41 protein-coding genes are annotated in these 42,919 nt (G+C 70.1%); 24 read left to right on the top strand and 17 right to left on the bottom strand.

All coding sequences use genetic code 11. The features are described 5' to 3' along the window. Nucleotides 1-270 precede the first annotated feature (270 nt). The 13 genes from F1599_RS18065 to F1599_RS18005 all read left to right on the top strand — a co-directional run bounded on the left by F1599_RS18065 (nt 271) and on the right by F1599_RS18005 (nt 13,921). A complete protein-coding gene (locus F1599_RS18065) occupies nt 271-1,716 on the top strand; it encodes a sensor histidine kinase (protein ID WP_150084023.1) in 1,446 nt (481 codons plus the stop codon). Then, the gene (locus F1599_RS18060; RefSeq protein ID WP_150084022.1) at nt 1,716-2,342 is read left to right on the top strand and encodes a response regulator transcription factor; all 627 of its coding nucleotides are present in this window, start codon (nt 1,716-1,718) and stop codon (nt 2,340-2,342) included. The genes F1599_RS18065 and F1599_RS18060 overlap by 1 nt, the downstream gene beginning before the upstream one ends. A gap of 288 nt (nt 2,343-2,630) precedes the next feature. Further along, nucleotides 2,631-4,151: an aldehyde dehydrogenase gene (gene adh, locus F1599_RS18055; protein ID WP_150084021.1), complete on the top strand. Its 1,521-nt coding sequence runs from the start codon at nt 2,631-2,633 to the stop codon at nt 4,149-4,151. Between the two features lie 127 nt (nt 4,152-4,278). Then, entirely contained in the window at nt 4,279-4,692 is a 414-nt protein-coding gene (locus tag F1599_RS18050) for a DUF779 domain-containing protein (protein WP_149318733.1), read from the top strand. A gap of 89 nt (nt 4,693-4,781) precedes the next feature. Next, nucleotides 4,782-5,732: a tripartite tricarboxylate transporter substrate binding protein gene (locus F1599_RS18045; protein WP_223819739.1), complete on the top strand. Its 951-nt coding sequence runs from the start codon at nt 4,782-4,784 to the stop codon at nt 5,730-5,732. A gap of 23 nt (nt 5,733-5,755) precedes the next feature. Continuing rightward, nucleotides 5,756-6,532 carry an ABC transporter ATP-binding protein gene (locus tag F1599_RS18040; protein WP_150084034.1) on the top strand — a complete coding sequence of 259 codons (777 nt, stop codon included), beginning with the start codon at nt 5,756-5,758 and terminating at the stop codon, nt 6,530-6,532. Further along, complete coding sequence (locus F1599_RS18035; protein ID WP_150084020.1) at nt 6,529-7,545, top strand: PQQ-dependent catabolism-associated beta-propeller protein; 1,017 nt, start codon at nt 6,529-6,531, stop codon at nt 7,543-7,545. Before F1599_RS18040 ends, F1599_RS18035 begins: the two co-directional genes overlap by 4 nt. Beyond that, nucleotides 7,538-8,764 (top strand): ABC transporter substrate-binding protein, encoded by a 1,227-nt coding sequence (locus F1599_RS18030; RefSeq protein WP_223819735.1) that lies wholly within the window; start codon nt 7,538-7,540, stop codon nt 8,762-8,764. Before F1599_RS18035 ends, F1599_RS18030 begins: the two co-directional genes overlap by 8 nt. A gap of 12 nt (nt 8,765-8,776) precedes the next feature. Then, entirely contained in the window at nt 8,777-9,601 is an 825-nt protein-coding gene (locus tag F1599_RS18025) for an ABC transporter permease (protein WP_395896335.1), read from the top strand. Nucleotides 9,602-9,612: 11 nt separating this feature from the next. Continuing rightward, nucleotides 9,613-10,395, top strand: a complete 783-nt coding sequence (locus tag F1599_RS18020; RefSeq protein WP_150084031.1) for a quinoprotein dehydrogenase-associated SoxYZ-like carrier — start codon at nt 9,613-9,615, stop codon at nt 10,393-10,395. 101 nt (nt 10,396-10,496) lie between these two features. Continuing rightward, nucleotides 10,497-11,432: a quinoprotein relay system zinc metallohydrolase 1 gene (locus F1599_RS18015; protein WP_150084030.1), complete on the top strand. Its 936-nt coding sequence runs from the start codon at nt 10,497-10,499 to the stop codon at nt 11,430-11,432. A 295-nt stretch (nt 11,433-11,727) separates the two neighbouring features. After that, a complete protein-coding gene (locus F1599_RS18010) occupies nt 11,728-13,461 on the top strand; it encodes a PQQ-dependent methanol/ethanol family dehydrogenase (protein ID WP_150084019.1) in 1,734 nt (577 codons plus the stop codon). Between the two features lie 118 nt (nt 13,462-13,579). Further along, nucleotides 13,580-13,921 (top strand): c-type cytochrome, encoded by a 342-nt coding sequence (locus F1599_RS18005; RefSeq protein ID WP_150084018.1) that lies wholly within the window; start codon nt 13,580-13,582, stop codon nt 13,919-13,921. A 98-nt stretch (nt 13,922-14,019) separates the two neighbouring features. Here the strand turns inward: F1599_RS18005 and pqqE are convergent, their stop codons facing one another. From pqqE to pqqA, 5 genes are all read right to left on the bottom strand, one after another. Beyond that, the gene (gene pqqE, locus F1599_RS18000; RefSeq protein WP_190286399.1) at nt 14,020-15,192 is read right to left on the bottom strand and encodes a pyrroloquinoline quinone biosynthesis protein PqqE; all 1,173 of its coding nucleotides are present in this window, start codon (nt 15,190-15,192) and stop codon (nt 14,020-14,022) included. Next, nucleotides 15,164-15,409, bottom strand: a complete 246-nt coding sequence (pqqD, locus tag F1599_RS17995; protein WP_190286398.1) for a pyrroloquinoline quinone biosynthesis peptide chaperone PqqD — start codon at nt 15,407-15,409, stop codon at nt 15,164-15,166. Before pqqD ends, pqqE begins: the two co-directional genes overlap by 29 nt. A 23-nt stretch (nt 15,410-15,432) precedes the next feature. After that, entirely contained in the window at nt 15,433-16,125 is a 693-nt protein-coding gene (gene pqqC, locus F1599_RS17990; protein WP_150084015.1) for a pyrroloquinoline-quinone synthase PqqC, read from the bottom strand. Then, nucleotides 16,122-17,039 carry a pyrroloquinoline quinone biosynthesis protein PqqB gene (pqqB, locus tag F1599_RS17985; protein WP_150084014.1) on the bottom strand — a complete coding sequence of 306 codons (918 nt, stop codon included), beginning with the start codon at nt 17,037-17,039 and terminating at the stop codon, nt 16,122-16,124. Before pqqB ends, pqqC begins: the two co-directional genes overlap by 4 nt. 85 nt (nt 17,040-17,124) lie before the next feature. Then, entirely contained in the window at nt 17,125-17,199 is a 75-nt protein-coding gene (gene pqqA, locus F1599_RS17980) for a pyrroloquinoline quinone precursor peptide PqqA (protein ID WP_006578070.1), read from the bottom strand. A 105-nt stretch (nt 17,200-17,304) separates the two neighbouring features. Here pqqA and F1599_RS17975 point away from each other — a divergent pair, with 105 nt between their 5' ends. Both F1599_RS17975 and F1599_RS17970 read left to right on the top strand, forming a co-directional pair. Further along, nucleotides 17,305-18,276 carry an alpha/beta fold hydrolase gene (locus F1599_RS17975; protein WP_223819734.1) on the top strand — a complete coding sequence of 324 codons (972 nt, stop codon included), beginning with the start codon at nt 17,305-17,307 and terminating at the stop codon, nt 18,274-18,276. A gap of 68 nt (nt 18,277-18,344) precedes the next feature. Then, nucleotides 18,345-19,322, top strand: a complete 978-nt coding sequence (locus F1599_RS17970) for an MBL fold metallo-hydrolase (RefSeq protein ID WP_223819733.1) — start codon at nt 18,345-18,347, stop codon at nt 19,320-19,322. A gap of 40 nt (nt 19,323-19,362) precedes the next feature. Here the strand turns inward: F1599_RS17970 and F1599_RS17965 are convergent, their stop codons facing one another. Beyond that, nucleotides 19,363-21,384: a sigma-54-dependent Fis family transcriptional regulator gene (locus F1599_RS17965; protein ID WP_150084013.1), complete on the bottom strand. Its 2,022-nt coding sequence runs from the start codon at nt 21,382-21,384 to the stop codon at nt 19,363-19,365. A gap of 289 nt (nt 21,385-21,673) precedes the next feature. Between F1599_RS17965 and pedF the strand changes: the two genes are divergently transcribed. Together pedF and F1599_RS17955 are read left to right on the top strand one after the other, a co-directional pair. Beyond that, on the top strand, nt 21,674-22,159 hold the full coding sequence (gene pedF, locus F1599_RS17960) for a cytochrome c-550 PedF (protein ID WP_149318743.1): 486 nt from the start codon (nt 21,674-21,676) through the stop codon (nt 22,157-22,159). A gap of 77 nt (nt 22,160-22,236) precedes the next feature. Beyond that, a complete protein-coding gene (locus F1599_RS17955; protein WP_223819732.1) occupies nt 22,237-23,154 on the top strand; it encodes a substrate-binding periplasmic protein in 918 nt (305 codons plus the stop codon). Nucleotides 23,155-23,166: 12 nt separating this feature from the next. Here the strand turns inward: F1599_RS17955 and F1599_RS17950 are convergent, their stop codons facing one another. From F1599_RS17950 to F1599_RS17930, 5 genes are all read right to left on the bottom strand, one after another. Continuing rightward, nucleotides 23,167-23,892 (bottom strand): DUF2894 domain-containing protein, encoded by a 726-nt coding sequence (locus F1599_RS17950; RefSeq protein ID WP_223819731.1) that lies wholly within the window; start codon nt 23,890-23,892, stop codon nt 23,167-23,169. Next, nucleotides 23,885-24,532 (bottom strand): OmpA family protein, encoded by a 648-nt coding sequence (locus tag F1599_RS17945; protein ID WP_150084012.1) that lies wholly within the window; start codon nt 24,530-24,532, stop codon nt 23,885-23,887. Before F1599_RS17945 ends, F1599_RS17950 begins: the two co-directional genes overlap by 8 nt. Next, nucleotides 24,529-26,808, bottom strand: a complete 2,280-nt coding sequence (locus F1599_RS17940; protein WP_150084011.1) for a DUF802 domain-containing protein — start codon at nt 26,806-26,808, stop codon at nt 24,529-24,531. Before F1599_RS17940 ends, F1599_RS17945 begins: the two co-directional genes overlap by 4 nt. A gap of 10 nt (nt 26,809-26,818) precedes the next feature. Further along, entirely contained in the window at nt 26,819-27,685 is an 867-nt protein-coding gene (locus F1599_RS17935) for a DUF3348 domain-containing protein (RefSeq protein WP_150084010.1), read from the bottom strand. Between the two features lie 77 nt (nt 27,686-27,762). Next, nucleotides 27,763-28,017 carry a hypothetical protein gene (locus F1599_RS17930; RefSeq protein WP_150084009.1) on the bottom strand — a complete coding sequence of 85 codons (255 nt, stop codon included), beginning with the start codon at nt 28,015-28,017 and terminating at the stop codon, nt 27,763-27,765. A 108-nt stretch (nt 28,018-28,125) separates the two neighbouring features. Here F1599_RS17930 and F1599_RS17925 point away from each other — a divergent pair, with 108 nt between their 5' ends. After that, the gene (locus tag F1599_RS17925; protein WP_150084008.1) at nt 28,126-29,070 is read left to right on the top strand and encodes a hypothetical protein; all 945 of its coding nucleotides are present in this window, start codon (nt 28,126-28,128) and stop codon (nt 29,068-29,070) included. Between the two features lie 10 nt (nt 29,071-29,080). Here the strand turns inward: F1599_RS17925 and F1599_RS17920 are convergent, their stop codons facing one another. Continuing rightward, nucleotides 29,081-29,839, bottom strand: coding sequence for an NADPH-dependent F420 reductase (locus tag F1599_RS17920; protein ID WP_223819737.1), 759 nt, complete (start codon nt 29,837-29,839; stop codon nt 29,081-29,083). 370 nt (nt 29,840-30,209) lie between these two features. On the opposite strand from F1599_RS17920, the gene pdxR reads away from it, so the two are divergent. Together pdxR and F1599_RS17910 are read left to right on the top strand one after the other, a co-directional pair. Then, nucleotides 30,210-31,652, top strand: a complete 1,443-nt coding sequence (pdxR, locus tag F1599_RS17915; protein WP_150084007.1) for a MocR-like pyridoxine biosynthesis transcription factor PdxR — start codon at nt 30,210-30,212, stop codon at nt 31,650-31,652. A 225-nt stretch (nt 31,653-31,877) separates the two neighbouring features. After that, nucleotides 31,878-33,092: an NAD(P)/FAD-dependent oxidoreductase gene (locus F1599_RS17910; RefSeq protein WP_150084006.1), complete on the top strand. Its 1,215-nt coding sequence runs from the start codon at nt 31,878-31,880 to the stop codon at nt 33,090-33,092. A 34-nt stretch (nt 33,093-33,126) separates the two neighbouring features. On the opposite strand, the gene F1599_RS17905 is transcribed toward F1599_RS17910, so the two are convergent. After that, nucleotides 33,127-33,480: a hypothetical protein gene (locus F1599_RS17905; protein WP_150084005.1), complete on the bottom strand. Its 354-nt coding sequence runs from the start codon at nt 33,478-33,480 to the stop codon at nt 33,127-33,129. A gap of 343 nt (nt 33,481-33,823) precedes the next feature. On the opposite strand from F1599_RS17905, the gene F1599_RS17900 reads away from it, so the two are divergent. Together F1599_RS17900 and F1599_RS17895 are read left to right on the top strand one after the other, a co-directional pair. Next, nucleotides 33,824-34,645: a class I SAM-dependent methyltransferase gene (locus tag F1599_RS17900; RefSeq protein ID WP_149318756.1), complete on the top strand. Its 822-nt coding sequence runs from the start codon at nt 33,824-33,826 to the stop codon at nt 34,643-34,645. Nucleotides 34,646-34,852: 207 nt separating this feature from the next. After that, complete coding sequence (locus F1599_RS17895; protein WP_150084004.1) at nt 34,853-35,968, top strand: LacI family DNA-binding transcriptional regulator; 1,116 nt, start codon at nt 34,853-34,855, stop codon at nt 35,966-35,968. Here F1599_RS17895 and F1599_RS17890 read toward each other — a convergent pair. From F1599_RS17890 to F1599_RS17875, 4 genes are all read right to left on the bottom strand, one after another. Beyond that, nucleotides 35,954-36,664: a sulfite exporter TauE/SafE family protein gene (locus F1599_RS17890; protein ID WP_395896342.1), complete on the bottom strand. Its 711-nt coding sequence runs from the start codon at nt 36,662-36,664 to the stop codon at nt 35,954-35,956. The genes F1599_RS17895 and F1599_RS17890 overlap by 15 nt on opposite strands. Then, nucleotides 36,664-38,163 carry an amidohydrolase family protein gene (locus F1599_RS17885; RefSeq protein ID WP_395896321.1) on the bottom strand — a complete coding sequence of 500 codons (1,500 nt, stop codon included), beginning with the start codon at nt 38,161-38,163 and terminating at the stop codon, nt 36,664-36,666. Before F1599_RS17885 ends, F1599_RS17890 begins: the two co-directional genes overlap by 1 nt. 138 nt (nt 38,164-38,301) lie before the next feature. Further along, nucleotides 38,302-39,633, bottom strand: a complete 1,332-nt coding sequence (locus tag F1599_RS17880; RefSeq protein WP_150084002.1) for a uracil-xanthine permease family protein — start codon at nt 39,631-39,633, stop codon at nt 38,302-38,304. Nucleotides 39,634-39,908: 275 nt separating this feature from the next. Then, nucleotides 39,909-40,808 (bottom strand): LysR substrate-binding domain-containing protein, encoded by a 900-nt coding sequence (locus F1599_RS17875; protein ID WP_149318760.1) that lies wholly within the window; start codon nt 40,806-40,808, stop codon nt 39,909-39,911. A gap of 109 nt (nt 40,809-40,917) precedes the next feature. On the opposite strand from F1599_RS17875, the gene F1599_RS17870 reads away from it, so the two are divergent. After that, nucleotides 40,918-41,517, top strand: coding sequence for a cysteine dioxygenase family protein (locus F1599_RS17870; RefSeq protein WP_149318761.1), 600 nt, complete (start codon nt 40,918-40,920; stop codon nt 41,515-41,517). 146 nt (nt 41,518-41,663) lie between these two features. Further along, on the top strand, nt 41,664-42,919 hold a 1,256-nt coding region (locus tag F1599_RS17865), incomplete at its 3' end, for a rhodanese-like domain-containing protein (protein ID WP_150084001.1).

The raw sequence follows: 42,919 nt of genomic DNA, 5'->3' as shown, positions 1-42,919 counted from the left end.
GGGGGACCCCGCGTGGCGCGGCGCGGCGGCCGCGCGCCGGCCGCCGGCGGCGGCACCGCTCCGGTTGGCTGACATCTTGCATCTCCTCCTGTTATCGAGCGGACCTCTGTCGGGCCGCACGATCCCGTCGAGCAGATTCCGTACCCCGAGGGCCGGGAAAAACTCCCGACCTGACGACAGGGCCGGGCTCGCCGTGCCGGGATCGCGCGCCACGCAACCACGCCACCAGAGCGCACGGGCCGCCTCGACGAACACGAGGAGACCCTAGCCATGCCCCTGTCCCGCCACCTGCTGCTTCGGGCCGCGCCGATCGCGCTGCTCAGCCTGATCGTCGCCACGCTGTTCGCGCTGGCCACCGCCGCGGGCGACATCCGCAGCGAACGGCGCGGCGCCGACGCGACGGCCAGGATGTTTCGCCATCTCGCCGGGCTGCAGGCAGATCCCGCCGAGGCCCACGACGGACATTTGCGGGCCCTGCGGGACATCGCGGCCTCCGGCGCGCTGCGCCATCTGCGGCTGACACTGCGGGACGATCGCGGCGTGGTCCTCGTCCCGCAGGCCGGGACCGCCGGCAGCGCAGTCCCCGCGGGGCCGGCCGCGTCGTGGACCATCCCCGCGGCCGAGGGCGCCGCCTACCGCGTGGCGCTGGACTGGAATCCGCGCAGCGAGGAAAGCGAGGCGCTGAACACCTTTGCCGGCCAGCTGGCCACGTTGATGCTGTACAGCGCGCTGCTGTTCGCCGGCATCGCCTGGTCGGCACGACGGGCGCTGGCCCCGCTGCGCGGGATGCTGGCGGCAATCCGCCGATACGAGCACGCCGAATACGATGCGGCGCTGCCCCCGACCCGGATCGCCGAGCTTGACGCCATCCGCCGGGCGTTGCAGCAGCTCGCCGCGGCGCTGGCGCAGGCGGAGGCTTCCCGCCGCGCGCTGAGCCTGCGGCTGCTCGATGCGCAGGAGCACGAGCGGGCGCGCATCGCGCGCGAACTGCACGACGAGCTCGGCCAGACGTTGACCGCGATGCGGGCCGACGCCGCCTACCTGTCGCGCCGGCTGACGCATGACGCCGGGCTGCGCGGCGTGGCCGACGGGCTGTCGCAGCATGGCGCGCGCATCCAGCAGGATGTCCGCTCGCTGTTGCATCGGCTGCGGCCGCATGGCACGCAGCCGGGCAACGGGCCGGTGCCGCTGGCTCGGATGCTGCAGGACTTGCTGCAAGGGTGGCGCACGCAGCCGGACTCGCGCACGGACTTTCGCCTGGAGATAGAGCTTGGCGCGGTGGCGGTACCGCCGGCGCTGGCACTGGCGCTCTACCGCATGACGCAGGAGGCCCTGACCAACGCGGTACGGCACGCCGGCGCCGGAACGGTTCAGGTCCGCGTGGCCGCCAACGCCGCCGGCGATATCGTCTGGTGCGTCGAGGACGACGGCCGCGGCATCGCCGATCTCGGCGCCGCGCTCGAGGCCGGCTGCGGACTGGGCGGCATGCGGGAACGGGTGTGGGCCCATGGGGGCGAGCTGGAGCTGGGCGCCTCGCGGCCCGGCGAAACGCGGCCCGGGCTGAAGCTGCTTGCGCGATTCCCTGGCGCGCTGGCGGCGGCACCTGCCGCCGTCGCGACAATTTCGAAGGGTGCGGCCGTTGCGGCGGTGCATGCGCCAGACATCACGACCCGCGCCGGCGCCCCCGGCCACGGCTGCCTGCCGGAGCTGGCCTGATGATGCCGCTGCGCGTCGTACTCGCCGACGACCATGCCGTCGTGCGGACCGGCTACCGCCGCCTGCTGGAGCTGGACGAGCGCCTGCAGGTCGTCGGGGAGTTCGCCGACGGCGATGCCGCCTATCTCTGGCTCAGCCGCCACCCTGCCGACGTGCTGGTGCTGGACCTGTCGATGCCGGGCCGCGGCGGGCTCGAAGTGCTGCGCTGCCTGAAGGCGCGCGTGCCCGCCCTGCGCGTGCTGGTCTTCAGCATGCACGACAGCCCAGCCATCGTCGCGCAGGCGCTGCGCGCGGGAGCGGACGGCTATCTGACCAAGAGCAGCGCACCGGACCTGCTGGTCGACGCGGTGCATCGCGTCGCGGCCGGCGAGCGGCCGCTGTCGGACGATATCGCCGGCCTCGCCGCCGAGGGAGACCCGAAGGCGCTGCCGCACATGCGCCTGTCGCCGCGCGAGTTCGATCTGTTCCGCCTGCTGGTGCGCGGTATCGCGCTCGAGGACATCGCCGCGCAGCTCTACCTGAGCACCAAGACAATCGCCAATTACCAGACGCTGATCCGCAAGAAGCTGGGACTGGCCAACGTCGTCGAGATGTACCGCTATGCGCGCGAGCACGGCCTTGACTGAAGGCAGAACCGCAGACCGCGGGACCGTTGGCCATGGCCCCTTGATCGCGGACCGTTGATCGCCGGCCGCAGTGCGATTGCTCCATTTCGGGACACCGGGGACAGGGCCGCGATTAGCGACGCAACAGTGCGGGCGCGCATCACGGGCGAACCATGCCGAAAAACGGCGGCCGGCAAATGGCACGCTCCTTGCGCTGAGGGAAGTGGACTGGCCGGACACCCGGTCGCCAAGACAGCAGCGCAACCGCAAGACAAACGCAAGACAGACGATTCGTCAGGAGACACCACCATGAACCATGCGGAACTGAAATTCCTCGATATCGAATTCCCGTACAAGGCGTCCTACAACAACTTCATCGGCGGCAAGTGGGTGCCGCCGCAATCGGGACAGTACTTCGACAATCTGTCGCCCGTCACCGGCCAGGCGTTCTGCAAGATCGCCCGCTCCAATGCCGACGATATCGAGCTGGCGCTGGACGCCGCGCATGCGGCCAAGGCGGCCTGGGCGCGCACCTCGCCGGCCGAGCGCGCCAACGTGCTGAACCGCATTGCCGATCGCATGGAGGCCAACCTGAAGCGCCTCGCCGTCGCCGAGACGATCGACAACGGCAAGCCGCTGCGCGAGACCATGGCCGCCGACTTGCCGCTGGCGATCGATCATTTCCGCTATTTCGCCGGCGCGGTGCGCGCCCAGGAGGGCGGCATCTCGGAGATCGACCACGACACCATCGCCTACCACTTCCATGAGCCGCTGGGCGTGGTCGGCCAGATCATCCCTTGGAATTTCCCGCTGCTGATGGCGACGTGGAAGCTGGCGCCCGCGCTTGCCGCCGGCAACTGCGTCGTGCTCAAGCCCGCCGAGCAGACCCCGGCCTCGATCATGGTGCTGCTGGAGATCATCGGCGACCTGTTGCCGCCGGGCGTGCTCAACGTCGTCAATGGCTTCGGCCTCGAGGCCGGCAAGCCGCTGGCCTCGAACAAGCGCATCGCCAAGATCGCCTTCACCGGCGAGACCACCACCGGCCGGCTGATCATGCAATACGCCAGCCAGAACCTGATTCCGGTCACGCTGGAGCTCGGCGGCAAGAGCCCCAACATCTTCTTCGCCGACGTGCTCGACAAGGACGACGCCTTCTTCGACAAGGCGCTGGAAGGCTTCGCGATGTTCGCGCTGAACCAGGGCGAGGTCTGTACCTGCCCGTCGCGCGCGCTGATCCAGGAGTCGGTCTACGACCGCTTCATGGAGCGGGCCATCAAGCGCGTCGAGGCGATCAAGCAAGGCCATCCGCTGGACCGCAGCACGATGATCGGCGCGCAGGCCTCGCAGGAACAGCTCGAGAAGATCCTGTCGTACATCGACCTGGGCAAGCAGGAAGGCGCGCAGCTGCTGACCGGCGGCGAACGCGCGCAACTGGGCAATGGCCTGGAGAACGGCTACTACATCAAGCCGACCGTCTTCCGCGGCCACAACAAGATGCGCATCTTCCAGGAGGAGATCTTCGGGCCGGTGGTATCGGTGACCACCTTCAAGACCGAGGAAGAGGCGCTCGAGATCGCCAACGACACGCTGTATGGCCTCGGCGCCGGCGTGTGGACGCGCGACGGCACGCGGGCCTACCGCTTCGGCCGCGCGATCCAGGCGGGCCGCGTGTGGACCAACTGCTATCACGCCTACCCGGCCCACGCGGCATTCGGCGGCTACAAGCAATCGGGCATCGGACGCGAGAACCACAAGATGATGCTGGACCACTACCAGCAGACCAAGAACCTGCTGGTCAGCTACAGCCCGAACGCGCTCGGCTTCTTCTGACCGACGGGCCTGGCAACGGCCGTCGCCCTCGCCAGGCCGGATCCTGGCGTCCCGTTCCGCCGCAAGCGGCAGGGACGCCGGGCTCCCGGCCTTCGCCCGGACGACGGCGTCTTCGCGGATTCCGACCATGCATACCCCCCTGCCCCCACGCGTGATCGCCACCGACGCCGCGCTCGCACTGATCGCGCAGCTGACCGGTGACCACGGCCCCATCCTGTTCCACCAGTCCGGTGGCTGCTGCGACGGCAGCGCGCCGATGTGTTTTCCGCGCGGCGAATTCCTGGTCGGCGGCAGCGACATCAAGCTCGGCGAGATCGGTGGCGCACCGTTCTACATGAGCGAATCTCAGTTCGAGTACTGGCGGCACACGCAGCTGATCATCGACGTGGTGCCCGGCAATGGCGGCATGTTCTCGATCGAACGCGCCACCGGCATGCGCTTCCTGACCCGTTCGCGGCTGTTCACCGACGAGGAGGCCGACCGGCTCGCCGCGGTGCCGCCGCAACGGGCAACCGTCGACTATCCCGACCTCGCCGCGTGATGGCGCCCGCGCCGATCCTTCCGATGCCAGGGCGCCGCGCGCTGACGATCGCGCTTGGCGCGCTGGCCGCGCGCGCGGCGCTTCCGGCCATGGCGGCCACAACCGTCACGCCCGGCGCGGGCGCCAATCCGGCCGCCGGCTACCCCGCGCACCCGCTGACGATGATCGTGCCTTGGCCCGCGGGCGGTGCCACCGATCTGTCGATGCGGGTATTGGCCGAACTGGTCGGGCACGAGCTCGGCCAGCCGGTGGTGGTCGAGAACCGCGCCGGCGCCGGCGGTGCCCTGGTCGGCGCGCTGCTTGCCGCGGCAAAGCCGGATGGCTACACCATCGGCCAGTTGCCGGTGACCGTCTACCGGCTGCCGCACCAGCAGAAGACGACATGGCAGCCGCTGCGCGATATCCAGCCGGTGGTGATGATCTCCGGCTATACCTTCGGCGTGGTGGTGCCGGCCGACAGCCCGTTCCGCAGCTTCGGCGACCTGGTCGCCTGGGGACAGGCCCATCCCGGCGCGCTGACGGTGGGCTCCTCCGGCATCGGCACCACGCCGCATCTGGCGATCGAGGACGTGCTCGGCCGCAACCGCGTCCGCTATCTGCATGTGCCCTACCGCGGCATCGCCGACCAGATGCTGGCGGTCGCCGGCGGCGCGTTGATGGCGGGCGTCAGCGCGACCGGCTTCGCGCCCTATGTCGACAGCGGGCGCCTGCGGCTGCTGGCCCTGTTCAGCGAACACCGCTCGCCCCGCTGGCCCGACGTGCCGACCATGAAGGAGCTCGGCTATCCCGACGCGGTCCACAACTCTCCCTATGGCATCGGCGTGCCGCGGGGCACCGACCCGCGCGTCGTGCGCCGGCTGCACGACGCCTTCGCCCGCGCCATGCGCCACCCCCGGCATCTGGCCGAACTGGCCAGGTACGACCAGGAACTGACGTATCTCGATACCGAGCGGTACGAGGCCTATCTGCGCGGCGTGTGGGCGCGCGAGCGCGAGTTCGCGCAACGGCTGGGCCTGGCCGCCGGCAAGGAGCCATCGTGATAAGCCCCACCCTGGCGGCGGCGATGCGGGCGGATGCCGAATCGAGCGAAGCAACTGGCGATACCGCCCCGGCGCTGCGCTGCGACGGGCTGGTCAAGCGCTTCGGCAGGCAGGCGGCGCTCGATGGCGTATCGCTGTCGGTTCGCCCCGGCGAATTCGTTGCGCTGCTCGGGCCGAACGGCGCCGGCAAGACCACGCTGTTCCAGATCCTGACCGGGTTGTTCGTCGCGGATGCCGGCCGGGCCGAGGTGATGGGCGCCGACATGCGGGAGCATCCGGCCCGCGCGCTGGCCCGGCTCGGCATCGTCTTCCAGCAGCCGGCGATCGATCTGGACCTGTCGGTGCGCGACAACCTGCTGTTCCATGCCGACCTGCATGGCCTTGCCCGGCGGCAGTCCTTGCCGCGCATCGCCGCCTTGCTCGCGCACTTCGGGCTTGCCGAGCGCGAACGCGCGCCGGTGCGCGCGCTGTCGGGCGGCAACCGCCGCAAGGTCGAACTGGCCCGCGCGCTGCTGCACGAGCCGGCGCTGCTGCTGATGGACGAGGCGACGGTCGGACTCGATCCGGCCTCGCGCGCTCAGATCGTCGACGAGGCCCGCCGCCTTGCCGCCGAACAATCCACCGCGGTGCTGTGGGCCACGCACCTGGTCCAGGAGATCGCCGCCTGCGACCGTGTCGTCGTGCTGCACCGGGGCACGGTCCGCTTCGACGGCACGCCGGCGATGCTGTGCGCCGCCACCACGCAGCACGACCTCGAACGGGCCTTCCTGGCCCTCACCGCCTCGGAGGCATCGCCATGAGCCACCTGCCACCGGTGCCGCGTATCCGCTGGGTCGTCGGTGCCACCCTGTTCGCGACCGCCGTGCTGGTGCTGGCCGGGTGGTCCGAGACGGCATACCCGGCCGGCGGCGGCCAGGTCATCGTTTCCAGCGAGAAGGACGGCAGCCTGACGTTCTACGACGCGGCCAGCCGGCAGGTGTCCGCCGTGCTGCCGCAGTGCCGCCGGCCGCGCCATCTGCAGTTGTCGCCCGACCGCACGCGGCTCTATGTCGCCTGCAGCGACGACGATCGCGTCGATGTGGTCGACGTCCGCACGCGCAAGACGCTGGCCGCGCTGCGCGTCGGCGACGACCCGGAAATGTTCGACCTGAGCCCGGACGGCAGGACGCTCTATGTCTCCAACGAGGAAGAGTCCCTGCTGACCGCGGTCGACACTGCGACCGGGCAGAAGCGCTTCTCGGTGGCCGTCGGCGATGAACCGGAGGGCGTCAAGGTCAGCGCCGACGGCAAGCGTGTCTACGTGGCCTCCGAAGTGGCCAATCTCGTCCATGTGATCGACGTGGACAGCCGCAAGATCGTTCGCCATATCCCCGTCGGCAACCGACCGCGCCGCTTCGCGCTGTCGCCCGACGGCAAGGAGCTGTGGGTCAGCAACGAGCTCGCCGCCAGCGTGTCGATCATCCGCACCGACACGCTGCAGGTCGCGCACGTGCTGACCTTCGCGCCGAAGGGGTTTCGTGCCGACGACGTGACGCCGGTAGGGCTGGCCCTGTCGCGGGACGGCAGGCGCGCCTATGTCGCCCTCGGGCGGGCCAACCATGTGGCGGTGGTCGATGTCGCCGCGCGGCGCGTGCTCGACTACGTGCTGGTCGGCCGGCGCGCGTGGGGGGTGGCGCTGACGCGCGGCGATGCGCTGCTGTACGTGACCAACGGCATGTCCGACGACGTCAGCGTGGTCGACACCGCGCGTGCCAAGGCGGTGGCGACGCTGAAGGCCGGGCGCGTACCGCATTCGGTGGCGATCGATGACTAGGCTCGCGTTGCTGCGTCCGCTCGCCGTGTGCGTGTTGCTGGCCGGCATATCGACGGCTACGCAAGCCGCTGCGGCAACGGCTGCGGCAACCGGCGCGGCGCGCGCTGGCGCGGCCGAGCTGCGCATCGGCGTCGTCAGCCTGGCCGACGATCCGCGCTACGAGTCCAGACGGCTGGAGCAGCGCTATCCCGGCCACCCCGAGGGCAGGCCATTCGACGGCATGCGCGTGGCCGCGGCCGAATCCCGCCTTGCGCTCGAGGCCGCGGGGCTGTCGCTGAAGCTCGAGGCCGCCGAAGCGCGCGACGCCGAGGGGGCGGCACAGACGGCCGCCATGCTGGCGCGCCAGGGCATCCGCTACATCGTGCTCGATCTCCCCGCCGACGCCGTGCGCGCGGCGACCCGCGCGGTAAAGCCCGGCGAGGCCTTGCTGCTGAACGTCTCGTCCGACGACGACGCGCTGCGCGGGCAAGCCTGCGCGCCGCACCTGCTGCACACACTGCCGAGCCGGCGGATGCAGGCCGACGCGCTGATGCAGGCGCTGGCCGCGCGCAAATGGCGCAAGGCGCTGCTGCTGACGGGCCCCGCGCCGGAGGATCGCGCGTGGCAGGCGCTCTATCTGCAGGCGGCCCGGCGCTTCGGGATCGCCTGGGCCGCGCAGCGGGACTTCCGTCTGTCGAACGATCCGCGTGAACGGGAGCTGGCCAACGTCCGGCTGCTGACGGGCGGCCCGGATCACGACGTCGTGGTGGTCGCCGATGCCGACGGCGAGTTCGCGCGCACGCTGCCGTACGCCACGCAACTGCCGCGCCCGGTGGCGGGCGCCAACGGCCTGACCGCGATGGCGTGGCACCGGGCCTGGGAGCGCCACGGCGGCCCGCAATTGAACCGGCGCTTCCTCAAGGCCGCCGGCAGGCCGATGAGCGGGCACGACTGGGCCGGCTGGGTCGCGGTCAAGGCTGTGGTCGAAGCGGCCACGCGCGCGCCGAAGGCGCCGTTTGCCGAGCAGGCCCGGAGCCTGGTCTCCGGCGATGTCGTCATCGATGGCTTCAAGGGCCCGCGCCTGAGTTTCCGGCCCTGGGACGGGCAGCTGCGCCAGCCGGTGTTTCTTGCGCATCCCGACGGCGTGGCGGCGGTCGCCCCGCTCGACGGCTTCCTGCATCCCAGGAACAACCTCGACACGCTGGGCGCGGACGCGCCCGAGACCGCGTGCCGCCGCTGACAGCCTGCCGCCATGATGACCTCCATCTCTCCCCTGCTCCATCGCTGGCGCGCGCTGCGCGCCGTCGCGGGCCGCGAGCTGCGCAAGTTCCTGCGCCAGCCCGGCCGCCTGATCTCGTCGCTGGTGCGGCCGCTGCTGTGGTTCCTGGTATTCGGCGCGGGCTTCCAGAACGTGTTCGGCGTCGCCATCATTCCGCCCTACGACACCTATGTCGAATACAAGGTATATCTGACCCCCGGCCTGCTGGCGATGATCGCGCTGTTCAACGGCATGCAGTCCTCGCTGGCGATGGTCTACGACCGCGAAATGGGCGTGATGCGGCTGCTGCTGACGGCGCCGCTGCCGCGGCCCTGGTTGCTGGCGTGCAAGCTCGCGGCCGGTGCGCTGCTGTCGCTGCTGCAGATGGCGGCGTTCCTGCTGGTCGCCGTGCTGTTCGATGTGCCGATCGCGTATGCCGCGCTGCCGATGCTGTTCGCGGCGATGACGCTGGCCGCGCTGATGCTCGGCGCGCTCGGCCTCGCGCTGTCGGTGCATGTGCGGCAGCTGGAGAACTTCGCCGGCATGATGAACTTCGTGATCTTCCCGATGTTCTTCATCAGCACCGCGCTATATCCGCTGTGGAAGCTCGAGGAATCCGGGGCCGAGCCGATCCACCAGCTGGCGCGGATCAACCCCTTCACGCATGCGGTCGAGGCGATCCGCTTCGCGCTGTACGGGCAGGCGGCCTGGGGCAGCGTCGCGGTGGTGGCGGCCTGCGCCTGCCTGTTCTTCGGCGTGGCGCTGCTCGGCTACGACCCGCAGCGCGGCATGGCAAGGCCGCTGGGAAAACGGGCGTGAGGCCGCCTGTCGTGCCGCGCCGTCATGGCAGGCAAAGCCTTGCGTGGCTCGGGACGCTGCTGGCCCTGGCGTCGGCGCTGGCGCATGCGGCCGCCGATGCCGACCCGTTCGCCTCGGCGCAATGGCCCACGCTGCGCGGCGAGATGCTGGGCAACGCGCCCGCGGTGTTCGACGCGCGCGTGAAGGTCGTCGGTCCCGCCTTCGCCGAAGACGCGCTGAACGTGCCGATCGCCTTCGACGCCTCGGCGCTGGGCGAAGTGGACCGGGTCGTGGTCGGGGTCGACCGCAATCCGATCCGCAAGGTGCTGGCGTTCACGCCGGGCAAGCTCAAGCCGGCGCTGTCGTTCCGCTTCAAGCTGGAACAGGGCTCCCCGGTACGGGTCGCGGCCCGCACCCGCGATGGCGTCTGGCATGTCGGCGGCCTGCTGGTCGACGCCGCCGGCGGCGGCTGCACGGTGCCGGGCGTGACGCGCAAGGACGGCTCGTGGAGCGTGACGCTGAACCGGGTCGAGGCCCGGCGCTTTGCCGCGCTCGATGGCGGCGGCGGCCGGATCCGGGTCCGCGTGATGCATCCGATGGACACCGGCCTGGTGGCGGGCATTCCCGCCTTCCATATCGAGCAGCTGGCGCTCGTCGACGGCCGTCGCGAACCGCTCGGCACGCTCGAGCTGCACGAGCCCGTGTCGGAGAACCCGATCTTCTCCTTCGACCTGCGCGAGCCGGCGCCGCAGCCGCTGGCGGTGACCGGCCGCGACAACAACGGCAACCGTATCGACGCGCGGGTGCTGCCATGAGGCGCCTGTTGGCCGCGCTCGCCGTGCCGATTGCCCAGCTGTTTGGCTTGCCGTTCTCCCTGCCGTTCTCCCTGTCGATCGCCCTGTCGATCGCCCTGTCGATGGCCCTGCTGCTTCCCGCGCCGGCATTCGGCGACGACCCCGCAGCAGGGGCGCTGCGGCCGCCCGACTACCGCCTCGCGCCGCGCGATATCGGCGACGGCATCTGGCTGTTTGAAGGGGCGAATGCCGACTTCGCCGTCGGCAACGGCTGCAACATCATCAATACGGCCTTCATCGATACCGGCGACGGCGTGGTCGTCGTCAATACGGGGCCGTCGCGGCGCTACGGTGAGCAGCAGCGCGCGGCGATCGCCAGGGTGACGAAGGCCCCGGTCCGCCTGGTGCTGAACCTGAACCTGCATCCCGACTACTTCTTCGGCAACCAGGCCTATGCCGACGCCAGTCCGGCCGCGCTGGCCGGTACCGTCGCCGGCGCGGCGCGCGAGGCCGGCGCGTATGCCGACAACCTGTATCGGCTCTGCGGCGACTGGATGGCGGGCACCGAACCGGCGCCGCCCGTCACGACCATCGAGCCGGGACCGCGCACGATCGGACGCCATCGATTCGAGCTGCTGCGCCTGCAGGGTCATACCCGCGACGATCTGGTGCTGATCGACCATACCGCGCGCGTGATGTTCGCCGGCGGCCTGGCCTTCCGCTCGCGCATCCCGACCACGCCGCACGCCGACATTCCCCGCTGGCTCGCCAGCCTCGACGTGCTGGAACGCCGGATGCGCGAGGACGGATTGCGCCTGCTGGTGCCAAGCCATGGCCCTGCGCTCGACGGCGCCGATGCGATCGCGCAGACGCGCGACTACCTGCGCTGGCTCGACGCCCGGCTGCGCCAGGCGGCCCGCGAGGGCCGCGACCTCGCCGAGGTCATCGCGATGCCGGTGCCGGCGCCGTACTCGGGCTGGGCCGCGATGCCGGCCGAATACCTGCGCAACGTCACGCACCTGTACCCGGCCTATGAACGGGAGGCGCTGGCGCCATGAGCCGTGCGGCGGGCACGCGCGAGGGGTGCTCCATTCCGCGACAGCGTTGTTGCGCGGTGGCGCGGTACGGCCCGGTATGGCGCATCCGCGCGCGCGATCGCGGCGAAAAGGGTTCGCAAGCAACGGGAATTTTTCACGGCCGGCGTGGCACGCGAATTGCGGATTGGCGCACCGGCGCGGCATCGCCGATCGGCCTGTGCCGCGCCTGTGGAAGGACCACCGGGAAATCCGCGACAGGGTTGATCGAAACCGATGATCGAAGCCGATCATCGACAAAAAGAGAGAGGAGCAAACGATGAGCAAGTTGAAGGTGCTGGTGCTGGCCGCCGCGTGCGTGACCAGCTTCGCCGCGCGGGCCGCCGTGACGGACGCGATGATCGAGAACGACGCGAAGAGTCCCGGTGATGTGCTGTCGTGGGGGATCGGGCCGGAGGGCCAGCGCTTCTCGCCGCTGGCCAGGATCAATACGAAGAACGTCGCCCGCCTGGTGCCGGCGTGGTCGTTCTCGTTCGGCGGGGAGAAGCAGCGCGGCCAGGAATCGCAGCCGCTGATCCATAACGGCAAGATGTTCGTCACCGCTTCGTACTCGCGGATCTTCGCGCTGGACGTCAAGACTGGCGCCAAGCTGTGGAAGTACGAGCATCGCCTGCCGGAAGGCATCATGCCGTGCTGCGACGTGGTGAACCGCGGCGCCGCGCTGTACGACAAGCTCGTCATCTTCGGCACGCTGGACGCGCAGCTGGTCGCACTCGACCAGGACACCGGCAAGGTCGTGTGGAAGGACAAGATCGACGATTACGCGGCCGGCTATTCGTACACGGCGGCGCCGATGATCGTCAAGGGACTGGTGCTGACCGGCGTATCGGGGGGCGAGTTCGGCGTGGTCGGCCGCGTCGAGGCGCGCGATGCCAGGACCGGCCGCCTGGTGTGGATCCGCCCGACCGTCGAAGGGCATATGGGCTATCGCTTCGACGCCGAGGGCAACAAGATCGAGAACGGCATCACCGGAAACCTGAACGCCAGCTGGCCGGGCGAAACCTGGAAGACCGGCGGCGCGGCGACCTGGCTCGGCGGCACCTACGATCCCAAGACCGGGCTGGCCTACTTCGGCACCGGCAATCCGGGGCCGTGGAACAGCCATCTGCGCAAGGGCGACAACCTCTACTCGTCGTCGACGGTGGCCATCGATCCTGCCACCGGCAAGATCGTCTGGCATTACCAGAACACGCCGAACGACGGCTGGGATTTCGACGGCGTCAACGAGTTCGTGACCTTCGACCTCGACGGCAAGCGCGTCGGCGGCAAGGCCGACCGCAACGGCTTCTTCTACGTCAACGATGCACGCAACGGCAAGGTGCTGAACGCCTTTCCGTTCGTCCGCAAGGTGACCTGGGCCAAGGACATCGACCTGAAGACCGGCCGGCCCAACTTCGTCGCGGAAAGCCGTCCTGGCGACCCCGCCGACCAGAAGAAGGGACAGTCGGTGTTCGCCGCGCCGGGCTTCCTCGGCGGCAAGAACCAGCAGCCGATGGCGTTCAGCCCGCAGACGGGCCTGTTCTATGTGCCGGCCAACGAATGGGGCATGGACATCTGGAACGAGCCGATCACCTACAAGAAGGGCGCGGCCTTCCTCGGCGCCGGCTTCACCATCAAGCCGCTGAACGAGGACTATATCGGCGCGTTGCGCGCCGTCGATCCGAAGACCGGCAAGATCGTCTGGGAGGTCAAGAACAACGCGCCGCTGTGGGGCGGCGTGATGACGACCGGCGGCGGCCTGGTGTTCTGGGGCACGCCCGAGGGCTACCTGAAGGCGGCGGACGCGAAGACCGGCAAGGAGCTGTGGCAATTCCAGACCGGCAGCGGCGTGGTGGCGCCGCCAGTCACCTGGGAAGAAAACGGCGAGCAGTTCATCGCCGTGGTGTCGGGCTGGGGCGGCGCCGTGCCGCTGTGGGGCGGCGACGTGGCCAAGCGCGTCAACTTCCTCGAGCAAGGCGGCTCGGTGTGGGTGTTCAAGCTCAGCAAGGTCTGAGCGCTTGCCGTACAGGCCGGCGCGCGAGCGTGTGCATCGACGCGTGCGTTGATGCATGTGTTGGCGCATGTGTTGGCGCATGCGGGGACGGCGCCGGCCGCATTCGAATGGGTGATTCATGCTGAAAGAATGGATTCGACGTATCGCGCCGCGCGGCGCGGCTGCCCTCGCCTTCGGCCTTGCCCTCGCCGCGTCGGCGCAAGCGGCGCCGGACCTCAAGGCGCTGGCCGACAAGAACGGCTGCTTTTCCTGCCACGGCATGCAGGGCAAGCTGGTTGGCCCCGGCTTCGCCGAGGTCGCGGCCAGGTACAAGGGTGACAGCGAGGCCACCGGCAAGCTGGCCCGCAAGATCCAGGAGGGCGGCAAGGGGGTATGGGGGCGGATTCCGATGCCGCCGCACCCCTCGCTGAAGGACGAGGAGGCCAGGCAGCTGGCGGCGTGGGTGCTGGAGGCCGGTTGATCCGATCGGGGCCCCGCGTGAGCCAGGTCCCGCGTCATACGGAAAAAGGAGAGGCGCCGGTGCGCCTCTCCTTTCTTGATGTCATGCGCCGCGGTCCGCTACGGCTTGCTCAGTCGCAGCGAATTGGCGTCGGTACGGAACAGCAGCGGCGCCTCCCTGCCCCGCTGCACGCGCCCCTGGGACAGCACGGCGGCCAGCCGCCCCTGTGCCACGATGGCGCGCACGCGATCGTGATCGTCCGACCGCTCGCAGACCGGGTCCGTCGCGTCGGCATCGCCGGTCAGCTGCCATGCCTGGCAGCGGCAGCCGCCGGCATCGGCCTCCTTCTCGTCGCAGGATTGGCACGCGCCCTTCATCCACGCGGTGCCGCGATAGCGGTTGAACGCCTCGCTGTCGAACCAGATGTCGCGCAGCGGCATGTCGGCGACGTTCGGCAGCGAAAGTCCCGGCAGCATGCGCGCCGCGTGGCATGGCAGCGCCGTGCCGTCCGGCGCGACGCCCAGGAACGTCGTGCCCCAGCCGTTCATGCATTTCTTCGGGCGCGTCTCGAAATAGTCCGGGACGACGAACAGGATGCGGCAACGAGAACCGATACGCCGCCGATAGCGCTCGACCACCGCCTCGGCCTCGCGCAGCTGCGCGGCATCGGGCATCAGCGCGAGGCGGTTGCGCCAGGCCCAGCCGTAGTACTGGGTGTTGGCCAGCTCCAGGTATTCGGCGCCCATCTCCAGCGCCATCTCGATGATGGCGCCCACATGCGGCAGATTGTGCCGGTGCAGCACGCAGTTCATCACCATCGGATAGCCGTGCGCCTTGATCATGCGGGCCACGCGGTGCTTCAGCTCGAAGGTGCGCGTGCTCGACAGGAAGTCGTTGAGCTCGCGCGTCGAATCCTGGAACGACAGCTGGATATGATCGAGTCCCGCCTCGCGCAGCGCGCCAAGGCGTTCATCGGTCAGCCCGACACCGGAGGTGATCAGGTTGATGTAGAAGCCGAGCCGGCGGGCATCCGCGACGATCGCTTCGAGGTCCTTGCGCATCAGCGGCTCGCCGCCCGACAGTCCCAGCTGCACCGCGCCCAGGGCTCTCGCCTGCGCCAGCACGTCGAGCCATTGCGCGGTGCCCAGCTCCGCGCCGTGCCGGGCATAGTCGACCGGATTCGAGCAGAACGCGCAGTGCAGCGGGCAGCGATAGGTCAGCTCGGCCAGCAGCCACAGAGGCGGGCCGGGGCGCACGCCGGCCTCAGGCGAGCCAGCCGCGTTCGAAGGCATGTTTGACAAAGGCATGGACCTCGGCGGCGATTCCTTCGATGTGATAGGCGCCCTGCAGTTCGTCGATCAGCATGTCGAGCGTGCGCGAGCCGTCGCAGCGGCGCAGGATCGCCGCGGCGCTTTCGTTCAGCGTGACCATGCCCTCGGGATACAGCAGCACCCACGCCTGCTGCGCCTCCTCCCATTGCAGGCGGAGCGTGCGGTGCAGGGTCGGCATGCAGGTGCCTGTGGATGGCGCGGTCATGGATAGGCCTTCTCGATGGCATCGAGCATCGACCACAGCACGTCGAGCTTGAACTGAAGGATCTCGAGCGCGCGCCGCTGTTCGGCCGGCGTGCGGAAATGTTCGAGGGTCACGCGCAGGCCATGGTCGACGTCGCGCTGGGCGAGCGGAATGCGCGTGCGGAAGTAATGCAGCCCGTCCCGCTCGATCCAGGGGTAGTGCTCGGGCCAGCCGGCCAGCCGCTGGCGGTGGATCTCCGGCGCGAACATCTCCGTCAGCGACGAGCACACCGCCTCCTGCCACGGGGCGCTGCGCGCGAAATTGACGTAGGCGTCGACGGCGAAGCGCACGCCGGGCACGACGAGTTCGTGCGACCACAACGCCTGGCGCGGCAGGCCGACCGCCTCGCCCAACCGGACCCAGGCCTCGATGCCGCCGGGCTCGCTGTCGGTGCCGTCGTGGTCGAGGATGCGCTGGACCCAGAGCCGGCGGGTCTCGCGCTCCGGGCAATTGGCCAGGATGGCGGCGTCCTTCTGCGGGATGCGTACCTGGTAGTAGAAGCGGTTGGCGACCCAGCCGCGGATCTGCTCGGGGGTGCACTGTCCCGCCGCCATGCGGCGATGGAATGGATGGTGAATGTGGTAGCCCGACTGCTTCGCGCGCAGTTGCGATTCGAACTCGGCCGGGCTCCAGGCGGTGGCCTGCGTCATAGCGCGATCTCCATGCCGTCCCAGGCGACCTCGATGCCGCGCGCGTCCAGATGGCGGCGCTGCGGCGATCGCTCGTCGAGAATCGGATTGGTGTTGTTGATGTGGATCAGGATCTTGCGCGATGCCGGCAACGCGTCCAGCAGCTCGATCATGCCGCCGGCGCCGGACAGCGCCAGATGACCCATCTGCGCGGCGGTCCTGTTCGACAGGCCCAGCCGCAGCATCTCGTCGTCGACCCAGAAGGTGCCGTCGACCAGCACGATATCGGAGCCGCGCAGCTCCTCCATCAGGTCCGGCGTGATCCGCCCAAGTCCGGGCGCGTAGAAGGCGCGCCTGCCGGTGGCGGTATCGACGATGCGCAGGCCGATATTGTCGCCACGCCGCGGCGCGTGGCGGTTCGGCGAATACGGTGGCGCCTTGCTGTCGAGCGGCACGGCCGTGATGGTCGCCCGCTGCAGCGGCGCGATGTGCAGCGGCTCGCCGTCGAGCGGCAGCCGATGCCGATCGAGCCCGCAGTAGTGTGACAGCACGCGCGCCAGCGGCAAGGCGTCCGACAGATCGGCGAGCACCGGCTCGGTGGCATACAGCGGCAGGCGGCGCTGATGTTCCCGCAGCATCAGCAGCCCGGTCACATGATCGATCTGCGCGTCCATCAGCAGAACGGCCGCGATGCCGGTGTCGCGCCGCTCGCGCGCGGGCTGCAGGGCCGGCGTGGCGCGGATCTGCGCAAGGATGTCGGGGGACGCGTTGACCAGCAGCCAGTCCAGGCCGTTCTCGGTCAGCGCGATCGAGGATTGGGTGCGCGGCACCGCGGAGACCGCGCCGCGGCGCACGCCGTCGCAATTGGGGCAGTTGCAGTTCCACTGCGGAAAGCCCCCTCCCGCAGCCGATCCCAGAACCCTTAACGTCGTCATCGCAATGCCGCGGCGCCGTGCGCCCGTTTTGTTCTTTTGGTGTGACAGTCCCCGCCAGCGCGGGGACCGGCTTGCACGCTGACCGTCAGCGATTGGCGATATACATCGTGATCTCGAAGCCGAGGCGAAGATCGGTATAGGCGGGCGTGGTCCAGTTCATGAGGTCTCCTTCGATGTGGTTGCTTGGCACGGACTGTGATTGCCGAGTCGGAGCGGGCGGCGGCACCGTGCCCCGCCCTTCCGCATCGACTCCGAGGCAACATCCATGCCCGACACCGCACGACAGCAGCACGATTCCCACCGCATCGAAGACCGCGTGTTCTGGCTGCGCACCGCGGACATGCACCGCGTGCACGTCCGCCTCCACGGCCGGCCGGATGGCGATCCCTGGCTGGTACTGCATGGCGGCCCGGGCAGCGGCTGTTCCGCGTCGATGGCCAGCTGGTTCGATCCGGCTCGCCAGCTGGCCATCCTGCCCGATCAGCGCGGCGCGGGCCGCTCGCGGCCGGCCGGCACGCTCAGGCGCAACACCACCGGTGCGCTGCTCGCCGATATTGAACGACTGCGTACCGTGCTGGGCATCGAGCGCTGGCATGTGGCTGCCGGCTCGTGGGGGGCCTCGCTGGCGCTGGCCTACGCGGCACGCTGGCCGCAGCGCGTTGCCGGGCTGGTGCTGCGCGGCAGCTTCCTGACCGGGCGCGACGATATCCTGCGGCTGTTCGCCGCGCGTGCCCGCGGCATGTCGGTGCTGCCCCCCGGCGGCGCCGACTTTGCTGCGGCGCGGGCGCGCGGCGGCTCCGCCGAAGCGCAACGGCGTTGCGCCATCCGGCTGCTGCAGAATGGAACAGGTGTTCAACAACGGGACACCGCGCGGCGATGGCGCATGGTGGAACGCGCGCTGCTGGGCGAGCACGCCGCGCTGCGTCGACCGGCCCATCCCGCCCGGAACGACGCCGCCCTGCGGCGCAAGTACCGGATCCAGGCGCACTACCTGCAGCGCCGCTGCGGCCTTGGCAAGCCCGCGCTGCTGCGCTGCGCCGCCGGCATCGCGCGGCACCGCATCCCCACGATCCTGTTGCACGGCGCGCGCGACCGCGTCTGCCGGCCCGGCAATGCGGCGCGGCTGCTGGCCGTCATGCCGCACGCCATGCTGCGCGTGGTGCTCGGGGGCGGGCATCTCGCCGCGGGACCCATGGCCGATGCCTTGCGAGCCGCGATCCGCGAGTTGTCGGCGTGACAGGCGGCCGCCGCGCTTTCCTGCAGCGTGCCGCCCGCCTGGGCTTGGCGGCGCTGTCCGCGGACAGCGTGGCCGGGGCCGCGCCGACGCAGCCGCAGCCGCAGCCGCAGCCGCAGCCGCTTATGTCCCGGGTGCCGTCGCCGGTGTCGTCGCCCGCGCTGTCTCCGGTTCTGTCTCCGCCTCTTTCGCCGCTTCTTTCGCCGCTGGCGCCCGGCGTCTACACCGGCGCGGTGGACGGCGCCGATCCGTCGTTCTCCCCTTCTCTGGTGGCGATCGGTCGTGATGGCGTGCTGGTGGTCGATCCCGGCCCGAATCTGCGCCATGGCCGCCGCCTGATCGCGGCGATCCGGCGGCGGACTGCGCTGCCGGTGCGATGGGTCGTCAATTCGCATCCGCATCCACGGCAGGTGCTGGCCAATGCCGCCTTCGCCGAGCTGCGGCCCCGCCCCGCTTTCCTCGCTTCGCCGGCGACGGCCGAGCGGATGCGATCGCGTTGCGACGCTTGCCTTCGCCAGCTCGTGGCCGAACTGGGGTCGGCGGCGATGGCCGGCACGACCATCGTGCTGCCACGGCCGGCGCTGCGCGAGGGCGCGCCGCTCGACGCCGGCGGAGTCCGCTGGCAGGTGCGGGTCCTTGCCAATGCGCACAGCGCCTCGGACACGGCGCTGTATGCGCCCGCGCTGCGCTTGCTGTTTGCCGGCGGGCTGGCCATGGGCGAGCGTGTTCCGGATCTGCGCGACGGTTCGCTGACGGGCTGGCAGGCTGCGCTGCGCGCGCTGTCGGTGTTGCCGGCGGACACTGTCGTGGGCGACGGCGTTGGCACGCCACGGCAATGCATCGTCCCGACGCTGGCCTATCTCGACAGTCTGGAGCGCGGCATCCGGCAGGGGCTGGCCGCTGGCGTGGATGCCGCCAATGCATTGCGGGCCGTGCCGGGCGAAGCCTTCCGGCACTGGCAGGGCTTTGTGCCGCGGCACGCGCTGAACGTGCAACGCGCCTGGCTGGAACTGGAGGATGAATGGATGCGCGGCGCGCCGGCCCGATGAGCGCGGGCCATTGGCCGGCGCTGGCCGGCGCGCGGGCAGGTCAGTGCGGCTCGCCCGGTTCCGCGTCCCCATCGGCCTGCAGCAGGCGCTCGGCCTCGCCGAGCTTGCGGTAGACCGTATTGCGCGAGATGCCGAGCGCCTTGGCCGCGGCCGAGATATTGCCGTGATGCGCCTTGACGGTCGCGACGATGGTCAGCGCTTCGACGTCGGCAAGCCGCGTCGGCCGCAGCGGCAGCGGCGGCACCGAATCAGGCTGCGCCACGCCCGGTACCGCCGCCGGGCGCGCACCGCTCGCGGCCGCGGCCGGCGTAGCGGTGCCCGCCGCGTTCCGCTCGCGCCAGTCGTCGAGGAAATCGTCGGGCAGATGCGCTACGTCGATCTCGTCCTCGTCTTCCGCCATCAGCCGCGCCGTGTTCAGCAGGTTGGCCAGCTGGCGAATATTGCCCGGCCAGTGATAGGACGCGAACATCCGCATCACCGGCTCCGCGATCCGCAGCGGCCGCGATGCGCCGCCATGCCGCGCCAGCACCTTGCTGGCGACGACGTCGAGGTCGGTGCGATCGCGCAGCGCCGGCAGCCGCACCACCAGGCCATTGAGCCGGTAGTACAGGTCCTCGCGGAAGCGGCCCGCCGCCACTTCCTCGCGCAGGTTGCGGTTGGTGGCGCAGATCAGCACGAAATCGACCTCGATCACCTTGTTGCTGCCCAGCGGCGTCACGGAACGCTCCTGCAGCGCCCGCAGCAGCCGTACCTGCAGATGCAGTGGCATGTCGCCGATCTCGTCGAGGAACAGCGTGCCGCCGTTGGCCAGCAGCATCTTGCCGATGCCGCCCTTCTTGCGCGCACCGGTAAACGCGCCCTCCTCGTAGCCGAACAGCTCCGACTCGAACAGCGTCTCGGGAATCGACGCGCAATTGACGGCGACGAACGGGCCTTGCTGCCGCTGGCTCTCGGCGTGGATCGCGCGCGCCAGCAGCTCCTTGCCGGTACCGGTCTCGCCGCAGATCATCACCGGGATGTCCCGGCCCACGACCTTGCGCAGCTTGCCGATCACCGCCGCCATCTGCGGATCGCCGGTATCGAGCTCGTCCAGGCCGCCGGGCTGCTGGGCGTTCGGCAGGCGGCCGCGCCGCGGCGCAGGCGTTTCGCGGGCCTCGGGCATCAGCCCGCCGGAAGGCACCACCGTCGAGCGCGTGATTTCGACCCGGGCCCAGACCTTGACGCCGCTCGACAGCTGCAGCGGCATCACGCCGCCGGGCGCGCTGCGCAGCGCGTCGAACAGCTGGCCCATCGACAGCCCGAACAGCGACGAAAACGTATGCGCCCGCAACGCGCCCACCGACAAACCGAGCTGGAACTGGCCGCTGCGGTTGGCCGACAGGAAGCGCCCGCCCGGCGTGAACGAGGCCAGCCCTTCGGCAATCGTGCCGATGAACTCCTGCCGCGCGTGGAAATGCACGCGCACCATGTCCTGGAAGGCGTTCTCGAACAGATGGTTCTCGATCATCTGCGCCGACATGCGCACCAGCGCCATGGTGTGCTTGTGAAAGCCCCGATGGTCGCCGGTCACGTCGAGCGCGCCGACCGTCTTGCCGTAGGGATCGAAGATCGGCGAGCACGAGCAGGTCAGGAAATGATTGGCGCGCAGGAAGTGTTCGTCGCCGTGGACTAGCGTGGGCAGCCCCTCGGTCAGCGCGGTGCCGATCGCATTGGTGCCCTTGCTCTCCTCGGACCACACCGCGCCGGGACGCAGCGCGACCTTGTCGGCCTTTTCGAGGAAGTCGTCATCGCCCAGCGAATGCAGGATCAGGCCGGCCGTATCGGTCAGGATCACCATGCTGTGGGTGTTGACGATCTGGTCGTACAGCATCTCCATGACCGGCAGCGCGTGCGTGAACAGCGACTGGCTCTTCTCGATCTGGCTGCGCAGGTCGACCGGCGCGACCGGGCCGAAGTCCGGCGACTCGTAGGGGCGCAGCCCGTAGGACTGCGATCGCTGATGGGCCTGGGCGATGGTGTCGGCGTGCGTGCCGCCGTGCGGCTCCGGCTCGTGCGGGGTCATGGATTGTCTCCTGTTCGGCTGCCCGGCATCTTGGTGCCGGATCTTCGGCGATCGGCGCATCCGGGCGAAACCTGCGCACAGTGGGGTGCGCAGTGTTCCGCCGGGGCACTGTTGCATTGTGGAGCAAAATGCTTGCCAGGGTGTTGAATTCGAGGGCGCCCCGGCGGCCATGCTGCGACGCGAGGACGCCGCCGCGTGGCGATTTCCGCCGTTTCCTGGGCCTGGCGCGAGTGGCACAGCTCTTGCAGACGATCGGGGCAAACGATCCCGACAACATCAGGAGACCCCCATGGCGACTTTCCGCCCGCTTCTTTCCGCCCTCGCCCTCTGCGCCGGCCTGGCCGCCGCCACGATGCCGGGCGCCGCCCATGCCCACGGCGACGTCACGCCCCAGGCCGTCGACACCAGCACGTTGCCCCAGCTGGGCAAGGAGTGGAAGCAGGAAAACCCCTACCGCACGGGCCCCGCGCACGACGAGGCGCTGCGCATCGGCAGCTCCGCCTATAACCAGAACTGCGCGCGCTGCCACGGCCTCGACGCGATCTCGGGCGGCATCGCGCCGGACCTGCGCAGTCTCGACTCCGACTGTTCTGCGCTGGCCGACCCGAAGAAGAAGCAAGGCTGCTACAGCGAGATCGATCAGTACTTCGCCACCACCGTGCGCCGCGGCCGCACGCGCGACGGCCGCGTCTACATGCCGCCGTTCGACGAGACGCTGACGCAGGAAGCCGTGTGGGCACTGAAGACCTATCTGGAATCGCGCCGGCCGCAGTGATGGCACGCCGACGAGGCGCTCGCCGCGCGCGGGCGCGCCCGTATCCGCTGCCCTCCCATTCCATTCAGGAGACGACGATGCCCACGCCGCCCCCGCTGTCCCCTCTCTCCCCGCTGTCCCCCGTGCCTTCGAGGCGCGCCGGTCCGGCCGCGCGCCGCCGCCGCGTCGTCGCCCTGCTGCTGCTGTCGGCCGGTCTGGCATGGTCCGCCGGCGCCTGGGCGGATCTGGCCAGGATCCGCGAAAGCGGGCGGCTGAAGGTCGCGGTCTACAAGGCCTTCGCGCCCTTCTCCGATGTCGTCGACGGCAAGCCGACCGGCGTCGATGTCGCGATCGCCGAAGCGCTGAGCCGCCAGCTGAATCTGTCGCTGACGCTCTTGCCCTTCGACGCCGACGAGAACATGGCCGACGACCTGCGCAATATGGTCTGGCGCGGCCACTATCTCGGTTATGGGCCGGCCGACGTGATGCTGCACGTGCCGGTGGACCGCGCCTTCATGCGAGAGAACGACAAGGCGACGATCTTCGCGCCGTACTATCGCGAGCAGTTCGTGCTGGTCCACGACACCGCGCGGCTGCCACAGATCCGCGATCTCGCCGATCTGGCAGGTCTGCCCGTCGGCGCGGAAGCCGGCTCGGCCGGCGCCAATGCGCTGCTGGCCGGAGCCGGCGGCACGCTGCGCGACAAGGTCCGCATCTATCCGTCGCCGCGCGACACGCTGCGCGCGCTGTTTGCCGGCGAGATCGCGGCCGCGATGGTCACACGTTCGCAATACGAGAGCGCCCTCAAGGCCGATGGCCGCACCGCGTCGCAATACGCGGCGGCCGAGGTCTCGTCGCCGCTGCTGCCGCCGCGCGGATGGGCGGTCGGCATGGCGGTAAAGGCGGACAACGCGGAACTGGCCGACGCGGTGCAGCGCGCAGTCGATACGCTGCGCGGCAACGGCGAACTGCAGAAGATCTTCACCGCGGCAGGACTGACGCCGGTGGCGCCGTGATGCGGTGAGGCGCTACGGTTTCGGCGGCGCCGCGGGCCTGGCGCGCGACTGGCGTGCCTTGCCGCGTACGGCCTTCGCCTGACCGCCGACCGGCGGCGCGCCCTTGCTGTCCGGCGCACTATTGCAGTTCATTCGCTCGAGCCGCGACAGCGTATCGACGTACGACAGCAACTGCTGCAGATAGCCGGGCGACAGCTCGCGCATCGCGGACAGCGCGCGGTGGATCAGGTGGTTCGAGTTCAGCGGTCCGGCGTTTTCCGGGACGCGTTCGAGCGATTGCCGCCAGGCGCGCTCCGCGCTGAGGCGGGTCCATGTCTGGCGGACATATTCGACCAGCGCCGGGTCGGGCTGGGGCGGGTGACGCGACGCGATCGCGGTGGCAGTGGTGGCGGTGGCGGTGACCGTGGATATCGCCGCAGGATCGGCGCCCTGCCCCTCGATATCGCCTCTGAGCTGGCGCACCAGTGCCGCCAGCGGCCCTGTCATGCGCCGGCGTTGCGCCGGACCTTGTTCGGGCTGGGTCGCCGTGGCTGCTGCGCGGCCGAGCCCGTCCTCATAGGCTTGCACGAGCCCGGCCAGCCTTTCCTCCAGCCGCCGCCGCGCCTCGCCGCGATGGGCGGACATCCGTCGCGCCAGTGCCTCCAGCAGGCGAAAGCGGACCGGATCCACGCGATCCGCGCCGCTGTCGCGCCATGCGTCGATGCGCGCCAGCATGTCGTCGGCGCCGAGGCTAGCCACCGGACTTCCCCGTTCCCATCGACACGCGCGGGATCGGCGCGATCTCGACGCGGCGGTTGCGGGCGCGGCCTTGCGCGTCCTTGTTCGAGGCCACCGGCTGCTGCGAGCCGAAGGCGGCGGAGAATACCGACGCGGCCGGCACGCCCGCGTCTATCAGCGCGCGCGTCACCGTCAGCGCGCGCTGGGCCGACAACTCCCAGTTGTCGGCGAACTGGCGGTTGCCGTCGCGCACCTGCCGGTCGTCGGTGAAGCCGCTGACCATCAGGATCTCGTCGCGATGGCGCAGATAGGCCTTCAAGGGCGCGGCCAGGCTCTTGAGCACCTCCTGCCCCTCGGGCTGCAGCTCGGCGGAGTTCAACGCGAACAGCACGCTGCCGCTGATGCCGATGCGCCCGTTCACCAGCGTCACGCGCCCCGCGGCCAGCGGGCCGGCCAGCGCCTGTTCCAGGCTCTCGCGGCGATGCATCTCCTGCTGGCGCTGCTTGACCTCGTTGTCCAGCCGCGAGGCGAGTTCGAGCTGGATACCGATCACGCCCAGCAGAATCAGCACGAAGGCGCCGAGCACCACCGACATCAGGTCGCCGAAGACGGCCCAGGTCGGTACGGTCGGCTCGACGCCGGCGTCGATCTCCTCTCTCATGCCGCCTCTGCGTCCGGTGCGCGTTGGCCGGCGACCTGCTGCAGGTCTTCGAGGATCTGCTTCTGCGAGCGCATGCTGAGGTCGACCACTTCGCGGGCCTGCGCCACGTAGTAGGCCAGCTGCTCGTCGCTGCGGGCCATCGACTTGTCGAGCGCGGTCTCGATGCGCTGCAGATGCGCGATCAGCTTGTCGTTCGACTCGCTGAACAGCTGCACCGCCACGCCGAACGCTTCGCCCAGGCTGGCGACCTCGACGGCGCTGCCGGTGACCTGCGCCGCCACCTCGGTCAACTTGCCGGTCTCGGCCTCGACCTTGTCGGTGAAGCGCGAGCCGATGCGTTCGAGCAGTTCCGCGCTGGTACCGACCAGCGTGTCGACCGCCTCGCGTTGCGCGGTGGAGGTCCGGCTGACCTGTTCGAGCAGCGTGGACAGGCTCTCCATCAGGCGGGTGCGTTCCTCCAGCATCGCGTTGTCGCGCGCCATTTCATCGGACAGCTTGCGCCGCAGTTCGGCAATGGCGTCGGCCGCCACGCGCGGCGCTTCGCCGGCGACCTGCGCCAGACGGGCGACTTCGGCGATGGTGGCGCCTGCCTGCGCCTGCGTCTGGGCAGTGATTTCCTGCGCGGTGCGCTCGAGCGTCTCGCAAATCTGCTGCTGCCGCTCCACGGTCTGCGCGCCGGTCGCTTCCCATTGCTGGCGCAGCCCCGCGGCAATGCCGTCCAGCTTCGCGCTCCAGGTGGCGAGACGCTGTTCGTCCTGCGCGGCCAGCTGCGCGCGCAGTTCGGCCTGCGCCTGCGCGACCGTGGTCAGCAGCGCGCTCGCATTCCGTTCGAAGGCGCCGGCGGCCGTCGCCAGCGCCTGCTGGTTCTCGCTGGCGATCGCGCCGATGGCGTGCTCGTGGCTGGACAGCGTCGCGCTCCAGTTGGCGAGCCGCTGCTCGTCCTGCGCGGCCAGCTGCGCGCGCAGCTCGGCCTGCGCCTGTGCGACCGTGGTCAGCAGCGCGCTCGCATTCTGTTCGAAGGCGCCGGCGGCGGTCGCCAGCGCCTGCTGGTTCTCGCTCGCGATCGCGCCGAGGGTGCGCTCGTGGCCGGACAGTGCTTCGTTCCAGCGGGCCGAAGTCGCGGCGGCTGCCGTGTCCATGCGCTGCGCGACCTGCTCCAGCCATCCCGCCGAGCGCTGCTCGAAGTTGGCGGTGAACCCGTCGAGCGTGCCGCGCAGGCCGTCGGCCAGCGCCGCACTGATACGCCGGTGCTCCGCCAGCGCCTCGCTCCACAGGCCGGCCACCTGCGTCGTGGTCGCATCGAAACGCGACGCCAGGCCTTCCAGCTGCTGCTGCATCGATTGCGTGACGGTGTCGCGCAGCCCGGCCGCTTCGCGCGCCAGGCCGCTCATGGTGGCTTCCACCGCCGGCTGGATCGCCGCGCTGGCGGCGCGCGCGCTCTCGGCGACGCCGTCCTTCAGCGATTGCTCGACCGATGCGGCCAGGCGCGTGTACACCGCTTCGGTCTTGCCGTGGAAGGCGTCCTGGCTGGCGGCGAGCCGTTCGGTCAGTGCCTGGCTCTGCTGCTCCATCGCGGCCATCATCGCGTTCAGCCGGTCGACCAGCACCGGCATCGTCTCGGCCTGGCGCTGCATCAGCTTGAAGGCTTCCTCGCGCTGATGGACCCGCGAATGGACACGCAAGGTCGTCGCGATATGAGCGTCCAGCAGCTGCGCGGCGTCGATCCGCTCGCGCCGGCACAGCGCCGACAGCAGCCCCAGCATGGCCGAGGTCGCCACGCCCGCCACCGAGGTACCGAAGGCGAAGCCCAGGCCCTTGACCGGCGCGGCGAGCGAGGCGCGGATGGCCTGCAGATCGGTGGCGGTTTCCAGCGCCAGGCCGGTGCCCTTCAGCGTGGCCACCATGCCGAGAAAGGTGCCGAGCATGCCCAGCAGCACCAGCAGGCCGACGAAGTAGGAGGTCAGCGCGGGACCGGGCAAGGCGACGCGTTCGCCTTCGACGCGCAGCCGTACCGCTTGCCGCAGGCCCGGATCGATGCGTTCGAGCCAGGTGCCCAGGGTCGCCGGCGTCTCGGACAGGCCGCCGACGGCCTGTGTCAGGCTCGCCGTCGCGCGGCGATAGCGTTGGAGCTCGTAGGCGCCGCCGACATAGAAGCCGCCGATCAGCAGCGTCACGGCGAGCGCCAGCGCATTCGAGCCCGCGTAGCCGGCACCGATCCAGCAGACAGCCAGCAGGCCCGCCAGGAACACAACAAGTTGAATAGGGAATCGGGTCATGATGTTCTGGTTAGCTGCCGGATCGATTGGCGCCAAGGGCCGCGACCAATCCCTCGACGGGTTGGAAGCGCAGGTCCAGTTCGGCCAGCAGCAGGTCTTCCATATCGCGGCGGAACACGCGGCGCCACGCGCCGGGCGTGACCGTCGCCGCCACGCCGGCCGGCTCGGGCCTTGCAGTGGTGTCGGCGGGTTGCGCGGCTTCGGCGGCTTCGGTGGCTTCGGCCGTATTGTCGGTATTGGGGGTATTGGGGGTATTGGCGGTATTGGCGGTGTTGGCGCTCGCCGCCCGGGCCAGCGCGTTTTCCTCCGCCTGCCGCAAGCGCAGGTAGTGCGCCTCGAGCACGGCCGGCAGGTTGGCCAGCAACGCCTGCTCCCGCGCGCCCATCACGCGTTCCATCACCGCATCGAGCATGGCGAGCCGGCCCTGGCCGGGACGCCGGGCCAGCGCCCCGCGCAGGCGGCCGCGCAGATCGCCGATGGCGGTCTCCATCCTGTGCTGCAGCGTCTGGTAGCGCTGGCGGTAGATCGCAAAATCGGCCGACGCATCGAGCGCCTCCGCCGGCATGGGCCGGACCGGACTGCGCCTCCCCCTGGCCGAGGCCCGATCATCGCGGATGGCGTCGACCAGCATCGCCCGCACCCGCGCGCTGTCGGCGGCTTCGTCGCCGACGGCCGCACGCGCGCCGGCCGCGGGCACGGCCGGCGGATTGCCGTTGAGCGCCGACGACAAGGCGATCGCGTCGGTCCAGCCCAGCCATTGGCTCAGCTGGCCCGACAGCGACGGGGCCGATTCGGGGGCCTGGGCTTCGGTCAGGTGCGCAAGCAACCGGATCAGCGTCTGTCCGCCGGGGGCTGCGCTCGGGGGCACTTGCAACATAGCGCCTGAGTGAAAAACCCCGCAGTTTACACTGCCGGGGGCGCGTTTCGGCCGCGGCGGGCGTAAGCCCGCGATCGCTACGGTCGGGTCTGCGCCCTGAGCTGATCGTTCGCCAGTTGCAGCATGCGCAGCGCTTCGTCGAAGACGCCGGCCGTACGTGGATCGGCCAGTCCTTGCGCTTGCGCGCCGTCCCGGTCTGCCGTGACACTGCGTATCAGTGCATCGAGCATGCCGGGCTGCTGTTGTTCCGCGCGCTGCAGCAGCATGTGCAGCAGGTAAGCGCAGGCGCCGAGGCGGTGCTCGTCGGGGTGCTGGGGATTTGGGGCGCTCATCGTCATCCTCCCTGGTCGGTGTCAGCGGAAATCTGGCTACTGAGACGGAACGGTCCGGCGCGCAGGCATTCTACCGTCGCCCAGCGCAGCGGCCGGCGGCATGGCGTCTTGAGCGAGGCACGCTTCCTGCGGTCCGCGCCGCAAATCGGAAGCGCGCTGCGGCGGGGCTGGCCAGAATCGCGCGGTCCGCGTCGCGGACACGAGCCGGACCGCGGTGGCGGCGCAGCAGCACGCCAGCCGGCACGCCGCGGCTCCTCCCTCAACGCTCACCTCCATACTTCTCCCATGCACACCTCTTCGACGGGCGCCGCCGCGCCCCAGCAGGCCATTTCCCTTCCATTTCCGCTTGAGTCCGGCGCCAATCCCGCGGCGGCACGCGGATTACCTCTACTGGAGTTCGACGCCGGCGAAGCGCGCGTCGCGCTCGAACCGCGCCCCGACATTCTCCGACTGAACGCGGTATTCCAGGCGCTGGAGCAGGAAAGGCAGCGAGATCCGGGCGCACATCCGCGCGATCTGCTTGGCACGCTGCTGGAAAGCCATCAGTTCCGGCTGAGCAACTGCCTGATCCAGGACGTCGAGCGGGCGGGCGGCCTCGTCAACCGGCGCGACACCACGTCGGCCGAAACGCTGGCGGCCAGCATTGCGCGGTACCTCGCCGGCCCGAATCTTCCGCGGGACGACACGTTGCGGGGGCGTCTCGCCTCGGTCCTCGGCGACGCCGAGCGGCCGCAGGTGGCCGGCAGGACAACGGCACGCGCGGGGCTGCTGGAGCAAGCCGCGCATCTCGCGCTGCGCCCGGACGCTTCCCCTTCGTTGGTCTGCGCCATGGAGCAAGCGCTGGCAGCGATGCCGGCGGATCTGCAGGCCGCCTGGCTGGCCGAGTGGCTGTCGTGGCCGCAGCCGCCCGCCGGTATCCAGGACAAGGCGATGGCACTGATCCACGGCGGTCAATTGAGCGACGCGGCGCGGACGAACCTGCTGGCAAAGGTCACCGTGCGCAATCTGATGAGCCCGCCGGCGGGCTCGCCAGCGTCGCTGTATCGGCTGTGATCGCCGAGCGCTAGCGCCCGGCAGGCTGCGCCGGCACTGCGGCCCTCGCCTTCTGCCGCAGTTCCTCGGCGCTGCCGACCTGCCGGAACAGCGGCCCGCCGGGCGCGAAGCTGTCGGCGATCTTCAACGGACCGATGACGACGGGCTCGAAGCCGGCGTCCCGCACCAGTTCGGAGGCGGTGTCGAGCGCGGCCCGGTCGTCGCCGGCGATGGGTATCGCGATCCGCGGTTCCTGATGGTGCCGGGTCGCAAAATCGCTGGCGCTGGTGAAATTGAAGGCGCGCACGATGCGCGCCCCCGGCAGGTATTTCGACGTGGTCGGACCGATGCCGTTGGCCAGCGCATCCTCGCCCGCGGCGCCATCGCGATGGCGATAGGCGTTGGTGGCGTCCAGCACCACCTTGCCGGCCATCCCGCGGCCATGCGCCTTGCCGATCTCGGGCAGCGCGCCGTAGGGCACGGCAACGAACAGCACGTCACCGAAAGCGACCGCCTCCGCCACCGTGCCCGCCCGGGCCAGCGGCCCCAGGCCATCGACCAGCGGCTTGAGCTGTTCCGGATGCCGCGACGAGAACAAGACCGGATAGCCGGCCTTGACCCATAGCCCTCCGACCGTGCCACCGATCCGGCCGCTGCCGATCACGCCGATCTGCATCGGCTTGCTGCCCGATGGACGGGGCACCGACTGCTGCGGCGAAGGCGAAGGCGAAGGCGAAGGTGAAGCGGATTGCGCCGAGGCGAGGCCGGGCCATGCGGCCGGCAGCAGCATCGCGCCACCGACTGCCAGCAGCCGCCGCCGGTGCGCATCCGGGCGCTGCGGCAGCGGCAATGGATTCGATGGCCTCAATGGGGGCGCCAACCGAGTCGGCAAATGGATCGGCAACTGTGCCGGCAAGCGCGTCCGCAGCAGGCGCGGAAGCCGACGCAATAACGGGCGGTCCATGGCAATGTCCTCCAAGCGGCAAGCGGTGGCGGGAAGAGCGGCGTGAACGCTGCCCTGACCGCGGCTACTGTGGCCACTCTAGGTCAAATTGCCGGTGGCCTCCATGCCGTTGCCGCCAGCGCTGCGGCTTAGAATGCCTGTCCAACGCCGCCTTGTCCCGCCAGCCGGCGATGCAACGCCGATCGATTTTTCCCGCATGGACTCCAGTCTCGACGTCAGCCTCGACCGTTTGTCATCCGAACCCCTGAGCGCGCAGATCGCCGGCAATCTGCGCCTGGCGATCCGCGCCGGGCGGCTGGCGCCCGGCGCGCGGCTGCCCTCGTGGCGCGATCTCGCGGCCCGGCTTGGCGTGGGCCGCGGCACCGTCCGCAGCGCCTATGAACGGCTGATCGACGAGCGGCTGGTGGTCGCGGCCGGAGCGGCCGGTACCCGCGTCGCCGCCCAGCCGGCGCGAACCGAGTCCGCAGCCGCGCCGGCGCCGGCGCTGAACGCGCCGCTGAGCGGCCTCCTTCACGACTTTTCCGCGCCCCCGCTGCCGTTCGAGATGGGCGTGCCGGCGCAGGACGCGTTCCCGGCCAAGCTGTGGTCCCGGCTGCGGGCGCGGGCGCTGCGTACCGGCGCGATGTCGCCGGTCACCTATCCCGATCCGCGCGGCGCGGCGGCGCTGCGCTCGCAACTGGCCAGCTATCTGGCGATCGCGCGCGGCATCCATTGCGTGCCTGACCAGATCGTGCTGACCGCCGGCTATCGCGGCGGGCTGGGGCTGACGCTGGCCGCGCTGCAACTCGCCGGCCGCACCGCCTGGATCGAAGAGCCGGGCTATATGGTCACGCGGACCGGCCTGCAACTGGCCGGGCTGCGCGCGGTGCCGATCCCGGTGGACGCGCACGGGCTCGATGTCGAACGCGGCCTCGCGCTGGCGCCCGAGGCGGCGCTCGCCGTGGTCACGCCCGGGCAGCAGGCGCCGACGGGCGTGCCGCTGTCGCCGGCACGGCGCCAGGCGCTGCTGCGCTGGGCCGCCCGCGCGCAGGCGTGGATCGTCGAGGACGACTATCTGAGCGAACTGCAATTGCAGGGCCGCGCGGCACCGGCCTTGGCGGCGACCGATCGGCACGGCCGCGTGATCCATATCGGGACGTTCAGCAAGACCATGAGCCCGGCGCTGGGGCTGGGCTTCGTGGTGGCGCCGCTGCCGCTGGCGGAACGCTTCGCCGAGGTGGCCGGCTGCCTGGCTCCCGCGCCGAACCTGGCGACACAGCTGGCGTTTGCCGAGTTCATGGCCGAGGGCCACTATCTGCGCCATCTGCGGCATATGAAGGCGCTGTATGCACAGCGGCGCGATGCGCTGCGCGGCCTTCTGCGGACCCTCCTGGACTCCCGTCCGGGCCCGCAGGCGGACGTCGATGCGATGGCCGGGCTGGCCGTGCGGCTTCGGCTGCCGCCCCACTGCGACGATCGGGCGATCGCGGCCGAAGCGGTGCGGCGCGGCATCGCGCCCTCCTCCGTCTCGCGCTGGTATGCCGACCCCGGGCGGCACCCGCAGCAGCGCGGCCTGCTGCTCGGCGTCACCAATCTGAGCGAGGCGCGGCTGGAGCCGGCCTGCGACACGTTGATGGCATTGCTGGCCGAGATGCGCTGAGCCCTCGCAGCAGTCCCTGGCAGTCAGCAGAACCCCGTAACAGCCTGCTGCAGCACGCTGCGGCGATGCCGTGCGCCGATACCGTAGCCGGTCGCGCGATGTGCAGGCATTCGATGGTGCCTGCATTTGCTCAGATCTTGGTACTGTTCCCGCCGGCCCCCGCCTCCTACCATCCCCACCTGTCGATCCGGACGGATCCTCCGTCGTTGCCAATCGTGGGGTGTCATGAACAAGCAAGTCGTTATCGTCGGAGCCGGCTTTGCCGGCATGTATGCGGCGCTGGCCGCCGCCAGACTGCGCGATCGCCACGGCGTCGCGCCGGATGCCATCGAGATCGTGGTGGTGGCGCCCGAAGCCGCCATCACGCTGCGGCCGCGTCTCTATGAGAGCGCGCCGGCGCGCATGGCGGCGCCGCTCGATGCGCTGTTCGACACCGTCGGCGTCCGCTTCATCGCCGGCTGGGCCGACACCATCGACACCGCCGCCGGCCGCGTCGCGCTGCGCGATGGCGAAGGCCGGTACAGCGAAATTCGCTACGACCGGATGGTGCTCGCCGCCGGCAGCCGTCTGGCGATGCCGGCGCTGCCCGGCCTGTCCCGGTTTGCCTTCAGCGTCGATCAGCGCGAAGACGCGGTCGCACTGGAGCGGCATCTGTCCGCGCTGGCCGAGCGGCCGTGGTCGACGGCGCGCAATACGGTGGTGGTGGCCGGCGGCGGCTTCACCGGCATCGAGACCGCCGCGGAGATGCCGGCGCGCCTGCGTGCCGCGCTCGGCGACGACAGCGAAGTACACGTGATAGTCGTGGAGCAGGCGGATGCCATCGGTCCCGATCTCGGACCCGGGCCGCGTCCCGTCATCGAGCAGGCGCTCGACGCGCTGGGGGTGCAACGCCGGCTGGGCGTGGCGGTAACGGCGGTCGACGCCCACGGCATCACGCTCAGTGACGGCAAGCGGATCGATGCCGCCACCGTCATCTGGACCGGCGGCGTCACGGCGACACCGCTGACGCAGCAGATCCCCGCCGAGCGCGACCGCGCCGGACGGCTGCTGGTCGATCGCGACCTGCGCGTGCCGGGCGTCCCGAGCGTGTTCGTCGCCGGCGATGCCGCGAGCGCCCTGACCGATGAAGCGGGCCACCGCACGCTGATGTCCTGCCAGCATGCGATGCCGCTTGGCCGGGTCGCCGGCAACAACGCGATGGCGGATCTGCTGGGCGTCCCGGCGACGCCGTATGCCCAGCCGCGCTATGTCACCTGCCTGGACCTCGGTCCGTGGGGTGCGGTACTGACCCAAGGGTGGCAGCGCGACGTCCAGCTCGCCGGTGCGGAAGCCAAGGCGCTGAAGCGGCAGATCAATCGGCAGTGGATTTATCCGCCGCCGGCGCACCGGGGAACGGCGTTCGAGATGGCGGAGCCGGGGTATCACCCAAAGGCCGGGTAGCCGTCAGGGCGCCGCGTTGGCGGGCGGCGTCCGCTCATCCGTTCGACCGCGATATGTAGTTCAGGATGCAACTCCCCGCGCAGCCCATCAGGGTGTTGCCGAGCCCAAATACGGCGGCCGCGGCGAGCCAGTCATGCGTGGCGGCGAAGGTGATGCCGCTCGCGCCGGCGACCACGCCGAAGGCGACGGTACCGACCAGCCCGCCGGCCAGTTTGGGATGCGCGAGGCACCAATGGAGGCGGGCGCCATCCCGCCCTGCATCGGTGTCGATGGCGATGCGCGTTTCGCGAAACAAGCCGTAGCCATCATGGTGATCGTCCTCAAGGTCAAGCGTGGCAAGGTTGACGGCAAGGTGAGGCGGAAGCAGCGGAGTACGGTTGGTCTGCAAGATCAGGCTCCTGAGCAAATGGATTGGTGGAACGATGGTTGGAACGACGCTGTGCGCCGATCGCTCAGCCACTCGGCATGGCGATGCGCCGGATCGTATGCAGCCGGGTCAGGCAGCCAAAGTCCCGCGCGTTGCCTCGCGCCCGAGAACGAACAAAGCGAGCACAAAAGCACAGATCTGGGTCGCGTGCCGCGCGCCCGCCTCGGGGAAGCCGCGCCGCCTGCGCATTTCGCCGGAAGGTCCCGCAGGCGAGCCGCCCCGGCCGTGATCGCCGTCTAGCATGGACTGGCAGGCCAACTGAAGCGGCGGGCGCCCTGCCCCCGCAGCCTGCCAGGAGACCGCCATGACCACACCGAATGCCGACAAGCTGTTCACCGGCCCGATTCCCGAGCTGTACGAGCAATATCTCGTGCCGATGATCTTCCAGCCCTATGCCGACGACCTGGCCCGCCGCGTGGGCGAGCGGCGCCCTTCCCGCGTGCTCGAGATCGCCGCCGGCACCGGCGTGGTCACGCGCGCGATGGCCAGGGTGCTGCCCGACGAGGCCGAACTCGTCGTCACCGACCTGAACGCGCCGATGCTGGCGCGTGCCGAGGCGGCCGGCCTCCGCGGCCGCGTGGCCGAATGGCGCCAGGCCGATGCGATGCAATTGCCGTTCGACGATGGCAGCTTCGATCTGGTGGTGTGCCAGTTCGGCGTGATGTTCTTCCCGGACAAGGCCAGGGCCTTCGCCGAAACGCGCCGCGTACTGCGGCCCGGCGGTGCGTTCCTGTTCAATGTCTGGGACCGCATCGAGGAGAACGACTTCGCCAACGCGGTGTCACGCGCGCTGGCCGAGTGCTTTCCCGACTCGCCGCCGGACTTCATGGCCCGGACCCCGCACGGCTACCACCAGCGCGACGCCATCGAGCGCGACCTGCGCGCGGGCGGCTTTGCCTCGGCACCCAGCTTCGACACGGTAGGCAAGCGCAGCCAGGCCGAGTCGGCGCGCGTGCCGGCGGTCGGCTTCTGCCAGGCGACGCCGATGCGCGCCGAGTTCGAAGCGCGCGGCGGCGATGCCATGCAACGCGCCACCGACTATTGCGAGGCCGCGCTGCGCAGCCAGTTCGGCGAAGGACCGATCGAGGGCCGGATATCGGCGCATGTGATCGCGGTGACCGCATGATGGCGCGCTCTGCATGATGGCGCGGGCTGCATGACGGCGCGGGCTGCATGATGGCGGCATGGCGGCGCGGCGCGGCGCGATCGCTGGTGTATGCTTGCCACCGCGCCGATCGAAGGCGGCGCGAACGCGCGCATCGTCGAGGCGATCGCCGCGACGTCGCTTCCCGCGCGGCATTTCACCGCTACCCTGCTCCGTCACCGACAACGCATGAAAGACCCGAGGCCGAGCGCATCCGCCCCGCACCGACGCATCACCATCCATGACGTGGCCCGCGAGGCCGGCGTCTCGCTGACGACGGTATCGCATGCGCTGAACGATCGCGGCGTGGTCGATCCGGCCACGCGCGCTCGGGTCAAGCAGATCGCCCAGCAGCTTGGCTATCGGCCCAGCGTGCGCGCGCAGCGGCTGCGCTCGGGCCGCGCCAACAGCATCGCGCTGGTGTCGTCGATGCCGTTCGCGGTGGCGGGCGGCACCTCGCGGCTGGGCTTCATGATGGAAGTGGCGGCAATCGCCGCCGAAGCGGCGCTGGGCCGCGGCCTTGGCGTCGTGCTGGTGCCGCCGCTGGAGGGCGCGGGCGGGCTGCTGGACAGCCTGGACATCGATGGCGCGATCGTCATCGAGCCGGTCGCCAACGACGCGCATATCGCGCTGCTGCGCCAGCGCGGCGTCAGCATCGTGTCGATCGGCCGCGAGCCGGGAACCGAAGACCCGGTGCCCTTCGTCGATCTGCAATCCGAATACACCGCGCGGCTGCTGCTCGAGCATCTGCATGCGCAGGGCCGGCGCCGCATCGGCCTGCTGATCGGCGCGACGCCGCGCCAGTCCTATGTGGAGACCGAGCGCGCCTATCGCGCCTTCGTGGCCGCGGCGGGCCTGCCCTGCCATATCGTCACCGCGCAGGAGAGCGAAGGCGAAGCGGGTGGCGCCGCCGCCTGCGCGGCACTGCTGCGCGAGCAGCCGGACATCGATTCGCTATGCGCGCCGGTCGATGCCTTCGCGGTCGGCGCGATCGCGCATGCGCAATCGCTCGGCAAGCGGGTGCCGCAGGACCTGATGGTGGTGACCCGCTACGATGGCATTCGCGCGCGCAGCCACCAGCCGCCGATCACCGCGGTCAATCTGCATCTCGAACGGGTCGCGTCGCTGGCCGTCGAACTGCTGTTCGAGCATATCTCGGGCGGGCGCGAACGTGCGTCCGTGGCGGCGCCGCTGCCCGAGCTGGTGCCGCGCGAATCGTCGGCTACGTCCGCTACGTCCGCTACGTCGGCGACCTCCGCGGCCTCGGTGACGTCCGCCAGGCCCGCGACGTCAGCCCCGAACTAGCACCACCAGTCCCGATACCAGCGCGAACACCAGCACGCCGATCCGCAGCATGCGCTGGTTGATGCGCCGGTGCACCAGATGGCTGGCCAGCATGCCGGCGCCCAGCACCGGCAGCATGCCGAGCGCGTAGTGCCACTGCGGCGCGTCCAGCCGCTTGCCCACCGCCAGCACGATCAGCGAGATGATCTCGCCCACCAGGAAGCACAGCGCCACGGTCGCGCGCAGCGTGGCCACCGGCGCATGCTGGTAGGCCAGCGCGAGCGGCGGGCCGCCGACGCCGGTGGCGGTCTCGGTCACGCCGGTGATCAGGCCGGTCGAGGCGAAGGTCATCTTGCCGGGCGTGAATGCCGGCGCAATCAGCGACACCACGGCCGCCAGGATCGTGCTGCCGCCGACCAGCGCATTGAGCCAGGCCATCGGCACCGCCACCAGCACCCACAGGCCGCCGAAGGTACCGGCCAGCCGTCCGGCGCTGATCCAGCCGGCGCCGCGCAGATCGATCGCATGCCGCTCGCGCCAGGCCACATAGGCGTTCAGCGGCAGCATCGCGATCAGCAGCGAACCGGGCAGCATCGCCGGCGCGGCCAGCGCGAGCACCGGCACCACGATCAGCGCGAAGCCCATGCCGGTGGTGCCCTGGACCAGCGCGCCGGCGAACACGGCGAGCCAGACGCTCAGCATCGTCGTATCGAACATCATGCCTGCGCCCCGCCCTTCGCCGCCTTGGGACGCGACGCACGATTGGCGGCGCGGTGAACGTCGGCCGGATCGTGCAGTTTGGTGATCGGCGCGTTGGCGATGGTCTGCTCGGCCATCTGGCGGATCTCGCGCATCAGCGCGCGCGCATCCCAGTCCAGCGGCCAGCCGTCCCACAGGCGCAGCCGGCCGTCGACGAAGACGCCGCGGATCTGGTCGCGATTGGCCAGCCGCACCAGCTCCCAGCTCAGGTCCCACGACGGCGTCATCTCCGGTACATCGCAATCGACCAGCAGGAAGTCGGCCTGCTTGCCGGCCGCGATCTCGCCGGTGACGTTGCCCAGGCCGGCAGCATCGGCGCCGTCGTGCGTCGCCATGTCGAGCCAGCGCCAGCCGGCGCCGCAGGACGAGTCGCCGACGCCGATGCCGAAGGCGAAGCGCTGCGCCGCCTCGGCATAGTCGAGCAGGCGGAAGCCGTCGCTGCGGGTGCCGTCGGTGCCCAGCCCCAGGCGCACGCCAAAGGTCGCCATGGTCTCGGCCGGCGCCACCGCATTGCCCTTCCAGGCGCTGGCGACGGGGTTGTAGGCCACCGCCGCGCCGCGCTCGGCCAGCAGGCGGATCTCGTGCGGCGTCACCAGCGTCGCGTGCGCCAGCAGCGCGGCCGGGCCCAGCGCGCCGACCGCCTCCAGATGCTCGATCGGCCGCTGGCGGCGCGCATTGAGCGAACGCTCCACGGCGACCAGATGTTCGTTGGCGTGCGTCTGGAAGACGCGGCCCGCTTCCTCGCACAGCCGATAGACGTCGCGCAGCATCGTGTCGCTGGCCACCTCGGGAATCGAGATCGCCAGCGACGGCACCACCAGCGGATGATCGTCGTACATCGCCAGATGGCGCTCGGCGCGGCGCAGGATCGGCGCGGCGTCGAGGGTCTGGCCGCCGGGGCGATCGTTGCAGATCAGGCCCAGCACGCAGCGCACGCCGGCCTCGCCGACCGCCTGCGCGATCGCCTCCAGCCCCGCATCGGCACGCGTGCCGGCATCGCACACCGTCGTGAAGCCGCCGCGCAGCGCCTCGAGCGCGGCGAGCTTCGACGACAGGTACAGATGCGTCTCGGTCAGGCTGCCCTCCAGCGGCACCCACACGCGCCGGAAAATCTCCGAGGGCTCGCCGAACACCAGCGACTTGCCGAACGATTGCGTCAGATGATGATGGGTATCGATCATGCCCGGCATCAGCAGCATGCGCGGCAACGACAGCGTGGGCAGATGCGGGAATTGCGCGGCGATCTGCGCGGCCGGGCCGACTGCGGCGAAGCGGCCGTCCTGCACCACGATCGCGTGGTCGCGCACGATGCCGTCGCGCAGCAGGGTCCATTCGGGCAGCAGCATCTGCGGGCGGTCGAAGGACGCGGGGCGCAGCCCGGCGCGGTCTGGATCGGCGGACGGATCGGTGAAGCGATCAGTGAAGGGAGCGGGGAAAGCGGAGGAAGAAAGCGACATACGTTCTACGAGTTGCGGCGCATGCAGGCGGCGGCATGGCCAGATAAGCGGATGACTGCTCCCTCTCCCGCTTGCGGGAGAGGGGTAAAAAACCTGCGGACTACAAGGCGCGACTCAATGCGCGACTCAATGCGCGACTCAATGCGCGACCGGCACCTTCTCCATGCCGCGCCGCAGCCCGGTATGGAAGAACAGGAAGTTCATCAGCGCCGCCGTGATCGCGCCCATCGCCACGCCGTTGCCGACCAGGATGCGGATGTTGGCCGGCACGCTGGCATAGATGCCCGGCACCAGGATCGGCAGCAGCCCGACCGCCAGCGCCACCGCGACGATGTACATGTTGGCGTGGTCGCGCAGGTCCACCTTGCGCAGCATGTCGATGCCCATGGTGCCGACGATGCAGAACACGATCAGCCCGGTGCCGCCGACCACGGCCTCCGGAATCGCGGCGATCAGCGACGACACCGGCGCCAGCAGCCCGAACACCACCAGGATGCCGCCCGATACCGCGGTGACGAAGCGCGAGCGCACGCCGGTCGCCCGCACGATGCCGATGTTCTCGCCGCTGGTGATGATCAGCGAGGTGCCGAACAGCCCGCCGAGCAGCGACGTCAAGGCGTCGCCGCGAATCGTGCGCGGCACGTCGCGCTGCTCGTCGATCGGCTTGCCGACCGCATCGCCGATCGCGATGGTCTGGCCGGTCGCCTCCACCATCGACACGATCGAGAACACCATCAGCGGAATCGCCGCGATCAGGTCGAACTTCGGCATGCCGAACGGCAACGCGGACGGCAGCGCCAGCACCGGCCACAGCGACAGATGCTCGCTGTGGAAGGCGCCGATTCCGACCGCCACCAGCGCCCCGCCCAGCAGCCCGAGCAGGATGGCCAGCTGCCCCAGCATGCCGGTCAGCACGCGCGAGAACAGCACGGTGAAGGCGATCGTCGCGAACGCCAGCAGCAGGTTCATCGGCGCGCCGAAGCCCGGCGTACCGGGCTGCCCGGCGATCAGCTTGCCCGAGACCTGCGCCAGATTGATCGCCACCAGCAGCAGCATGGTGCCGACCACCGCCGCGGGGAAATAGCGCAGGCAGCGCCGAAACACCGGCAGCACGAGGAAATAGAAGACGCCGGTCAGGATCACCGCGCCGGCCGCCGTCTGCACATCGGTCTGCTGCGCGATCAGGATGAACAGCACGATCGGCGCGCCGCCGGGCAGCATGATGAACGGCAGCCGGGCGCCGATGCCCTTGGGCCCGAACGATTGCAGCAAGGTGCCCAGGCCGCAGATCACGAAGGTCGCGCTGAGCAGCTGCATCGCCAGCGCGGCCGGAAAATTGAGCGCCTTGCTCATCAGGAACACGGACGCAATCGGCGATGCGGCCATTACCAGCACATGCTGCATGCCGAAGGCGAACAGCCGCCGCCATGGCAATACCTCGTCGACGGCCGCGGGAGCGGGTTGGGTCATGGGGATCTCCTCCTTGGGTGGCAGCGGCGTGTGTTGGCGAGTGGCGCGATCGGTGAGCCGCGCCGCTGCCTTCATGCCTCTATGCGTCTATGCGTCTATGCGCCCGTCTGTGCGTATTTCGCCGCTGAATGATAAAAAACCGCGTAACCAAAACGTTTTGGTTAGTCTATGCGAAGGCCCGCGGCCATGCAAGCGGGCGTTCGAAACCAGCGGTATCGGTTGTGTTGCCCTGCGCTGCGGGCCGGCGAAGGTCGTGACGGGAATGCGCGACAGAATCAGGCCGGCGAAGGTCCGGCCGCGCTCGCATTCAGTCCCAGCGTGGCATTCAGTCCCAGCGTGGACTTGAGCATCTCGTAGACCTGCCGCGTGGCCGGATTGATCACGTCCGGACGCATCCACAGGTAGTACGCGACATCGGGCAGGCGGGGCATGCCGTCGTTCTCGCCCAGCACGCGCATATCGGGCCCGAGCAGCTCGATGCTGCGCGCGGTCACGCCCAGGCCGGCCCGGATCGCGGCCTTGATGCCGATCAGGTTCGGCGCCAGATAGCCCGGCCGCCACGGCACCTGCGCCAGTTCCAGCGCCTCCAGCGCCAGCCGGCGGAACAGGCTGGGCTCGTCGGCCAGGATCAGCGGCACCGGCCGCGAGATGTCGTGCACGTAGTCGGCCGCGCAGATCCATACGGTCGGCGAGGTCCGCAGCACCACGCCTTCCAGCGCCGGATCGCTGCGCGTCGACAGCGTCAGGTCGATCTCGCCCCGGCGCAGCGACTCCATCAGGAAGGGGCTGCGCCCCACGTGGATTTCGAGCTGCAGCTTCGGCGAGCTGCGCGCGATATGCGCCAGCAGCGGGGGCAGCATGGTGTCGGCGATGTCGTGCGGCGCGCCGATCCGCAGCGCGCCTTCCAGATTGCCTTCGCGCAGCGCGCGCAGCGCCTCGTCGTTGATCGCCAGCATGTGCTTGGCGTATTCGAGCAGCTTCTGCCCATGCGGCGACAGCCGCTTGCTGCGGCCCTGCTTGTCGAACAGCGGCAGCCCGACCTGCTCCTCCAGCCGCTGCATCTGCTGGGTGACGGCGGACTGGGTCTTGTGGGTCGCGTCGGCCGCGGCCGCAAAGGTGGTGTGCTCGGCGATGGCGACCAGCGTCCGCAGCAGTTCGAGGTCGAGATGGCGCATGAACGATATATAAGAGATGCTTATATGATTGCGCAATATTCTAAGTTGTTCGGCCCAATCGCGTTCAGTACAGTGTGGCTCCAGACCGGTATCTTTCAGGAGTTTTTCGATGAGTCTCGCTCCCGCGCGCGCCGAAGCCCGCACCGCAGCCGTCCAGGGCGCCATGCAAAGCATTAAGGATATTGTTGAAAACAAGGCGCTGACGCGCGAGGCGCTGGACCGGGTGCTGGCCGTGGTCAAGGACCTGGCGTCGCACCGCGAATGGTGGAGCGAGGCCGATTTCGCGCCGCCCGAGGCCGGCGAGCGCCAAGCCCGCTATCTGATCACCGAAGACCCGGACCAGCGCTACGCGCTGTATCTGAACGTGATGCGCCCGGGCAAGCGGATTCCGCCGCATAACCACACGACCTGGGCCTGCATCGCCGCAGTTGAGGGCGAGGAACAGAACTACGTCTATCGCCGCCTCGATGACGGCTCGCAGCCCGGCATCGGCCAGCTCGAGCAGATCGATACCGTTCGCGTCGGCCCCGGCGAAGGCATCGCGCTGATGCCCGACGACATCCACTCGGTCGAGATCCAGGGCGAGCAGATCATCCGCCATCTGCACATGTACGGCCGCGCGCTGGAAACGCTGAAGGAGCGCATTGCGTTCGACCTCGAGACCGGCCGCTACCAGGTGATGTCGGTCGGCGTGCAGACGCGCCGCTGACCTCCCGCGGCCGTCCTCGATCCGCGACGGCGTATCGACGGCGGCCCACCTCCGACCCATTCCCCCTCCCCTTGCCACGCATGGCTGTCCTCGGCCAGGGGAGCGTTTTGCCCGAATTCCGGCCGCCCTGGGCGGCCCGTGAGCCGATGACCGATTCCGTGACCGATTTCAATCCCGCTTCCAAGCCCGATTCCATTCCAGCTTCCGCGACCCATGCCGTCACCGCTCGCGCCACTGATCGCGCCACCGATCGCGCGGCCGATTACGTCGATGCCCGGACCTTGAAGGCCTGGCTGCACGACGGCGCCGAGATCGCCCTGCTGGATGTGCGCGAGCATGGCCAGTACGGCGAATCGCATCTGTTCCTCGCCGTGCCGCTGCCCTACAGCCGCCTCGAGCTCGAGATCGGCCGCCTGGTGCCGCGCCGCGATGTGCGCGTGGTGGTCTACGACCATGACGAGAGCGTCGCCGTGCCGGCCGCCGCCGCGCTGCGCGCCGCTGGCTACACCAACGTGCACGTGCTGCACGGCGGCACCGCGGCCTGGGCCGCGGCAGGCTATGCGCTGTTCGCCGGCGTCAACGTGCCATCGAAGACCTTCGGCGAGCTGGTCGAGCACAAGCTGCATACGCCCCGCATCGGCGCCGAGCAGCTGCATGCGATGCAGGCCCGCGGCGACAAGCTGGTGGTGCTCGACGGCCGGCCGCTGTCCGAATACCGCAAGATGAATATCCCGGGCGCGATCTGCTGCCCGAACGGCGAGCTGGCCTACCGGCTGCGCGACCTGGTGCCCGACGACGACACGCCGATCGTGATCAATTGCGCGGGACGCACGCGCAGCATCATCGGCGCGCAGACGCTGATCAACCTGGGCATCCCCAATCCGGTCTACGCGCTGGAGAACGGCACGCAGGGCTGGTATCTGGCCGATTACCAGCTCGAGCACGGCAACGACCGGCACTATCCCGAGAAGACGGACACCAGCGCGCTCGAACCGATGCGCGCAGCGGCGGCGCGGCTGGCCGAGCGCCACGGCGTGGCCACCGTCGACGCCGCGACCGTGCAGGGCTGGGCCCGCGACACCACGCGCACGCTGTTCCTGTGCGACGTGCGCACGCCGGAGGAATTCGCGCGCGGCACGCTGCCCGGCGCGCAACACACGCCCGGCGGCCAGCTGATCCAGGCCACCGATCAATACGTCGGCGTGCGCGGCGCGCGGCTGGTGCTGTTCGATGACGACGGCGTGCGCGCGCCGGTGGTGGCGAGCTGGCTGCGGCAGCTGGGGCACGACGCCCATGTGCTGGCGGACGGCTTGCGCAGCGGCCTGGCGTTGACCGGGCTGGCGGCCCCCGCCACCGCCGCGCTGCCCGCGCTGCCGACCGTCGATGCGGCGCGCCTGGCCCG

Origin of the sequence: Cupriavidus cauae (assembly GCF_008632125.1) — a bacterium.
Classification (GTDB): domain Bacteria; phylum Pseudomonadota; class Gammaproteobacteria; order Burkholderiales; family Burkholderiaceae; genus Cupriavidus; species Cupriavidus cauae.
The sequence above is the reverse complement of the archived record's forward strand: the minus strand, read 5'-3'. Positions and strand labels throughout refer to the sequence as shown.

Coding starts and splice junctions, on each gene's coding strand:
- F1599_RS17940 (WP_150084011.1), bottom strand. CDS start 26,808: ATGACCCGATTCCCTATTCAACTTGTTGTGTTCCTGGCGGGCCTGCTG.
- adh (WP_150084021.1), top strand. CDS start 2,631: ATGAACCATGCGGAACTGAAATTCCTCGATATCGAATTCCCGTACAAG.
- F1599_RS17975 (WP_223819734.1), top strand. CDS start 17,305: ATGCCCGACACCGCACGACAGCAGCACGATTCCCACCGCATCGAAGAC.
- F1599_RS17920 (WP_223819737.1), bottom strand. CDS start 29,839: ATGCTGCTGCCGGCCGCATGGCCCGGCCTCGCCTCGGCGCAATCCGCT.
- F1599_RS17890 (WP_395896342.1), bottom strand. CDS start 36,664: ATGTTCGATACGACGATGCTGAGCGTCTGGCTCGCCGTGTTCGCCGGC.
- F1599_RS18040 (WP_150084034.1), top strand. CDS start 5,756: ATGCGGGCGGATGCCGAATCGAGCGAAGCAACTGGCGATACCGCCCCG.
- F1599_RS18015 (WP_150084030.1), top strand. CDS start 10,497: ATGGCCCTGCTGCTTCCCGCGCCGGCATTCGGCGACGACCCCGCAGCA.
- F1599_RS18030 (WP_223819735.1), top strand. CDS start 7,538: ATGACTAGGCTCGCGTTGCTGCGTCCGCTCGCCGTGTGCGTGTTGCTG.
- F1599_RS17885 (WP_395896321.1), bottom strand. CDS start 38,163: ATGTCGCTTTCTTCCTCCGCTTTCCCCGCTCCCTTCACTGATCGCTTC.
- F1599_RS17900 (WP_149318756.1), top strand. CDS start 33,824: ATGACCACACCGAATGCCGACAAGCTGTTCACCGGCCCGATTCCCGAG.
- F1599_RS17955 (WP_223819732.1), top strand. CDS start 22,237: ATGCCCACGCCGCCCCCGCTGTCCCCTCTCTCCCCGCTGTCCCCCGTG.
- F1599_RS18050 (WP_149318733.1), top strand. CDS start 4,279: ATGCATACCCCCCTGCCCCCACGCGTGATCGCCACCGACGCCGCGCTC.
- F1599_RS17910 (WP_150084006.1), top strand. CDS start 31,878: ATGAACAAGCAAGTCGTTATCGTCGGAGCCGGCTTTGCCGGCATGTAT.
- F1599_RS17965 (WP_150084013.1), bottom strand. CDS start 21,384: ATGACCCCGCACGAGCCGGAGCCGCACGGCGGCACGCACGCCGACACC.
- F1599_RS17895 (WP_150084004.1), top strand. CDS start 34,853: ATGAAAGACCCGAGGCCGAGCGCATCCGCCCCGCACCGACGCATCACC.
- F1599_RS18060 (WP_150084022.1), top strand. CDS start 1,716: ATGATGCCGCTGCGCGTCGTACTCGCCGACGACCATGCCGTCGTGCGG.
- F1599_RS18035 (WP_150084020.1), top strand. CDS start 6,529: ATGAGCCACCTGCCACCGGTGCCGCGTATCCGCTGGGTCGTCGGTGCC.
- F1599_RS17935 (WP_150084010.1), bottom strand. CDS start 27,685: ATGTTGCAAGTGCCCCCGAGCGCAGCCCCCGGCGGACAGACGCTGATC.
- pqqD (WP_190286398.1), bottom strand. CDS start 15,409: ATGCCGACCCTGCACCGCACGCTCCGCCTGCAATGGGAGGAGGCGCAG.
- pdxR (WP_150084007.1), top strand. CDS start 30,210: ATGGACTCCAGTCTCGACGTCAGCCTCGACCGTTTGTCATCCGAACCC.
- F1599_RS18010 (WP_150084019.1), top strand. CDS start 11,728: ATGAGCAAGTTGAAGGTGCTGGTGCTGGCCGCCGCGTGCGTGACCAGC.
- pqqB (WP_150084014.1), bottom strand. CDS start 17,039: ATGACGACGTTAAGGGTTCTGGGATCGGCTGCGGGAGGGGGCTTTCCG.
- pqqC (WP_150084015.1), bottom strand. CDS start 16,125: ATGACGCAGGCCACCGCCTGGAGCCCGGCCGAGTTCGAATCGCAACTG.
- F1599_RS18005 (WP_150084018.1), top strand. CDS start 13,580: ATGCTGAAAGAATGGATTCGACGTATCGCGCCGCGCGGCGCGGCTGCC.
- F1599_RS17880 (WP_150084002.1), bottom strand. CDS start 39,633: ATGACCCAACCCGCTCCCGCGGCCGTCGACGAGGTATTGCCATGGCGG.
- F1599_RS17945 (WP_150084012.1), bottom strand. CDS start 24,532: ATGAGAGAGGAGATCGACGCCGGCGTCGAGCCGACCGTACCGACCTGG.
- F1599_RS17875 (WP_149318760.1), bottom strand. CDS start 40,808: ATGCGCCATCTCGACCTCGAACTGCTGCGGACGCTGGTCGCCATCGCC.
- pedF (WP_149318743.1), top strand. CDS start 21,674: ATGGCGACTTTCCGCCCGCTTCTTTCCGCCCTCGCCCTCTGCGCCGGC.
- F1599_RS18045 (WP_223819739.1), top strand. CDS start 4,782: ATGGCGGCCACAACCGTCACGCCCGGCGCGGGCGCCAATCCGGCCGCC.
- F1599_RS18025 (WP_395896335.1), top strand. CDS start 8,777: ATGATGACCTCCATCTCTCCCCTGCTCCATCGCTGGCGCGCGCTGCGC.
- pqqE (WP_190286399.1), bottom strand. CDS start 15,192: ATGCCTTCGAACGCGGCTGGCTCGCCTGAGGCCGGCGTGCGCCCCGGC.
- F1599_RS17870 (WP_149318761.1), top strand. CDS start 40,918: ATGAGTCTCGCTCCCGCGCGCGCCGAAGCCCGCACCGCAGCCGTCCAG.
- F1599_RS17930 (WP_150084009.1), bottom strand. CDS start 28,017: ATGAGCGCCCCAAATCCCCAGCACCCCGACGAGCACCGCCTCGGCGCC.
- F1599_RS18065 (WP_150084023.1), top strand. CDS start 271: ATGCCCCTGTCCCGCCACCTGCTGCTTCGGGCCGCGCCGATCGCGCTG.